This window comes from Mucilaginibacter sp., from assembly GCF_039921305.1.
Lineage (GTDB): Bacteria > Bacteroidota > Bacteroidia > Sphingobacteriales > Sphingobacteriaceae > Mucilaginibacter.
Genome location: NZ_JBDSCA010000006.1, coordinates 1 through 56,703, shown reverse-complemented (window position 1 = coordinate 56,703; position 56,703 = coordinate 1). Strand labels below are relative to the sequence as shown.

60 protein-coding genes, 1 tRNA gene, 1 other RNA gene and 1 pseudogene are annotated in these 56,703 nt (G+C 42.2%); 29 read left to right on the top strand and 34 right to left on the bottom strand.

What is annotated here, in order from left to right:
• Positions 1-43 precede the first annotated feature (43 nt).
• Positions 44-421, top strand: coding sequence for an Hpt domain-containing protein (locus ABIN91_RS01155; protein WP_348047565.1), 378 nt, complete (start codon positions 44-46; stop codon positions 419-421).
• Here the strand turns inward: ABIN91_RS01155 and purS are convergent.
• The 3 genes from purS to rho all read right to left on the bottom strand — a co-directional run bounded on the left by purS (position 418) and on the right by rho (position 3,215).
• Entirely contained in the window at positions 418-669 is a 252-nt protein-coding gene (gene purS / locus ABIN91_RS01150) for a phosphoribosylformylglycinamidine synthase subunit PurS (RefSeq protein ID WP_348047563.1), read from the bottom strand. The genes ABIN91_RS01155 and purS overlap by 4 nt on opposite strands.
• A 74-nt stretch (positions 670-743) precedes the next feature.
• On the bottom strand, positions 744-1,478 hold the full coding sequence (pssA, locus tag ABIN91_RS01145; protein ID WP_348047561.1) for a CDP-diacylglycerol--serine O-phosphatidyltransferase: 735 nt from the start codon (positions 1,476-1,478) through the stop codon (positions 744-746).
• A gap of 69 nt (positions 1,479-1,547) precedes the next feature.
• Complete coding sequence (rho, locus tag ABIN91_RS01140; protein ID WP_348047559.1) at positions 1,548-3,215, bottom strand: transcription termination factor Rho; 1,668 nt, start codon at positions 3,213-3,215, stop codon at positions 1,548-1,550.
• 249 nt (positions 3,216-3,464) lie between these two features.
• On the opposite strand from rho, the gene pyrF reads away from it, so the two are divergent.
• The 4 genes from pyrF to ABIN91_RS01120 all read left to right on the top strand — a co-directional run bounded on the left by pyrF (position 3,465) and on the right by ABIN91_RS01120 (position 6,912).
• A complete protein-coding gene (pyrF, locus tag ABIN91_RS01135) occupies positions 3,465-4,298 on the top strand; it encodes an orotidine-5'-phosphate decarboxylase (protein WP_348047557.1) in 834 nt (277 codons plus the stop codon).
• Between the two features lie 201 nt (positions 4,299-4,499).
• On the top strand, positions 4,500-5,786 hold the full coding sequence (locus ABIN91_RS01130; protein ID WP_348047555.1) for a DUF2851 family protein: 1,287 nt from the start codon (positions 4,500-4,502) through the stop codon (positions 5,784-5,786).
• 2 nt (positions 5,787-5,788) lie between these two features.
• Complete coding sequence (locus tag ABIN91_RS01125; RefSeq protein ID WP_348047553.1) at positions 5,789-6,010, top strand: PspC family transcriptional regulator; 222 nt, start codon at positions 5,789-5,791, stop codon at positions 6,008-6,010.
• 146 nt (positions 6,011-6,156) lie between these two features.
• Positions 6,157-6,912: a haloacid dehalogenase type II gene (locus tag ABIN91_RS01120; RefSeq protein ID WP_348047551.1), complete on the top strand. Its 756-nt coding sequence runs from the start codon at positions 6,157-6,159 to the stop codon at positions 6,910-6,912.
• Here the strand turns inward: ABIN91_RS01120 and ABIN91_RS01115 are convergent.
• Positions 6,909-7,559: an ankyrin repeat domain-containing protein gene (locus ABIN91_RS01115; protein ID WP_348047548.1), complete on the bottom strand. Its 651-nt coding sequence runs from the start codon at positions 7,557-7,559 to the stop codon at positions 6,909-6,911. The genes ABIN91_RS01120 and ABIN91_RS01115 overlap by 4 nt on opposite strands.
• A gap of 95 nt (positions 7,560-7,654) precedes the next feature.
• Here ABIN91_RS01115 and ABIN91_RS01110 point away from each other — a divergent pair, with 95 nt between their 5' ends.
• The 4 genes from ABIN91_RS01110 to ABIN91_RS01095 all read left to right on the top strand — a co-directional run bounded on the left by ABIN91_RS01110 (position 7,655) and on the right by ABIN91_RS01095 (position 12,073).
• Positions 7,655-10,261: a DNA translocase FtsK gene (locus ABIN91_RS01110; RefSeq protein ID WP_348047546.1), complete on the top strand. Its 2,607-nt coding sequence runs from the start codon at positions 7,655-7,657 to the stop codon at positions 10,259-10,261.
• A gap of 21 nt (positions 10,262-10,282) precedes the next feature.
• Positions 10,283-10,954, top strand: a complete 672-nt coding sequence (locus tag ABIN91_RS01105; RefSeq protein WP_348047544.1) for an outer membrane lipoprotein carrier protein LolA — start codon at positions 10,283-10,285, stop codon at positions 10,952-10,954.
• An 82-nt stretch (positions 10,955-11,036) separates the two neighbouring features.
• Entirely contained in the window at positions 11,037-11,315 is a 279-nt protein-coding gene (locus ABIN91_RS01100; RefSeq protein WP_348047542.1) for a hypothetical protein, read from the top strand.
• The gene (locus ABIN91_RS01095) at positions 11,312-12,073 is read left to right on the top strand and encodes an MBL fold metallo-hydrolase (RefSeq protein WP_348047540.1); all 762 of its coding nucleotides are present in this window, start codon (positions 11,312-11,314) and stop codon (positions 12,071-12,073) included. The genes ABIN91_RS01100 and ABIN91_RS01095 overlap by 4 nt, the downstream gene beginning before the upstream one ends.
• Positions 12,074-12,212: 139 nt before the next feature.
• Here ABIN91_RS01095 and ffs read toward each other — a convergent pair.
• The 3 genes from ffs to ABIN91_RS01080 all read right to left on the bottom strand — a co-directional run bounded on the left by ffs (position 12,213) and on the right by ABIN91_RS01080 (position 13,724).
• Positions 12,213-12,311, bottom strand: an RNA gene (gene ffs, locus ABIN91_RS01090) — signal recognition particle sRNA small type.
• A 135-nt stretch (positions 12,312-12,446) separates the two neighbouring features.
• A complete protein-coding gene (locus tag ABIN91_RS01085; RefSeq protein ID WP_348047538.1) occupies positions 12,447-13,001 on the bottom strand; it encodes a hypothetical protein in 555 nt (184 codons plus the stop codon).
• A 153-nt stretch (positions 13,002-13,154) separates the two neighbouring features.
• Entirely contained in the window at positions 13,155-13,724 is a 570-nt protein-coding gene (locus ABIN91_RS01080) for a 2'-5' RNA ligase family protein (protein ID WP_348047536.1), read from the bottom strand.
• 37 nt (positions 13,725-13,761) lie between these two features.
• Here ABIN91_RS01080 and dinB point away from each other — a divergent pair, with 37 nt between their 5' ends.
• Positions 13,762-14,973: a DNA polymerase IV gene (gene dinB / locus ABIN91_RS01075; protein WP_348047534.1), complete on the top strand. Its 1,212-nt coding sequence runs from the start codon at positions 13,762-13,764 to the stop codon at positions 14,971-14,973.
• Between the two features lie 395 nt (positions 14,974-15,368).
• Here the strand turns inward: dinB and ABIN91_RS01070 are convergent, their stop codons facing one another.
• From ABIN91_RS01070 to ABIN91_RS01060, 3 genes are all read right to left on the bottom strand, one after another.
• Complete coding sequence (locus ABIN91_RS01070) at positions 15,369-16,469, bottom strand: endonuclease/exonuclease/phosphatase family protein (RefSeq protein WP_348047532.1); 1,101 nt, start codon at positions 16,467-16,469, stop codon at positions 15,369-15,371.
• A gap of 317 nt (positions 16,470-16,786) precedes the next feature.
• Positions 16,787-17,041, bottom strand: coding sequence for a hypothetical protein (locus tag ABIN91_RS01065; RefSeq protein WP_348047529.1), 255 nt, complete (start codon positions 17,039-17,041; stop codon positions 16,787-16,789).
• A 62-nt stretch (positions 17,042-17,103) separates the two neighbouring features.
• The gene (locus ABIN91_RS01060) at positions 17,104-18,111 is read right to left on the bottom strand and encodes a family 43 glycosylhydrolase (protein WP_348047527.1); all 1,008 of its coding nucleotides are present in this window, start codon (positions 18,109-18,111) and stop codon (positions 17,104-17,106) included.
• Between the two features lie 177 nt (positions 18,112-18,288).
• On the opposite strand from ABIN91_RS01060, the gene ABIN91_RS01055 reads away from it, so the two are divergent.
• Positions 18,289-19,758, top strand: a complete 1,470-nt coding sequence (locus tag ABIN91_RS01055; protein ID WP_348047525.1) for a sialate O-acetylesterase — start codon at positions 18,289-18,291, stop codon at positions 19,756-19,758.
• A 137-nt stretch (positions 19,759-19,895) separates the two neighbouring features.
• Here the strand turns inward: ABIN91_RS01055 and ABIN91_RS01050 are convergent, their stop codons facing one another.
• The 3 genes from ABIN91_RS01050 to ABIN91_RS01040 form a co-directional block, all read right to left on the bottom strand.
• Positions 19,896-20,165, bottom strand: coding sequence for a hypothetical protein (locus tag ABIN91_RS01050; protein WP_348047523.1), 270 nt, complete (start codon positions 20,163-20,165; stop codon positions 19,896-19,898).
• A gap of 158 nt (positions 20,166-20,323) precedes the next feature.
• A tRNA-Arg gene (locus tag ABIN91_RS01045) sits at positions 20,324-20,397 on the bottom strand.
• Between the two features lie 91 nt (positions 20,398-20,488).
• Positions 20,489-21,292, bottom strand: a complete 804-nt coding sequence (locus ABIN91_RS01040) for a hypothetical protein (RefSeq protein ID WP_348047521.1) — start codon at positions 21,290-21,292, stop codon at positions 20,489-20,491.
• Between the two features lie 247 nt (positions 21,293-21,539).
• Between ABIN91_RS01040 and ABIN91_RS01035 the strand changes: the two genes are divergently transcribed.
• Together ABIN91_RS01035 and ruvB are read left to right on the top strand one after the other, a co-directional pair.
• Entirely contained in the window at positions 21,540-22,271 is a 732-nt protein-coding gene (locus tag ABIN91_RS01035; protein ID WP_348047519.1) for a polyprenol monophosphomannose synthase, read from the top strand.
• A gap of 105 nt (positions 22,272-22,376) precedes the next feature.
• Entirely contained in the window at positions 22,377-23,399 is a 1,023-nt protein-coding gene (ruvB, locus tag ABIN91_RS01030; protein ID WP_348047517.1) for a Holliday junction branch migration DNA helicase RuvB, read from the top strand.
• Between the two features lie 68 nt (positions 23,400-23,467).
• Here the strand turns inward: ruvB and gpmA are convergent, their stop codons facing one another.
• Positions 23,468-24,157, bottom strand: a complete 690-nt coding sequence (gene gpmA / locus ABIN91_RS01025; RefSeq protein ID WP_348047514.1) for a 2,3-diphosphoglycerate-dependent phosphoglycerate mutase — start codon at positions 24,155-24,157, stop codon at positions 23,468-23,470.
• Positions 24,158-24,293: 136 nt separating this feature from the next.
• Here gpmA and ABIN91_RS01020 point away from each other — a divergent pair, with 136 nt between their 5' ends.
• Entirely contained in the window at positions 24,294-24,881 is a 588-nt protein-coding gene (locus ABIN91_RS01020) for an acetate uptake transporter (protein WP_348047509.1), read from the top strand.
• Between the two features lie 56 nt (positions 24,882-24,937).
• On the opposite strand, the gene ABIN91_RS01015 is transcribed toward ABIN91_RS01020, so the two are convergent.
• The 4 genes from ABIN91_RS01015 to ABIN91_RS01000 form a co-directional block, all read right to left on the bottom strand.
• Positions 24,938-25,489 (bottom strand): glycosyl hydrolase 108 family protein, encoded by a 552-nt coding sequence (locus tag ABIN91_RS01015; RefSeq protein WP_348047507.1) that lies wholly within the window; start codon positions 25,487-25,489, stop codon positions 24,938-24,940.
• Positions 25,490-25,658: 169 nt separating this feature from the next.
• A complete protein-coding gene (locus ABIN91_RS01010) occupies positions 25,659-27,029 on the bottom strand; it encodes an OmpA family protein (protein WP_348047505.1) in 1,371 nt (456 codons plus the stop codon).
• 420 nt (positions 27,030-27,449) lie between these two features.
• Complete coding sequence (locus ABIN91_RS01005; RefSeq protein ID WP_348047503.1) at positions 27,450-28,628, bottom strand: aminotransferase class I/II-fold pyridoxal phosphate-dependent enzyme; 1,179 nt, start codon at positions 28,626-28,628, stop codon at positions 27,450-27,452.
• Between the two features lie 77 nt (positions 28,629-28,705).
• Positions 28,706-29,137, bottom strand: coding sequence for an OsmC family protein (locus ABIN91_RS01000; protein WP_348047501.1), 432 nt, complete (start codon positions 29,135-29,137; stop codon positions 28,706-28,708).
• Between the two features lie 188 nt (positions 29,138-29,325).
• Between ABIN91_RS01000 and pth the strand changes: the two genes are divergently transcribed.
• From pth to ABIN91_RS00980, 4 genes are all read left to right on the top strand, one after another.
• The gene (gene pth / locus ABIN91_RS00995; protein WP_348047500.1) at positions 29,326-29,886 is read left to right on the top strand and encodes an aminoacyl-tRNA hydrolase; all 561 of its coding nucleotides are present in this window, start codon (positions 29,326-29,328) and stop codon (positions 29,884-29,886) included.
• A gap of 103 nt (positions 29,887-29,989) precedes the next feature.
• Positions 29,990-32,458 carry a TonB-dependent receptor gene (locus tag ABIN91_RS00990; protein ID WP_348047498.1) on the top strand — a complete coding sequence of 823 codons (2,469 nt, stop codon included), beginning with the start codon at positions 29,990-29,992 and terminating at the stop codon, positions 32,456-32,458.
• A 12-nt stretch (positions 32,459-32,470) separates the two neighbouring features.
• Positions 32,471-32,818 carry a Spx/MgsR family RNA polymerase-binding regulatory protein gene (locus ABIN91_RS00985; RefSeq protein ID WP_348047495.1) on the top strand — a complete coding sequence of 116 codons (348 nt, stop codon included), beginning with the start codon at positions 32,471-32,473 and terminating at the stop codon, positions 32,816-32,818.
• An 11-nt stretch (positions 32,819-32,829) separates the two neighbouring features.
• Positions 32,830-33,096 (top strand): hypothetical protein, encoded by a 267-nt coding sequence (locus ABIN91_RS00980; protein ID WP_348047493.1) that lies wholly within the window; start codon positions 32,830-32,832, stop codon positions 33,094-33,096.
• 56 nt (positions 33,097-33,152) lie between these two features.
• Here ABIN91_RS00980 and ABIN91_RS00975 read toward each other — a convergent pair whose 3' ends face one another.
• Together ABIN91_RS00975 and cobA are read right to left on the bottom strand one after the other, a co-directional pair.
• On the bottom strand, positions 33,153-33,689 hold the full coding sequence (locus tag ABIN91_RS00975; protein ID WP_348047491.1) for a YcxB family protein: 537 nt from the start codon (positions 33,687-33,689) through the stop codon (positions 33,153-33,155).
• A 10-nt stretch (positions 33,690-33,699) separates the two neighbouring features.
• Positions 33,700-34,431 carry a uroporphyrinogen-III C-methyltransferase gene (gene cobA / locus ABIN91_RS00970; protein ID WP_348047489.1) on the bottom strand — a complete coding sequence of 244 codons (732 nt, stop codon included), beginning with the start codon at positions 34,429-34,431 and terminating at the stop codon, positions 33,700-33,702.
• 158 nt (positions 34,432-34,589) lie between these two features.
• Here cobA and ABIN91_RS00965 point away from each other — a divergent pair, with 158 nt between their 5' ends.
• Positions 34,590-35,636, top strand: coding sequence for a HesA/MoeB/ThiF family protein (locus ABIN91_RS00965; protein WP_348047487.1), 1,047 nt, complete (start codon positions 34,590-34,592; stop codon positions 35,634-35,636).
• Positions 35,637-35,783: 147 nt separating this feature from the next.
• Here ABIN91_RS00965 and ABIN91_RS00960 read toward each other — a convergent pair whose 3' ends face one another.
• Positions 35,784-36,224 (bottom strand): SRPBCC domain-containing protein, encoded by a 441-nt coding sequence (locus ABIN91_RS00960; protein ID WP_348047485.1) that lies wholly within the window; start codon positions 36,222-36,224, stop codon positions 35,784-35,786.
• Between the two features lie 11 nt (positions 36,225-36,235).
• Positions 36,236-36,559, bottom strand: a complete 324-nt coding sequence (locus ABIN91_RS00955) for a metalloregulator ArsR/SmtB family transcription factor (protein WP_348047483.1) — start codon at positions 36,557-36,559, stop codon at positions 36,236-36,238.
• Between the two features lie 309 nt (positions 36,560-36,868).
• On the opposite strand from ABIN91_RS00955, the gene ABIN91_RS00950 reads away from it, so the two are divergent.
• Both ABIN91_RS00950 and ABIN91_RS00945 read left to right on the top strand, forming a co-directional pair.
• Entirely contained in the window at positions 36,869-37,876 is a 1,008-nt protein-coding gene (locus ABIN91_RS00950) for a carboxypeptidase-like regulatory domain-containing protein (RefSeq protein ID WP_348047481.1), read from the top strand.
• Positions 37,873-38,550, top strand: a complete 678-nt coding sequence (locus tag ABIN91_RS00945) for a DUF2927 domain-containing protein (protein ID WP_348047479.1) — start codon at positions 37,873-37,875, stop codon at positions 38,548-38,550. Before ABIN91_RS00950 ends, ABIN91_RS00945 begins: the two co-directional genes overlap by 4 nt.
• A gap of 8 nt (positions 38,551-38,558) precedes the next feature.
• Here the strand turns inward: ABIN91_RS00945 and ABIN91_RS00940 are convergent, their stop codons facing one another.
• Genes ABIN91_RS00940 through ABIN91_RS00915 form a run of 6 tightly spaced genes read right to left on the bottom strand, consistent with a single transcriptional unit; the run spans position 38,559 to position 41,683 of the window.
• Positions 38,559-38,927 (bottom strand): hypothetical protein, encoded by a 369-nt coding sequence (locus ABIN91_RS00940; protein ID WP_348047477.1) that lies wholly within the window; start codon positions 38,925-38,927, stop codon positions 38,559-38,561.
• Positions 38,928-38,939: 12 nt separating this feature from the next.
• On the bottom strand, positions 38,940-39,302 hold the full coding sequence (locus ABIN91_RS00935) for a hypothetical protein (RefSeq protein ID WP_348047475.1): 363 nt from the start codon (positions 39,300-39,302) through the stop codon (positions 38,940-38,942).
• Positions 39,303-39,357: 55 nt separating this feature from the next.
• Positions 39,358-40,131 carry a porin family protein gene (locus tag ABIN91_RS00930; protein ID WP_348047473.1) on the bottom strand — a complete coding sequence of 258 codons (774 nt, stop codon included), beginning with the start codon at positions 40,129-40,131 and terminating at the stop codon, positions 39,358-39,360.
• 32 nt (positions 40,132-40,163) lie between these two features.
• The gene (locus ABIN91_RS00925; RefSeq protein WP_348047471.1) at positions 40,164-40,997 is read right to left on the bottom strand and encodes a hypothetical protein; all 834 of its coding nucleotides are present in this window, start codon (positions 40,995-40,997) and stop codon (positions 40,164-40,166) included.
• 9 nt (positions 40,998-41,006) lie between these two features.
• A complete protein-coding gene (locus tag ABIN91_RS00920; RefSeq protein ID WP_348047469.1) occupies positions 41,007-41,225 on the bottom strand; it encodes a hypothetical protein in 219 nt (72 codons plus the stop codon).
• 50 nt (positions 41,226-41,275) lie between these two features.
• Positions 41,276-41,683, bottom strand: coding sequence for a hypothetical protein (locus ABIN91_RS00915; protein ID WP_348047467.1), 408 nt, complete (start codon positions 41,681-41,683; stop codon positions 41,276-41,278).
• 302 nt (positions 41,684-41,985) lie between these two features.
• On the opposite strand from ABIN91_RS00915, the pseudogene ABIN91_RS00910 reads away from it, so the two are divergent.
• Positions 41,986-42,381: pseudogene (locus tag ABIN91_RS00910) on the top strand (uracil-DNA glycosylase family protein); the annotation flags it as partial.
• Positions 42,382-42,663: 282 nt separating this feature from the next.
• Here the strand turns inward: ABIN91_RS00910 and ABIN91_RS00905 are convergent.
• Positions 42,664-43,164, bottom strand: a complete 501-nt coding sequence (locus ABIN91_RS00905; protein WP_348047465.1) for a DUF2199 domain-containing protein — start codon at positions 43,162-43,164, stop codon at positions 42,664-42,666.
• Between the two features lies 1 nt (position 43,165).
• Entirely contained in the window at positions 43,166-45,454 is a 2,289-nt protein-coding gene (locus tag ABIN91_RS00900) for a UvrD-helicase domain-containing protein (RefSeq protein ID WP_348047463.1), read from the bottom strand.
• A gap of 448 nt (positions 45,455-45,902) precedes the next feature.
• On the opposite strand from ABIN91_RS00900, the gene ABIN91_RS00895 reads away from it, so the two are divergent.
• From ABIN91_RS00895 to ABIN91_RS00880, 4 genes are all read left to right on the top strand, one after another.
• Positions 45,903-47,420, top strand: coding sequence for a SulP family inorganic anion transporter (locus ABIN91_RS00895; RefSeq protein WP_348047461.1), 1,518 nt, complete (start codon positions 45,903-45,905; stop codon positions 47,418-47,420).
• 73 nt (positions 47,421-47,493) lie between these two features.
• Complete coding sequence (locus ABIN91_RS00890; RefSeq protein ID WP_348047459.1) at positions 47,494-48,096, top strand: CDP-alcohol phosphatidyltransferase family protein; 603 nt, start codon at positions 47,494-47,496, stop codon at positions 48,094-48,096.
• A gap of 54 nt (positions 48,097-48,150) precedes the next feature.
• Positions 48,151-48,552 carry a hypothetical protein gene (locus ABIN91_RS00885; RefSeq protein ID WP_348047457.1) on the top strand — a complete coding sequence of 134 codons (402 nt, stop codon included), beginning with the start codon at positions 48,151-48,153 and terminating at the stop codon, positions 48,550-48,552.
• Positions 48,553-48,652: 100 nt separating this feature from the next.
• On the top strand, positions 48,653-50,827 hold the full coding sequence (locus tag ABIN91_RS00880; protein ID WP_348047455.1) for a TonB-dependent receptor: 2,175 nt from the start codon (positions 48,653-48,655) through the stop codon (positions 50,825-50,827).
• A gap of 19 nt (positions 50,828-50,846) precedes the next feature.
• Here ABIN91_RS00880 and ABIN91_RS00875 read toward each other — a convergent pair whose 3' ends face one another.
• Genes ABIN91_RS00875 through ABIN91_RS00865 form a run of 3 tightly spaced genes read right to left on the bottom strand, consistent with a single transcriptional unit; the run spans position 50,847 to position 53,147 of the window.
• Positions 50,847-51,269, bottom strand: coding sequence for a hypothetical protein (locus tag ABIN91_RS00875; protein ID WP_348047453.1), 423 nt, complete (start codon positions 51,267-51,269; stop codon positions 50,847-50,849).
• A 15-nt stretch (positions 51,270-51,284) separates the two neighbouring features.
• Positions 51,285-51,752: a DUF4265 domain-containing protein gene (locus ABIN91_RS00870; RefSeq protein WP_348047451.1), complete on the bottom strand. Its 468-nt coding sequence runs from the start codon at positions 51,750-51,752 to the stop codon at positions 51,285-51,287.
• A gap of 15 nt (positions 51,753-51,767) precedes the next feature.
• The gene (locus tag ABIN91_RS00865) at positions 51,768-53,147 is read right to left on the bottom strand and encodes an exonuclease domain-containing protein (RefSeq protein ID WP_348047449.1); all 1,380 of its coding nucleotides are present in this window, start codon (positions 53,145-53,147) and stop codon (positions 51,768-51,770) included.
• 174 nt (positions 53,148-53,321) lie between these two features.
• Between ABIN91_RS00865 and ABIN91_RS00860 the strand changes: the two genes are divergently transcribed.
• Positions 53,322-54,176, top strand: a complete 855-nt coding sequence (locus tag ABIN91_RS00860) for an SDR family NAD(P)-dependent oxidoreductase (protein ID WP_348047447.1) — start codon at positions 53,322-53,324, stop codon at positions 54,174-54,176.
• Between the two features lie 50 nt (positions 54,177-54,226).
• Complete coding sequence (locus ABIN91_RS00855; protein ID WP_348047445.1) at positions 54,227-54,853, top strand: chloramphenicol acetyltransferase; 627 nt, start codon at positions 54,227-54,229, stop codon at positions 54,851-54,853.
• Positions 54,854-54,884: 31 nt separating this feature from the next.
• On the opposite strand, the gene ABIN91_RS00850 is transcribed toward ABIN91_RS00855, so the two are convergent.
• The gene (locus tag ABIN91_RS00850) at positions 54,885-55,841 is read right to left on the bottom strand and encodes a hypothetical protein (RefSeq protein WP_348047443.1); all 957 of its coding nucleotides are present in this window, start codon (positions 55,839-55,841) and stop codon (positions 54,885-54,887) included.
• 170 nt (positions 55,842-56,011) lie between these two features.
• Between ABIN91_RS00850 and ABIN91_RS00845 the strand changes: the two genes are divergently transcribed.
• Positions 56,012-56,539, top strand: a complete 528-nt coding sequence (locus ABIN91_RS00845; RefSeq protein ID WP_348047441.1) for a c-type cytochrome — start codon at positions 56,012-56,014, stop codon at positions 56,537-56,539.
• The last annotated feature ends 164 nt before the right edge of the window (positions 56,540-56,703 follow it).

Below are 56,703 nucleotides of genomic sequence, written 5' to 3'. Positions count from 1 at the left end.
TTTAACAAAAAATTTGTAAGTTTGAATAACTTAAAACACCCCTATGTCTGAGTTAGAGTTATCCGATCAAAATTTTGATCTTTCGATGTTAATGGAAATTGCCGACGGCGCCGATGAGTTTCTCGTTGAAACGATAGAGCTGTTTCTGAAACAAACTCCCGAATTAATGTACGCCATTGATGCCGCCATTCGCGAAAAACAATGGGTTACAGCGGCGCAATCTGCCCATAAATTGAAACCTAACCTGGGCTTTTTTGGTATGTTGGAAAGTCAAACTTTAATGCAACAGATCGAGGCCCTATGCAAGGCAGGTGAAGATAGTCCGGAAATCAAAACTTTATTTCTCCAGTTAGTAGGCAAAGTTCGCCCAACCTTAGCCAAGCTCGAGGTGATAATGAAGGCTAAACAGGCTAATCTTTAAGCCTGAACCAACTTAAAGGTATAGCTTTCCATAATCAGGTTAGCCAATAGGTTTTTGCAGGCCTGGTCAACCTTTTCGGTAGCGGCCGCTTCTGTAGCGGCTTCAATTTCAAGCGTGATATGCTTTCCTATACGTATATTCTGTATTTCGGCAAGGCCCAGGTTTTTCATACTTCCCGTTACGGCTTTACCTTGTGGGTCAAGTATTTCTTTTTTAGGCATTACATCAATTTCTGCTTGGAATTTCATCGGTATAATTGTTTTTAAAGGTAATGAAGCTATCATGAGCCGTTTTATAGATTTACGGTTAACTCATCACGGTTTCATTTGGCTATTCTGAATTGTATGATTGACATGGCGATATAAACAAATATGATCGCCGGAATTGCGGCAAATTTAAAAAATACAATGGCAATTACCGATACCGCGAGCAATAAATATCGGTAAATATTTTCTTGCATATCAGTGCTCTTAAATTTAAGCGACATTAACGGTATTTCGGCTACCAAAAGCGAACACATGATCAATGTAAAGCACGCTAAAAAGTAAGGATTCAAAATGTATTCCCTGTAAAAAATATTGTTACTCATTAGCATCAGCGGGAACGAGGCTATCAAAATAGCGTTGGCCGGAGTAGGTAAACCAATAAATATCTCGGCCTGGCGTTCATCACTATTAAACTTAGCCAAACGTAAAGCCGAAAATACAGGTATTAAAAAGGCAATGTAATTTAAATACGGACTAATATGCTCTATTTGTGGCGATTCTAAAAATAACTCATACAGTATAGCCGCTGGCAATAACCCAAAACTAACCATATCAGCCAGCGAGTCCAGATCTTTACCAATGCCCGAGAATGATTTTAACATCCGGGCCGCAAAGCCATCAAAAAAATCAAATAGTGCTGCTAAAAATATCGCGTAAGCCGCGAACAGGAGATTATGCTGAAAGGTAAAAACGATACCTAAACAGCCGCTGAACAAATTTGCACAGGTAATAGCATTTGGAAGATGTTTCTTCACTCTTTGCTGCACTTGCTGTGGATGTAATTGATTCATTTAAGTATAACGAAATTATTGTGCATTAGGTGTAATTACCTCTTGCGCAATAATTTCGTTACAAATCTATTAAGAATTCATGGATATCAGGAATTCTTCGTTAGTTTTTGTTCCACGCATTTGCGCCTGCAAAAACTCCATTGATTCCTGCGAATTCATATCCGCTAAGTGGTTACGTAAAATCCAGATGCGTTGCAGCGTGTCGCGGTCAAGCAATAAGTCGTCGCGGCGGGTGCTCGATGCGGTCAGGTCAATAGCAGGGAAGATACGTTTGTTAGATAATTTTCTATCCAACTGTAACTCCATGTTACCGGTACCTTTAAACTCTTCAAAAATAACCTCATCCATTTTCGATCCGGTTTCGGTTAATGCCGTAGCGATGATGGTTAACGAACCGCCATCCTCAATTTTACGGGCCGCACCGAAGAAACGTTTTGGTTTGTGCAACGCGTTAGCATCAACACCACCCGATAATATTTTACCAGATGCTGGGGCAACAGTATTGTAAGCACGAGCCAAACGGGTGATAGAATCCAAAAGGATAACCACATCGTGCCCACACTCAACCATACGTTTTGCCTTCTCTAAAACAATGTTGGCTATTTTAACGTGGCGCTCGGCAGGCTCATCAAATGTTGACGATACAACCTCGGCGCGTACGCTGCGGGCCATATCGGTAACCTCCTCAGGGCGCTCGTCAATCAGTAATATAATTAAGTAAACCTCAGGGTGGTTTTTAGCGATAGCGTTAGCCACATCCTTCAATAACATGGTTTTACCAGTTTTAGGTTGTGCTACGATCAAACCACGCTGCCCTTTACCTATAGGCGAGAACAGATCCATGATACGGGTTGAGTAATTACCCGATTCGGTAAACAGGTTCAACCTTTCTGACGGGAAAAGCGGCGTTAAGTGGTCAAACGGAACACGGTCGCGTACTTCGGCAGGTATACGGCCATTAATGGCTTCTACACGTACCAAAGGGAAATATTTTTCACCTTCTTTTGGAGGGCGTATGCTTCCGCGAACAGTATCGCCGGTTTTTAAACCAAATAATTTGATCTGCGATTGCGATACATAAATATCATCCGGAGATGTTAGATAGTTATAATCTGATGAGCGCAAAAAGCCATAACCATCGGGCATGATCTCTAAAACACCCTCATTAACAATAACATTGTCAAAATCAAGGTTGATGGCTGGATCCTGGCTTTTTTGAAGCTGACCATTGCCGTTGCCATTGTTATTACCGTTGTTGTTATTATTACGGCGTTCAAATTTTTGCGGGCGTGCACTTTCTGTTGCAGCAGGTTGCCCTTCCTGAACAGGGGCGCTTGCCGGGGTTATCGTTACCGGGATAGGGCCTTCGCCGCTATTGCCTTCAAAAGCTTTAGGCTGAGTGTCCTCTTCGGGTTGTTGGTCAAAAAGGTTTGTATCATTTACCTGTACCTCAACACGTGGCTCGTTTTTAGGCTTTAAGGTGCGCAGCCTTTTACGTGGCTGGCTTGCTTCGGCGCTTTCTTCTGCAGATGGTGTTTCAGCGGCTTCGGTTGGTGTATAGTTATTGGTAACGGTTTCTTGTTGGGCACGGGCAGCTTCTATTAATTGCTGTTGCTCAACTATTTTGGTAATCAGCTCTGCTTTTCTAAAGCTATCTGCTTCGGCTATGCCAAAACTTTTCGCCATACTGCGAAGTTCAGAAACGAGCTTATCGTTTAATTCAGTGTTGTTAGACATGTGATGAATAATATTTCAAAAGGATTTTTTTGGGTAGAAATTACCTTGCGCCAGTTTATTATGTAGTATCCGTGTTAAAAACAAAAAATATTTGGAAAATTAAACTGATTCTTTGGTGCAAGAAACTCAGGAAAACGTTACAATTTTAGACAATTTATTTTAAACTTCAAATTTATTTGAAAATATAATACTTTACGGTGACAGGTTTTGTGTAATTTTCATTCTTTTGTAGCAAATAACACAAAGTTCATGCCATCTCGCCAGCAGCTCATCGCCCAAATCAAACAAAAAAAATCATTTCTGTGTGTAGGTTTAGATACCGATATCGAAAAAATACCACAGCATCTGCTTGATCTGGAAGACCCAATATACGAATTTAACCGCCAAATTATTGATGCCACGCGCGATCTGTGCATATCCTACAAACCAAACTCCGCCTTTTACGAAAGCCGTGGCGTTAAAGGATTGCAAAGTTTGGCCAAAACATGGCAATACCTTCCTAAAGAAACCTTAAATATAATAGATGCCAAGCGTGGCGACTTGGGCAACACATCTGACATGTATGCCAAAGCCTTTTTTGATGAAGCATCATCAGGCGTAAGTTTTGATGCCATAACCGTTGCGCCATACATGGGTACCGATAGCGTAACCCCATATTTAAAGTACGAGGATAAATGGATCATCCTTTTGGGTTTAACCTCAAACTCCGGCAGTAAAGATTTTCAATACCTGGTTAGTAAAGGCGGCTACCTGTACGAAGAGGTAATAAAAAAAGCAACCACCTGGGCCGGTGCCGATAGAATAATGTTTGTAGTAGGAGCCACCAAAAGCACCGAGTTCACCAACATACGCAAATACGCCCCCGATAATTTCCTTTTAGTTCCCGGTGTAGGCGCTCAAGGCGGAAGCCTATCCGATGTTTGTCAATATGGTATGAACAAGGATTGTGGATTGATTGTGAATGCCTCACGCTCTATCATCTATGCCTCCAACGGAAAAGATTTTGCCGAAGCGGCACGAGCCGAAGCTTCAAAACTACAACAGGAAATGCAAGTAGAACTGGAGAAAGCTGGGGTTATTTAACAAGATTAAACACCATTGTCATTTCGACGAGGTACGAGGAGAAATCTTCTGCGCGCGATAAGTCTACAGCATCCCAGTCGCCCACAGAAGATTTCTCAGTCGTTCCTCCTTTCGAAATGATATAAATAATGGAGTTAATATTATATTAGTAACATGATCAACACATCTTCCATCTTACCTTTTACATCTTCCATCAATTAAATGTTATTCACCGAAGATTTTCTGCAATACATCTGGAAGTTCAGGCTGTTCGATATGAACGATCTGAAAACTACCGATGGCGAACCGTTGCAGATCATTTCACCCGGTCTGCAAAATACAAACGCCGGTCCCGATTTTCAGGATGCCAAAATTCAAATAGGAGATACTCTTTGGGCTGGCAATGCCGAAATACATTTATCATCATCCGGATGGAAGGAGCACGGGCATCAAACGGATGGCGCTTATAACAATGTAATACTCCACGTAGTTTATCGTGACGACGAACCCGTTTACCGGATGGATGGCGCAAAAGTGCCAACCTTGATACTATTCAATCGTATCTCGCCAGAGTTATACGCCCGATATCATCACCTCATATTCGATCCTAAGCAGTTCATTCCCTGCGAAGCTCAGATTGGTTTGGTAGATAATTTACTTATTCAAAACTGGCTAACCCGTGTATTGATTGAGCGCCTGCAAAACCGCTCCATAGCATTAACCAATGCGCTCCAAATAAATCGTGGCGATTGGGAAGAAACCTTTTACCAGTTTTTAGCGGCCAACTTCGGTTTCAAAATAAACGCTTTACCTTTTGAGTTACTGGCCAAATCGCTACCGCAAAACATACTGGCCAAGCACAAGAATGATCCGATGCAGATAGAAGCGTTAATCTTCGGTCAGGCCGGGTTTTTGACTGATGACTTGCAAGACGAATATCCGCGAAAGCTACAACAGGAATACAATTTCCTGCAAAAGAAATTCAAGCTCAAACCGATAGAAAAACATTTGTGGAAGTTTTTGCGCCTGCGCCCGTCAAATTTCCCAACCATCAGGCTGGCACAATTTGCCGCGTTGATAGCGCAATCAAACCATCTGCTCTCCAAAGTGCTCGAAACACAGGGGAAGGACGCTCATAAACTGTTTGATGATATTAAAGTGAACCCTTATTGGGATAACCATTACCAGTTTGATAAGCCATCGGCCACTATTTCAAAGCAGATGGGTAAAAGTTCGGTTAATGTTTTGTTATTAAATACTTTAGCCTTATTTTTATTCACTTACGGTAATCACCACCAAAGCGAGCGGTATGTAAACCGCTGTTTAAAACTATTAGAGTATTTACCTGTTGAAAAGAACAGTATTATTGATAATTTTGCGTTACTTGGGGTGAAAGTAAAAACCGCCTACGAATCGCAGGCTTTACTCGAACTCAAAAAAACGTATTGCGACAATAAGAAATGCCTGCAATGCGGCGTTGGTATTAAAATATTAAAACTGGTTCAATAGCTATGATACAGCGGATACTTACTTTTTTTGAACGTTACTCCTTTGGGGTTTGTACCTATTTGGGTAGCCGTTTCAATATATCCATTAACAAAATCAGGTTATTCTTTATCTATTCGTCGTTTTTGGCGGTGGGTATGCCATTGGTATTCTATTTCTTCGCCGGTATCGTGTTAGATATCCGCAACTATGTGAAACGTATTCACACCCGCGTTACCGATCAGTAAAAACAGCATACTGTAAATTTTAAATAAACTCGCTGTAAATAAGTAATTTATAAGTATTTGCCCGGCAATAAGCAACCCAAGGTGTTTTTTGTGCGTGTTGTGCGTACAGATAAATGGGTTTTAATCAAGCTCATAAAGATATCTTTATGGAAAGATTAGATTTTTTAAGAATAACAGGTGCCTTGAGTGGTTCGTTAATGGTTGGTGGTATAACCAATGTTTTTGCAGGCGATACCAGGACTATTAAAGCCATCGCATTTGATGGCTTTGCCATATTTGATCCCCGCCCGGTTTTTAATTTGGCCGAAGAGTTTTTCCCCGGGCGCGGTGTTGAGTTAAGTAATCTGTGGAAAACCAAACAGTTTGAATATACCTGGCTCCATAATATTACGGGTACCTATATCAACTTTTATAAGGTGATTAATAACGCCCTTACCTTTGCCGCCAAAGTATTAAAGATAGACCTTGACGACCTTAAAAGGCAGCAGTTGATGCTCTGCTATCTTAATCTGAAACCATGGCCAGATGTTGCCGGGGCCTTGCAAACATTAAAAGCTTCGGGTGTACGTTTAGTCATACTATCTAACTTTACCGATGAAATGCTTAAAAAAGGTATTGATCATGGCCAATTACAAGGCGTATTTGAACATTGCCTGAGTACAGATAAAGTGAAAAAATTTAAGCCAGATCCCATGGCTTATCAAATGGCTGTTGATGCGTTTGGGCTAAATAAAAGCGAGATCCTATTTGTGGCTTTCGCCGGATGGGATGCTGCCGGGGCAAAACAGTTCGGCTATAAAACATTCTGGAGCAATAGGCTCGGTTTGCCAGCCGAAGAGTTGGGGGCTTATCCGGATGCTACAGGTAAGGACCTGAAAGATCTGTTAACTTACATAGGTTAATAGCCCAGTATATCAGCTATATCATCAAATCCTTTTTCGCGGGCAAGGTCGGCTGGTAATTTACCACCTTCCATCCGTGTAGATACTTCAGCACCATGCTCCAGCAATAATATTAATATCTCTAAATTGCCATTTTGCGCGGCAGAATGTAATGGCGTAACTCCCGATTGCTGTACAACATTTACTTTAGCCCCGCCATCTATCAGCGTCCGTACGATCTCGTTCTGATTAGCGGCTACTGCGGAATGTATCGGGTAAACATTATAACCGTTCTTTGACGATATATTTACATCAGCGCCCTTCAAAATCAAAAAACGTGCGGTTTCTGCCTGCCCGAAATAGCAAGCCAAACCCAAGGGCGTAAAACCATCGTCAGAATATTCGTTTATCAATTCCGGATGAGTGTAAACCAAATGCGCAATCACGTCAAGCTTGCCAATTGCTGCTGCCTCAAACAGGTTTAATTCATCTACATAATTCAGCAATAGCTTAACAACATCCAATTGGTTATAATACCTGGCCAGCATAATGGGCGATACATGATAACTTGTATTGGCCTTTGCCAATGCCGGATCACTTGTAAGCAGGGCGCCAATCGCTTGTAAATTACCTGTTTGAATATGTTGTTCCAGTATATCTATGCTCATTGAACGTAATATTACTAAAAATTAAAAATCATCACAAATCAATAGGATTTATCTATTAACTTTATATTTGCGCATTAAAGCCGTTGAATATAGGAATGCCTGTGAAAGGAAATCAGTTTAGATCTAATAATTTTAAAGACGAGAGTACCCCTAAAGGCTCCTCAAAGGCCGAAAAGCCAATTAAACCAAAGTCGGAAAGCCTTCCTTCGTTTGATTTGAAAGATGGCCGCCTCATTAAGGTAGTAGGCTTGGTTTTCCTCGTAACCTCGGTTTACTTTCTCATCGCCTTTACATCTTACCTGTTTACCTGGCAAGAAGATCAGAGTTATGTGCTTAAAGCCAATGGCGGCTGGCACAACCTATTCAAAACCACGCAAGAGTTATTGGATAACGGCGTTAAAAACCCCATGGTTGATAACTGGCTGGGTAAATTCGGCGCCTTACTATCTAACCAGTTCATGTTCGAGTGGTTTGGTATCGCGTCTTATATTTTTATAGTTGTATTCTTCATTATAGGCTATCGCTTTTTATTCAAGGTGCGTTTGTTTCCTATCGGGAAAACATTGGCTTACGCCTTATTTGGCTTAATATTCTTCTCCATCACCATCGGTTTTGTGCATGGGTTTATCATAGATTACCCTCACTTTTTAGAGGGCGAATTTGGCTATTGGAGCAACCGTTTAATTGATGCGCAGATAGGCCGTGCCGGTGCCGGTGGATTGATCATCTTCGCCGCCCTAACCTTCATGATCATCGTTTACAACATCGATTTTAAGATCCCCCAGTTTAAGCGTAAGGAAGCTACCTTGCCGGGATTTGATGATGTTGACGATAGCTCCGACTTGGAAGAACCTTACATTAGCGGTACAGCACCATTAATGCCCGAAATGCCTTCAACCCCGGTTGAGTGGCCCGGCCGTCGCCCAAAACTAACTCAGGAAGGTGTACTGCCATCAAGCCGCCACGCCGAGAATGAATTAACCGAAGAACTTGAAGCTGCACCAAAGGGCTTGGTACTAAACGTAGAAAAGCCGATTGAAGAGCGCGAACACCAAGCCGTAACCTTAATGCCCGAACCAAGCGAGGATACCGAAATACCTTTAATGGTGAGCGAAGAACGCCCTACCGATGTGTTAAGCATCGAGAAGGAAGATTTAGTAACTGCCGATGATCTGGTATCGCAATTTGGCGCATTCGACCCGCGTTTAGACCTATCATCCTATAAATTCCCTACGCTGGAATTATTAGAAAATTACGGCTCCAACAAAATAGCCGTAAATACCGAAGAACTGGAAGCCAACAAAAACAAAATTGTTGAAACCCTTAACCATTACAATATCGAGATCGATAAGATCAAGGCTACCATCGGGCCAACCGTAACCCTTTACGAAATTATACCTGCCCCTGGTGTACGTATCTCCAAGATCAAAAACCTGGAAGATGATATCGCCCTAAGTTTAGCCGCTTTGGGTATCCGTATCATTGCCCCAATGCCGGGTAAGGGTACTATCGGTATCGAGGTGCCAAACCAGCATCCCGAAATGGTATCTATGCGCTCTGTTCTGGCTTCCGAAAAATTCCAGACCACTACCATGGATCTGCCTATCGCCTTAGGTAAAACCATCAGCAACGAGATCTTTATTGCCGATCTGGCCAAAATGCCTCACTTATTAATGGCCGGAGCAACCGGTCAGGGTAAGTCTGTTGGTATCAATGCCATCTTAGTATCGCTGCTTTATAAGAAACACCCGGCCGAATTGAAGTTCGTCCTCGTCGATCCCAAAAAGGTTGAACTAACCCTTTTCCGTAAGATAGAAAGGCATTTCCTGGCTAAACTTCCGGATGAAGCCGATGCCATTATCACCGATACCAAAAAGGTTATTAATACCCTTAATTCTTTGTGTATCGAGATGGATCAGCGTTATGATTTGCTGAAAGATGCACAGGTTCGTAACCTGAAAGAATATAATGTCAAGTTTGTTAACCGCAAACTGTTACCAACCGAGGGGCACCGTTACCTGCCATTCATCGTGCTGATTGTAGATGAGTTTGCCGATTTAATGATGACAGCCGGTAAAGAGGTTGAGGTACCTATCGCGCGTTTAGCGCAACTGGCCCGTGCCATTGGTATCCACTTAATTATCGCTACACAGCGCCCGTCGGTAAACATTATCACAGGTACTATCAAGGCCAACTTCCCGGCGCGTATCGCGTTCAGGGTTCAGTCTAAGATCGACTCGCGCACCATCCTTGATTCTGGTGGTGCCGATCAGTTAATAGGTCGTGGGGATATGCTTTTATCTACAGGTAACGATTTGATCCGTTTACAGTGTGCCTTTGTTGATACGCCCGAGGTTGACAAAATATCCGATTATATCGGCGCTCAACGCGGATACTCTACTGCCCACTTATTGCCAGAATATGTAGGCCAGGGCGAGGAAGGTGGCCCGAAAGAGTTTGACTCCGAAAACCGCGACCCGATGTTTGAAGATGCTGCAAGGCTAATTGTGCTTCACCAGCAAGGTTCAACCTCATTAATTCAACGCAAGTTGAAATTAGGTTATAACCGTGCAGGCCGTATAATTGACCAACTGGAAGCCGCCGGAGTAGTTGGCCCGTTTGAGGGGAGCAAGGCCCGCGAAGTTTTAATTCCGGATGATTACGCTTTGGAGCAGTTTTTGAGTAACATGGATGGTAAATAAGAAGCCATTATTTGATTAATTATGAAATACGTTATATATACCCTGATTTTTTTAAGTGCCGCTAATACCGCATTCGCCCAAAAAGACGTGCAGGCCAAACAGATTTTGAGCCAGGTTAGCAGCAAATACAAAACCTACGATGTGATCAAAACAAACTTTGTTTACACCTTAGAGAGCCCACAAGCCAACGTAAAAGAAACCCAAAGCGGCACCCTGATAGCCAAAGCTAAAACCAACAAGTTTAAAGTTACGCTGTATACTAACGGCAAAACACCGGCAGTAGCGCAAGAGCTGATCAGCGATGGCAAACAACAATGGACCTATCTTAAAAAAGATAACGAGGTGCAGTTAAACACGGTTTCCAACAGTGATGATGCCTTAAATCCTGCCCATATCTTCACCATTTACGAAAAGGGCTTTAAGTACACCTATTTTGGCGAAGAGAAGAAAGGCGGCATAGCCTGCCAGGTGATTGATATGACACCTACCGATGCCAAAAAGTCTATTTTCAAAGTGCGCTTATATATTGATAAAGCTAAAAAGCAAATCTATAGTGCCTTGATCTTCGATAAGAACGGCAACAAATACACCTATACCATGCAAACCTTTATGCCCAACTTTAAAACCACCGATGCTGTTTTTGCCTTCGATGTAAAATCACACCCGGGAGTTGAGGTGGTAGATTTGAGGTAAATATGAGATGGAAGATGTATGAGGTAAAGTGGAAAATGTAGTATCTTGCATAAACTTTAATAGCTAACATCGTCCATCTTACATGTCACATCTTACCTTCACCACCCATACCCTCGAAAAGCTCGAACTGTTGCTTAAAGCGGCAGGGTACAGGGTTAGGTACGAGAAAGGCAACTTTAAAACAGGTGCCTGCATGTTATTGAGTAGCAAAATTGTGGTGATCAACAAGTTCTCCAACCTCGAAAGTAAGATACAATCTATTGTAGAGTTGCTATCCGAACTGGAGATAGAACACAAGCTGTTAGACGAAAAACAAATAGCCTTTTTACACCAGATAAAACAAACCAAGCTGCAACTGTGACCATAACATTTTTAGGCACCGGAACATCACAGGGCGTACCTGTTATCGCCTGCGATTGCGAGGTTTGTACATCTCCCGATCATCGCGATAAGCGCCTGCGCTCGTCAATTATGATCGAAGCCGAAGGAAAGGTGATCGTGATAGATTCCGGCCCGGATTTTCGCTACCAAATGTTGCGTGCCTGTGTAAAGCACCTGGATGCCATCGTATTCACACACGAGCATAAAGATCATGTTGCCGGTATGGATGATATCCGCGCCTTTAACTACCGCCAGCAAGCCGCTATTGATATTTACGCTACCGAACGTGTGCAAACAGCCCTAAAGCGCGAATTTTCGTACATCTTCCACGATTTTAAATACCCCGGTATCCCGCAGGTAGAACTGCATACCATTGATAAAGAACCTTTCAATATTGGCAACGTAAAGCTGATCCCGATAGAGGTAATGCACTACAAACTCCCGGTATTAGGTTTCCGCGTAGGCGATTTTACCTATATTACCGATGCCAAAACCATTGAGCCTGCCGAAGTAGAAAAGATCAAAGGCTCAAAAATATTAGTGATTAACGCGCTCCAAAAGGATAAACATATCTCGCACTTTACCTTAGACGAAGCCATCGCTTTCGCTGAAACAATAGGAGCGGTGCAAACCTATTTCACTCACATTAGCCACCGCTTAGGCAAACACGAAGATGTATCCGACTTACTGCCTCCCGGTATTATGTTAGCTTACGACGGACTTAAGCTTGAAATTTAAGCTTTAAGGCGTTAATCCCAATAACTTAACTAACTCGAGGGGGGGATAAAGTAAGAATGTTTTCAAGTTTTGATACTAACTACTTGATAGTATCTACAGGGAAGCGGCAACAAACCATTGCCAAAAAAAAGAAAATAAAAAAGGGTAAGCAACTTTTATCGCACCGCTCAACTCTCTACCCTTGCTGTGTTCCCACCCTGGGGGAGTTCAAGAGGAGCTGGTCGTAAAAGACTTACCCCGGCACAAAGGTAACAAATTGTATGCTATGTTAAAACATTGTAAAGCTTTAAATTAAAAAAGGCTGTTACACAATGCTATTAAATAAAAAGAGCCCTTGTAACAGGGCTCTTTTTACTAATTCATGCCAATATAATTAATGATTGCATGATGATGATATGTACAACAAACCGTTAATATCTATGCTTCCCAGGGAATACGGTTCATCAAAAATGTGTATAATGTCCTGGTCGCCTCCGTATTGATCAACATCGTTACTATCCGGGCAATCCCAAAATACATCAGCGTAATAACCTCCCGATGGATCATTTGCGCATTGCACGGTCACATCATAAACGCCGGGATTTACTTCGCCCAGGGTCCATTCATTGGTCCAGCTAAAGTTGGGGGAATTCCAGGTGTAAAATGTATACACCGGGTTGCCGTTTTGGGATAATGTAACGATCCAGTCGCGGAAACCGGATTGGCCCGATGGTACATAAAATCTTACCGACGAATAATTTAAAACCCGCGGGCTGGTACTGCGCTGCTGCTTTAACTCCGCCGAATAACTCACCGAATACGGTACTACTGCATACGCGCTTTTTGCATACGGATTAAGCGCGTTCAAACGTACTTTTGCATTTGCAGTGCCAAACATAAAGGCACAAACAATCATTGCCAATGGCAACATTAATTTTTGTTTTTTCATGGTAAAAAAATTTAATTATAGGTTATTTATTCAAATGTAGGCGGTATTCAAGTTGTATATTTATAATATTTTAGCATCAATATATATCATATTACCATAAATAGAATACCACTTATTTGGTTTATAACTAAAGTATTAGTACTTAATTATTTACTAATAGCCAAAATTATTAAAATACAATTCCTTAAACGGTGTCCAGTATTTTCCATGTCCGCCTATCATCGGCCTTGATAAAACTGTAACGCTTTGCGGCGTAAACTCAAACTGATATTGTTGACCAATAAACTTGGGCCATAACTTTTGGAAATGCTCCATCGGGATGCTTTTAGCCACAGTAATATGCGGTGCCGTATCCTTTCGCTTATCACCAAAAATCCGCTTGATGTGTAAAAACCAATTGGTAACCTCGGGAGTAAGCTCAATTTTAGCATATATGGTTGCAGTAGTATTGCCATGAGTAAAATAACTAAACCCATTAACGTACATAGGCACCGGCCTTAACCTGTTAATGGGCCGCATATAACAATCTAGCTTTTGCTGCATCATATCGGGCATTTGGCGGTGCTGGTTAGTTATGCTGATATGCGCCTTGCTATACATTCCTTCAAAATCACCGATCAACCTCGCCGACGCTTTTTTATATTTCCTGATCATCTCCTCAACCTCCGCCGGGGGTGAGATCACCATCATGTAATCCGAATAGGTTTTTTCATTTACATCCATAAAAACAAAAGTATAAATTACTAATATTTTTAGCAAAATGTTTAAATTATTTTTAGCTTTGTGTATGGATCACCTGCGCCATATTGTACACATCGATCTCGATTCCTTCTTCGTTTCCGTTGAACGGAGATTGAACCCGGCGCTCGTTGGTAAGCCGGTTATCGTTGGTGGGTCGGAGGAGCGGGGTATAGTAGCATCATGCAGTTACGAAGCGCGTAAGTTTGGTATCCATTCCGCCATGCCTACCCGCGAGGCCAAACGCCTTTGCCCCGATGCTATTTTTATTCACGGCACACATGGCCGCTATTCCGAAGCTTCTGCCGAAGTAACCCGCATCATTGAAGAAGCCGTGCCGCTCTTCCAAAAAACATCAGTCGACGAATTTTACATCGACCTTACCGGGATGGACAAATACCACAACGCATACAAAATAGCAACCGAACTAAGGCAAAAGATAATTAAAGATACCAGGCTCCCCATCTCGTTCGGCCTGGCCTGCAATAAAACTGTGGCTAAAATGGCAACCAACCAGGCCAAACCTAACGGACAACTTTGGATCCGGCATGGGCACGAAAAGGAATTTATGGCCCCGCTCAATATTAGCAAGATCCCCATGCTGGGCGAAAAAACCTGTCAAAAATTATACAGCTACGGTATCGAAAAAATAGCCGACCTGCAACGGGTAGAGCTGCGTTTCCTCGAATCTGTTTTCGGCAAAGCCGGACGGTTTATTTACGAAAAAGCAAACGCTTTGGACGATAGCGATATCGTACCCTATTCCGATCGTAAATCGATCTCCACCGAACATACGTTCGATCATAATACCGCCGATCTAAAAACCCTCCAATCTATTTTAGTCTCCATGACAGAGGAACTTGCTTTTAAGTTAAGAAAAGAAGATAAATTGGCATCGTGCCTGGCTATCAAAATCCGTTACGCCAATTTTGAAACCCATACCCAGCAAGAAAAAATAGCTTTAACTTCGGCAGACCATATTTTAATACCCGGCATAAAAAACCTACTCAAACGTTCGTGGAACCAAAGCCGTCCCATCAGGCTTATCGGCGTTAAGCTAAGTAACCTCTGTACCGGCAATTATCAGATCAATTTATTCGAGGATAACGAAGAACGAATTAAATTATATCGCGCTTTAGATAAAATAAACTTCCGTTATGGCAATAAAACCGTGTGCAGGGCAGCAGGAATGGAGATTGGTGCCCGAAACTTTAACCCATTTGAGAAGCAATAAACCAAGGTTTGAAAAATAATCCTGACTTATTAGTCATTATTTGCAAAACCGATTAAACCTTGTTTCATTTTCATCGTTTAACAATTGTATTACACAGCCGCCCAAGTTGTGTTAAGAACGTTCTTTATTTTGGGTTTAATCAATAGTTTAAATTAATTAGGGGAAAGAGGGCACAATTCGTTGTGTCCTCTTTTGTTTTTTATAGGCAACAACAAAAATAAAAAGCGTTGGCTCTTGTGTGATCCCCTTAACGAGAGGCTGTAGGGAGGGGCTTCTGCACCATACTCTAAACCAGGTAAACAAAAAGCTTGGCAATAATACCAGGTCTTTTTTAATCACAATCGCTGTAACGTTGTAATATATCTGTTTAGTGTAACGATTTTTGTTTGAGTATATTAATTCAATTCCACATCGCTCATCACCGGGTAATGGTCGGATAGCCGCTCGCGAAGTATCTTATAATTAGTGACACTAAATTGCCGGCTCACCATAATATAATCTAGCTGAAAGCCGGGGTATTCACCATAATAAGTTACCCCCAAACCAAAGCCTTTTTCTCTGAAAGCATTCTTTAAACCTTTTTGCAAATAGCTTACCGCGAAAGATAGTGGTGTATCATTAAAATCGCCGGTGATCAGGTAAGGGTAGGGGCACGCATCCAGTAATTGTTTTAAAGCTATAACCTGCTGTCCGCGTTTAATAAAAGCCAGTTTAAGTTTACCGCCAATTTGTTTTGATTCGTGCAGATTAGGTTTGCCATTAGCCAGGTAATCATTGTCTGTCTGACTAAATTGGGTTGATTGCAGGTGAACACAATATATCCTGAATATTTTTTCGTCCCGCTTCACATCAACAAAAATGCCCTCGGTTTCAATCCCGTTTGTTGTAGGTATAGTATCCCGGTTAATAATAGGATACTTGCTGAATATCACTAATCCGGTTGTATCATAAGGCGTGGTTTTTATCGGTTTAAACCAATAGTACTTGGCTTGCATGGCAGTTTTAATAGCCTCACCCATAGGGTTCGTATCTCCCCGCTTTACAAAATACTCCTGCATGTTAATAATATCGGGCTGCTTATCTTTAATTATCTGCAACACAGCGTCATGGGTGTTTTTTTTGATAGTTGCCGATTTGTTCAAAAAGCAATAAACATTATAAGTCATCACCCTGATAAGGCTTGGCGAGGCCTTTCCCGTTTCAAAAGCCTGTTTCCTGAAACCAATGTTCCGCACCATTAAACCCGATCCAACCAAGATACATGTAGCCGATATCAAAGCCGGCCACCGTAACCTGATCATCCAAAAAATCAAACAAACAGCGTTGGTGCATAGTATAGGTATATAAGCCATCCCAAAAAACGCGATGGGCCAAAAGCTTGCCGGGTTAATGTATGGCGCCAGGTAACAAACAAGTAAGGTAAAAGCAAACAGGAAATTGATCACCAACACCACTTTTTCAAAACTATTAAGTTTTTTGTTCTTCGCTTTTAGCATCGTTTGTTATTGCTTAGGTTAAAGAAATTATAATTTAAACGTCGGTTAAATTATGCTGATGATCTAAGCAACCGTATGTGAATGGATTACGTAATTACTATAGCAGCCGGTTACAGATGATTGAATATTTGCCTAATCTAAAACATTATGTTTCTAATAACAGCTACTTTATGCCTCGTATTATTCGTGATATTTTCAACATGGGTTATTGAGCGCAAACAGGAAGACGAATGGATCTGAGACATCTTTTTTCCCCTTAATAGTAACGCCCGTAGTTTTTTAGCTACGGGCGTTTTAATCTTATAACAGCTTTAAGCTTAATCCTTAATATTGGTATCTTCTTTCTTTTCAGACTTGGGTGCTATGCCTTTATCCACGTCTAAAGTATACGAAGCTTCTGATGCCTTATCTGCCTGTTGCAACCTGTCGCCATCATCCTCACCATCGTAATCTGTTCCGCTCTCGTTAGTAGTATCAAATCCGTTCGAATGGATATCTTGCTGACTTTGCTGATCCGCTGCATCTGAGTTATCAGCATCATCCAACGGAACGTTATTTTCTGGAGTTATCATGATATGTATATTTATTTAATTGATAACGCTGTAGCGGATGGGTTGTTTGAGTTGATGCGCAATTAATGTGGCGTAACTACTGGCCAATCATTATCCCAGTTTAGCTTTTCAATCCGGAGTTTTGATTTACCATTATCCGATGCATCGTAACCATGAAATACCAGGTAGTCGGTACCGTCAAAAGTGCAAACGGCATTGTGTCCTACACCATACCAGTCCTTATCGCCGGCCAAAACAATAGAGCCTCCGCCTCTCGCCATATCGGTTTGGTTTTTATCCAGATATGGTCCTTTAATGTTTTTTGACCGGCCCACTATCATTTTATAAGTGCTTTTGGGGCCTTTACAGCAATAATCAATTGATGCGAACAGATAAAAATACTTACCCTTTTTAAACACGAAAGGTGCTTCAATAGCATTCCCTCCGGCATCAACCGGATTATCATCAACCGATGGCGGGTTTACTGTTGATGACCGTATTTTTCTGCTGGCAATGGTTGGTATCCGGTTAATATCTTCGGCAACAGTTAGGCGATCTTTGTTCAGCTTCACCATTTTGATCCCATCCCAAAACGATCCAAAAACCAAATAGGGCGTACCATCATTATCAATAATTAAGTTAGGGTCAATTGCGTTCCAATTAGTTTGGTTGGGGATTGACCGGATAACCTGTCCATGATCTATCCATTGATAAGTGGCATCACCGGTATGCAAAGTTTTGTTAGTAGCCAGGCCAATTGCCGATGTGTTTTTACCAAATGCCGATACCGAATAGTATAGATAGTACAAGCCATTATAGTAAGAAACATCCGGCGCCCAAAAACTCCGTTTAAAATTAGGCAAGGCATCAGTAATCCATTGTGGCGTGGTTTCAAAAACGGGTTTTTCACGCTGCCAGTTCACCATGTCTTTTGAACTCCACATAGCTATGCCATTACCCGTACAAAAAATATAATAGGTGCTATCCTGGCGGATCATTACCGGGTCGTGAACCGAAATACTGGTTTGCAATTGCTGGGCATAGCTTACGCCGAACCACAAACAAATAAGTAGGAGTAATATCTTTTTCACTTAGCCTCTATTTAGTCTTCAAAATTTGCACCATCTTTCTTAGGGTCATTATGTGAATATGCTTCAGTAAATATAGGTTAATATTACTACTTGCCAGCTGTCATCCCCAATTACTCATATTCATTTTTTATCAATTGAAAAATGAATATCTTTAATAAAAATTACCTAATACCTTAAATGAAATTAAAGTGGCTTCTCTTTTTGGGCTGTTGTTTATTAATAATTAATAGCTGTAAAAAGAACCCGGACATCAATATTGTTCCCCAACCCGAAAACGGCCCACCGGTAGAAACACCAACTCCCCCTTTTACTACCGAAAAATTTAGCGTAAGTAATGTGTTTCAAAACAACATGGTGGTACAGCGTGATAAACCCTTACTTATTTGGGGAAGGGCTACCACCAATTCAAAAATAAATGTAACCGTTACCTGGAATACAGGCCCATTTGTTGCCACTGCCGACCAAAGCGGCGATTGGAGCGTATCCATCCCTGCTTCACCGGTAAATATTGATCCTCAAACCATCACCTGCAAAATTGATGATGCCGATTCTACCACTCTAACCAATATATTAATTGGCGATGTATGGCTGTGTTCCGGGCAATCAAACATGGTAATGCAGGTTGATGCGCTTGCGCCATTTAAAGGGGTAACAAATTATCAGCAAGAGATACAGGCCGCGCAATATCCGCTTATACGTTTTCAAACTGTTCAAAGTGATTATCAGGGAAATGCGCTATCCGCTTTTACTTACACCAACCTTTGGCAAGTATGTTCACCTGCGACGGTTGGTAATTTAAGCGGGGTAAGCTATTTTTTCGCCCGTAAATTACATACCTCGCTTAATGTACCTATAGGAGTAATCGTTTCGGCAATAAATGGCTCATATTGCAGAGATTGGTCAAACGGCGGAATATATTATAATGGTATGATTAACCCTTTGCTCAAATTATCATTAAAGGGCTTTATATGGTACCAGGGCGAAAACGATCAGCATATCAGCCCGGCAAGCGGTTATACCGATCTTAATAATCAATTGATAACATACTGGCGATCGGCTTTTAAGCAGAGCAGTCTTCCTTTTTATTATGTTCAAATGACTCCCTTTGCCGAAGATTATTTTAACACTACCCCGCCTGGTGGCGATATGATAACCGATTATTATGCAAAGTTCCGCGAAGCGCAATCAATGATACGGCTAACACCGGGTACAGGCATGGCTGTAACTATGGATGTTGGCGAGGTAGAGAACCATCATCCAAGTAATAAAAAACCTGTGGGAGAGCGGCTGGCCTTACTCGCCTTAAAAAACACCTATAATTTAAATGTAGAGTGCGTAGGGCCACAGTTTCTATCGTATTCGCAAAGTGGCAATCAGGTTACGGTCAATTATATACCGGGTACGGCTAATGGCCTCAATGCCATTAACAACGGCGCGCTTAATCAGTACTTTTTTGTAGCCGGGGCCGATCATGTTTTCCATCGGGCTACCGCCTCAATAAGCGGTAACACGGTTGTATTAAGCCTGTCCGCAGATACGCCAATAGCTATACAAGCCGTACGATACGCGTTTACCAGCGCACCATTAACCAATTTACAAAACTCAGCCGGTTTACCGGCAGAGCCTTTCCGGACAGATACTTGGTAATGCAATTTTGCATTTAAATAGCAAAAAGGGGTCAAATCGGGTGTAGAACTCTGTTCAATTACCACGATACTTAAAGAGTGATTTTTCCTATTGTTAAGCCACAGTTATTGATGGTAATATATAGATTTTTACATGTTCTACTTCCAGAAGTATGCAGCAGCATCAGCCATTTTTATCTTCGATGCTTCTGTTAAAAAGGGATATTTAAGAGCTAATTTAGTTTTAGTTTCTTCATGACAAAACTCATCGTCATCACCACTCCATAATGGATCGTTGGTAGCATAGGTAGCAATCTCACCTATAAGTGTTAGAACTGTTTTGTTATACTTGTCTGGTAACGAATTAATGTTGTATAGTGTTGATAGATGATATGTGATAGCTTCGTTAGCCAATTCTTCTGTTGTCATTAATCCAAATATATCAGAATTTTAATGTTATACACGCAATGATATTTCTGAATTAATCTTTACGTTATATAAACACATAATGAAATAATCTATATACAAAAATGTTATACCCAAAACAATAAAAGCCCTTCAGATTATCTCTAAAGGGCTTATCCCGGTGATCGCATCAGGGGTCGAACCTGAAACCGTCGCTTTAGAAAAGCGATGCTCTATCCAGTTGAGCTATGCGACCATCACAAATTGCTTTGCGCTGCAAATATGCGAAAAACCTATAATTTAAAAAAATAGAGTTTCAATTAATTTAAAGCCTGGTTATTACCACATTACTTTTTAGCCGGTATCTGGCTAATCAGCCATTTGGCTAAATCATCAGCAGCTTTATCATTATCGTATCCCGCAGGCAGGTGTCCGTTAGTGTATTCGTTGTACAACCAGGGGTCGCCAACAGCAAAAACAGTTCCTTTACCATATTTAACGGTAGCAAAAAGCACCGCGCCATCCTTAGTATAAGCAGCCTTAGCATTGCCACTTAGTTTGATAGACGACATATCCTTCAAATAAACTTTTTTAGCAGTCTTAAATATCGGGTCGCCATCAGGTATCATTAAGGTGCCGGCAGCAATGTTGTTACCTATCACATGGTTTTGAATATCATCATTAAAATGCAAGCCAAAAGCACCGGCCAGTTTGTTAGTGCCCGGTAGGTTAACATTAGTGCTATCATTAGCCATAATCACCAATACACCTCCTGCTTTTACCCAGTCGGCAATTACTTTAACCTGCGGCAGGTCAATATAATTTGGAGACGCAGTTTCCTTTTGCGAATCCATATCTACAATAATATAAATATCGGTACCTTTTAGGTTTTGATAAGTTGGCGCCGCATCATGGCTGCGCAGTTTGCCGCCGTATTTAATAAAAGCATCACCCCAGTTAGAGTATCCGTTAAGGTCTTTCTCCTCCCATATGTAATGAAAACGCTCCATTTTCCCATCGGCACCCTTATGGAACTCGTGGTTATAATAGGTGTCAACGTCAACAATCCAATTAGGGCCCTGGGCCTTAGCGCCCGATACAATTGCGGTTGCAAACAATACAGTGATGATAACGGATTTGATCTTCTTCATGGTTTTAACAGATTTTTATTTTGGTGAGATAATATTACAGATTTATTTTTCAGCCAACAAAGATAATTACACACCATTGGTAATTGATTAAGTTATTTTGCCAACTTGTAGCGTAAAATTAACGTTACCGTTATACCGGCAATGTAATATTTCATAGCTAAAGGTAGTTATGCTAATATCGGCTTAAAAAACTTTTTATATTTGCAGCCTTTAACATAAAAGCCATTATCTACCTAAACTTGTAAGCGTGCCCGATAGTATAGTTATTGTACCTACTTATAACGAGAAAGAAAATATTGAACGCCTGTTGAATAAAGTACTTTCACTCGAGCATGATTTTCATGTGCTCATCATAGACGATGGCTCGCCAGATGGTACTGCGCAAATTGTAAAAACCATACAAAGAGATTATCCCGACCGCCTTTTTATCGAAGAGCGTGCAGGTAAACAAGGTTTAGGTACAGCCTATATTCACGGTTTTAAATGGGCCGTAAGAAACCAGTACGATTACATTTTTGAGATGGATGCCGATTTTTCGCATAACCCGGATGATCTTATCCGCTTGCGCCAGGCCTGTGTTGAAGGCGCCGACGTTGCCGTAGGCTCGCGCTATGTTACCGGCGTAAACGTAGTTAACTGGCCCATGAGCCGTGTACTGATGAGCTATTTCGCATCGGTTTACGTAAGGTTTATAACCGGAGTTGAGATACAGGATTTTACAGCAGGTTTCAAATGCTTTAAACGCCGCGTGCTCGAAGCCATTGATCTGGATAAGATCAAATTTGTAGGGTATGCCTTCCAGATAGAAATGAAATACACCGCCGTTAAACACGGCTTCAAGGTAACCGAGGTACCAATAATTTTTACCGACCGCACAGTAGGTTCATCCAAAATGTCGGGCGGAATATTCAAGGAAGCCTTCTTCGGCGTTATCCGGATGCGTATCAACTCCATATTCAAGAAATATCCGGAAGGGTGATAGGTTAATCTGGATTTAGGAATTTCGATTTCGGATTATATCTTATTTTAAAGCTTTCTGCTTTCATCTTTTAGCTTTGCGCTTAATTTACTAATTTCGTTGGCAATGAACGAGAATCTCGATCCCAACCTTGAAAATCTTTCGCCAATAGAACGCGACATCGAAAAAGTTTTGCGTCCGCAGGCATTTGAAGATTTTACCGGTCAGCATAAAATATTAGCCAACCTAAAAGTATTTGTTCAGGCAGCCAGGCAACGTGGCGAATCACTGGATCATGTGCTGTTACACGGCCCTCCCGGATTGGGTAAAACAACCCTCTCGCACATCATAGCTAACGAAATGGGAGCGGGCATTAAAATAACATCAGGCCCTGTTCTGGATAAACCCGGCGATTTGGCCGGCTTGCTCACCAATCTCGAGTCTGGCGATATTTTGTTTATTGATGAGATTCATCGCCTAAGCCCCTTGGTAGAGGAGTACCTGTACAGCGCGATGGAGGATTTTAAAATAGATATTATGCTGGAAAGCGGCCCGAACGCCCGCTCAGTGCAGATCTCACTAAACCCCTTTACCCTTGTAGGCGCTACAACACGCTCAGGTTTACTAACCGCGCCACTACGCGCCCGTTTTGGTATTAACTCCAGGTTGGAATATTACGATGCCAAGCTGTTAACTACCATCGTACTACGTTCCGCTTCCATATTAAAAACCGAGATCCGCGAGGATGCCGCTTACGAAATTGCCCGCCGCAGCCGTGGCACGCCACGTATTGCCAATTCCCTGTTACGCCGCACGCGCGATTTTGCCCAGGTAAAAGGCACCGGCCTAATTGATACCGAAATTGCCCGTTATGCTTTGAACGCGCTTAACGTTGATGAGCATGGCCTGGATGAAATGGACAACAAAATACTCCTCACCATTATCGATAAGTTTAAAGGTGGCCCTGTCGGACTAAAAACCATTGCCACCGCCGTTGGCGAAGACGAAGGCACCATCGAAGAAGTTTATGAACCTTTTCTAATACAGGAAGGTTTCCTGATGCGCACATCCCGCGGAAGGGAAGCTACAGAAAATGCCTACAAACATTTGGGCCGGTTAAAACTTGGGGGTAACCCGTCGTTGTTTTAATATGGATTAAGGAGAAAAGCAGTAAAGAGTAAGAACAATAATCCTTATTCCTTGCTCTTTGATCTCTTCTACTCCAAATAATAATGCTTTATCCTGTTAAACTGATCATCCAATTCATACACTAAAGGTACACCCGTAGGTATCTCAAGCTTGGTTGTATCCTCGTCGGATAACTGATCAATATACTTAACAAGCGCCCGCAAACTATTCCCATGGGCAGAGATGATAACCTTTTGATTCAAGCGCATAGCAGGCATAATATGCTCCTGCCAAAAAGGTAAAACTCTGTTCATAGTTTCGCTCAGGTTTTCCGTAAGCGGGATCTCGCGCTCGGTGAGGTGCTGATAACGGAGGTCTTTTCCGGGGTAACGGTCATCATCTTTGGTTATAGCAGGCGGATATTCGTTAGGGTCGCGCCTCCATTTCTGCACCTGCTCTAATCCGTATTGGGCAATAGTTTCGTCTTTATTCAATCCCTGTAAAGCACCATAAAAACGTTCGTTCAACCGCCACGATTTTTCTACAGGTATCCATAAATGGTCAAGCTCCTCTAATACATAATGCAGCGTTTTAATGGCCCGTTTTAAAACAGAAGTAAAGCCAATATCAAAATTATAGCCATGTTTATTCAGTATTTGCCCGGCTTGATGGGCCTGGGTGTAGCCATCTGCGGATAAATCAACGTCCGTCCAGCCGGTAAAGCGGTTCTCTTTGTTCCAAACACTCTCGCCGTGGCGTATCAAAACTAATTTCTGCATTATGTTAAAACTACGTTTGTTTAGGGAATAATTTTAGTTTGATATTGTTTTAAAAACATTTACTTTTAGTTGTATTAATTACAGTTAACCAATTTTGTAATTATAAACTAATTTTAAAATAAAACAACCTTACATTATGAGCGACACCCGAATTGTCTCCCTGAAAGAGAACACCGCTAACCCTGCACCTTTAGGATTGCTGGCCTTTGGCATGACCACCGTTTTACTCAATTTTAAAAACGCCGGCTTTATCGAAATGAGCCCCATGATATTAGCCATGGGTATTTTTTACGGAGGAACGGCACAAGTAATTGCCGGCATAATCGAAGCTAAAAAAAACAATACTTTTGGCTTAACCGCATTTACATCATACGGTTTTTTCTGGTTAACATTAGTTGGTTTGATCATTATGCCAAAATTGGGCTGGTTTCCGGCTCCAAGCAATAACTCTATGATAGCGTTTTTAGCTATGTGGGGAGTATTTACCCTACTACTATTCTTCGGCACGTTTAAACTAAGCCGCGCGCTGCAATTTGTATTTGGCTCGTTAACTATCTTATTCTTTTTGCTGGTTGCATTTCACGTAACTGGTAAAGAAGAGATTGAAAAGTTCGCTGGATACGAAGGTATCATCTGTGGTGCATCAGCAATATACACCGGCGTTGCCCAGGTATTGAACGAACTTTATGGCAGAACCGTTTGGCCTATCGGCCCGATGGCTTAATAAGTAAAAGTTAATATTAAAAGAGGCTCTTAGTTTAACTAAGGGCCTCTTTCTTTTTAAGCCTGGTTTGGATTATACGGCCATAACCTGCTAAACCAGCTATTTCGAAATTGAGCCTGGCTTGGGTTATTGGCTATGATATTGATGTAATACTGTTTCCTTAACGCGATGAACTGGTTATACAAAGTTTCGGCGTTAGCGGCATTTACGGCGGCTAATGTTGCCGGGCCAACTATCCTGTCGGCGGTAACTCCGGCGGCTTGTTGCAAAAACTGGGCGCCACGGCCCGTACCCATATTTACCGAAGTGTCAAAAACCTGGTTAGCAATCTGCTGATCATTGATGCTCCCGGTTTGATTGGCGTTCCAATAATTTACCTGGTAAAACGATTGTATGGCGGTAAGCAAAGCGGTATTGGCATTAAGCGCGGCATTTAAATTTGGTGGATTGGTAGCCTTAATAGCATCAATAGTTACCCAGCCGCTCCAGTTGGGGTTATTATTGCGCGATACACCTTTAAATGTTTCGCCTCCCGTATCGGCCGGATTATTCGCGTAGCCACCTTCGGCAGCCATAGTTAAATTGTATGCGTTAATAAAATTTGCCATAATTGTGTGGTTTGGTTTTTAAATAGGTTATTATTTGTAAGTAAATATAATAGTATAAATAATAAATATTGAAACCTGTTAAACATTTATGAGGAAATTAAATCACAGCATAAAAAAAGAGGCATCCTTTTGGGATGCCTCTTTCAATGTATTTATTTAACCTTACGGCCTAATAAAGCGTAAACTCAACCCTACGGTTTTGTTGACGACCTGCGGCGGTTTTATTAGTCGCTATAGGTTGGTTCATTCCGTAACCTGTAGCTTCAATACGTGATGCGTTTGCACCCTTGCTAACCAGGTATGATTTGATCGACTCGGCACGGTCTTTTGATAAACGCATGTTCAGCGCTGCCGAACCTGTATTATCAGTATGGCCAGCCAGTTTCAAGCTAAAATTTTTGTTTACCAATAACTCGGCAACTTTATTTAAGCTTGGGAAAGAGTGTTCACGTATGGTTGCTTTACCTAAGTCAAACTCAAGGTTGGCAATCGCGTCTTTAACAATCTTTTTATCTTCTTCGGTTACATATACCTTAACGTTTTCGGCTTTAGGTAACGGACATCCGGCACCGTCAACTTTAACGCCTTGCGGAGTGTTAGGGCATTTATCAAACAAATCCGGCACACCGTCGCCATCAGAATCCTGGGTTAATTTAGCATTAGTTGCAGCTAAATTAGCGTTTGTAGTATTCAGGTCGTTACGTAACTGGGCATTAGCCGCCTTTTCTGCATCTACTTGGTTTTGCAGATTTTGAGCTTTAACCATGTACTCATAACGCATTGATGATACCGGGTTATGTGTAGCTAATTGTGGTTTTGATTTACTACCTAAAGCAAACTCTAAACCTGCATGAGCGTAGGCAAATTTATCGTTAGTAGGTCCATAAGCGAATCCATCAACAAAATCAGAGTTAACAAAATTCATTTGGTAACCCAAGTCAAGGTTTACACCCTTAGCCAGATCAATTTTAAAACCTAATCCTACCGGGATGAAAAACTCGCGGAAATCGGTAGAATTTGACGCTAATGCTAAACGGGCACCGGTACCGCTATAAACCTTAGGCGTAAAATCCATAAAGCCACCACCCAATGTTAAATAAGGTTGTATAGCGCTTTGGTTATGCCTCCAGTTAATATTAGCCAAGGTAATGTTTGCTGATAACGCTGCCGACCAATTGATTTGTGTACTGTACGATGCATACGGGCCAACAGGTGCTGTTGTTGGTGTACCATTCCCAGCAATTTGTCCGCCTAAAAAATCGGCCTCTAAGCCAAACGAATGCAGTATTTGTTTTTTGATAAAACCACTGTATCCCAATTGGGTACCGCGGCCTTTATAATCTTGTTTGCCACCTATAAAGGTATAAGGAGTTATAACACCAACACCTAAACCGAACGACCAGGTACGGTAAGCGCTCCCGCCAGAAAACGGCTGAACATAATTTTTAGTTAATGTGGTATCTGTTTGGGCAAATAATGTGCTTCCAGCCATTAAGGCAACTGCAAGCAGTGATGTTTTTTTTAAGTTAAGTAGTTTCATATTAATTGTTTTATAAATCTCTGGATATAATTGCAGAGCTACTCCGTTAAGCCAATATTGATGCCATTATCCTCAGTGTTAACGGTCGTGAAAATTAACAGCCTTCAAAATTCAATTCAAGCAAATGTTTCTACTATTAATAAAAACATAAACAACTGAGTTATACCTGCTCACTAAATATAAACATTGTTTATGCTTGTCGGGAATATTTTAAACATTTTAACTATAGAGTAAAATAGTTAAATATCCGAATAGTACTGTATTTGCTACACTTTAGATTGTATCGCAGTCTATTTGGTTTGTGTGGATTTAAGAAATATTTGGATGTGACCTATCTGCTCAGTTTGGTTTTGAGCAAATAAAGTAATGGGTAAAAGAAGCAACAGGGCTGTTATCAATCTTTTACCCATTATATTTTATTTAAATGCTTTTATCAAGCGCCTGCTTAATATCAGCTATAATATCTTCAGCTTTCTCTAAACCTGTCGAAACGCGTATCAAACCGGGGGTAATACCCACGGCCAGGCGTTCTTCTTCGCTTAATTTAGAGTGTGTAGTACTTGCCGGGTGCGAACAAATACTGCGCGTATCACCCAAATTGGCTGTTACCGATAACATCTGCAAAGCATTCAAAAACTTACGGCCAGCTTCAACCCCGCCTTTTATTTCAAAACAAAATACGCCGCCACCGGCTGTCATTTGCTTTACAGCGATATCATATTGCGGGTGGCTCTTTAAAAACGGATATTTAACCAAACTCACCTGCGGATGGTTCTCCAAAGCTTCGGCAACCTTGAGCGCGTTTTTGCAGTGACGTTCCATGCGTACATCCAAAGTTTCAAGGCTCTTGCTCAATACCCAGGCATTAAAGGGGGATAGCGACGGACCAGTAACCCTGCAAAACAAATAGATCTCGCGGATCAGATCGGCACGGCCAACAACCACGCCACCTAACACACGGCCTTGCCCATCAATCCATTTAGTAGCGGAGTGAATAACCAGGTCGGCACCAAAATCAATTGGCTTTTGTAGCAGTGGAGTAGCAAAGCAATTATCAACGTTTAAAATAAGGTTATGCCTTTTGGTGAATTTGCCTATCCATTCCAAATCCAAAACCTCTAATTGAGGGTTGGTGGGCGTTTCAAGGTACACCATTTTTGTGTTAGGCTTTACGGCAGCTTCCCATGCGGCTTCGTCACCGGCAGGTACCATGGTAACCGTAATGCCAAAACCCGGCATGTATTTTTTAATAAAGGTATTGGTATTACCAAATATCGAGCTGCTGCAAATCAAATGGTCGCCGTTTTTCAACAACGCCATAATAGAACCCACCACGGCGGCCATACCGCTGGCTGTACTAAAACCAGCTTCGGCACCTTCCAGAGCTACCATTTTGCGGGTAAACTCATCAACGTTAGGGTTGCTAAAGCGGCTGTATATGTTATCATCACTTTCTTCGGCAAAGGCCGCGCGCATGGCGTCGGCATCGTCAAAGCAAAAGCTGCTGGTTAAGTATAAGGGGGTAGAATGTTCGCCCTGCTGCGTACGCGGTGTTTGTATGCGTATAGCCTGGCTTATCGGGTCTAAATTATCAAGCATTGTTATTATTTTGAGATACAAGAGTCAAGAACCAGCAATCAAGACAACAAAAAGCATCTTGATTCTAATTCATATTCTTATTTGTTAGCTGGGTGTACAAATACTTCGTATTTAACATCGGCACCTGCAAATTTAAGGGTGGCCGCAACCGAGCAATATTTGTTTACCGATAGTTCAACAGCGCGTTCAGCTTTGTCTTTATCAACATCACCGTAAATATGGAACTCCAGTTCAACTTCTTTCCATAACGATGGCTCTTTGCCTGCCTCGCGTTCGCCTTTAACTATCATTTTATAGTCTACTACTTCCTGGCGTTGCTTTTTCAGGATGCTGATTACATCAATACCGCTGCAACCACCCAAACCCATTAACAGGATCTGCATGGGGCGTATACCAAAGTTCTGGCCACCACTCTCCGGACTGCTGTCCATCAATACGGTGTGTCCGTTCTCGTCCTTTGCCTCAAAACCAAAATCGCCGTTCAGGCGCGATATTTCAATAGTAGCCATAATCTATGTATTAAGGCGGCTAAGTTATGTATTTATTAGCCGATGTAAAAGCTGAAACGTTAGCGTATTGTAAGATTTAGCTGTAAATGCGACACGGCAAACCCCATACTTCTTATTATTGGTTTGCAATATTTTAAAAGCTTAGCAATTTTCACACTTTCGCGCTAAAACTTATCTTTGCCGCTGATATGAAATACCTCATCGTTGGTTTAGGCAACATTGGCCCCGAGTATGCCGATACAAGGCATAACATTGGCTTTATGATATTAGATAAGCTGGCAAAAGAAGAAGGTGCCCAGTTTTTTAATATGCGCCTGGCTTATTACACCGAGGTTAAACACAAAGGCCGTTCATTACATCTCATCAAGCCAACTACCTACATGAACCTGAGCGGAAACGCCCTGCGTTACTGGATGAACGAACTTAAAATACCAGTTGAAAACGTGTTGGTTTTGGTTGATGATCTGGCATTACCATTAGGTATCCTGCGTTTAAAACCTAAAGGTAGCGCTGCGGGCCATAATGGTTTAAAACATATCGAAATTATTTTAGGCAATAACAATTATGCGCGCCTGCGCTTTGGTATTGGCGATAACTTCCCGAAAGGTAAGCAGGTTAACTATGTGCTTGATGCTTTTGATAAAGATGAATTACCAGAATTACCGGCCCTGATTGATCGTTCCATCGAAATGATCAAAAGCTTTGCCACCGCTGGTACCGAACTTACCATGACCCGCTATAACAAATAGCTTTTCCATATTTATTACGACTAAGAATGTGCGAATGTAACCTTTCTTAAAAAAAGGTGTGTATAACTGCAACAAATCACCAACATTTGCATCTTATAGCTGTATGAAAATATTTTTACTGACCTTATTCACTGCTTTTGTATTGTTAAACAGTGTTTTAGCCCAAACTCAACCATCTAAAAGCACTATAAAAGGATCCATTATTGATTCGGTTAAGAACCAGCCGATGGCCTTTGTTACCGTATTACTTAAAGATAGTAAAACCAACCAGTCGGTTAAATCTGTGCTCACTAAAGATAATGGCACATTTGAGGTATCGGTACCCACCGGTAAAACTTACCAGGCAATTTTTGCCTTTATCGGTTACAGATCTAAAACCGTCAATGTTCCCGAAGCTAAGGAAGCTGGCCAGATAGTTAGCCTGGGTAAACTATTGTTATCCGAAACTAACAACAGTTTGAAAGAAGTATCCATAGTAGCTGCTAAACCCCTTATTAAACAAGAGGTTGACAGGATAGCCTACGATGTACAGGCCGACCCGGAAAGTAAAGCGCTTAGCGCGCTGGATATGGTACGCAAAGTACCCTTGCTATCGGTTGATGCCAATGATAATATCAAGTTAAAAGGGCAGGGTAATTATAAAATACTAATCAACGGTAAAGAATCGGCTTTGATGGCTAAAAATCCGTCGGATGTTTTAAAATCAATGCCTGCCACCAATATCGAAAAGATAGAAGTTATCACTACGCCGCCCGCTAAATACGATGCCGAAGGTTTGGCCGGTATCATCAACATCATTACCAAAAAGAATGCCGATCAGGGTTATAATGGTAGTATTAACGGCCGTATGAATACCGTTTGGGGCCCCGGCATAAACCTTAACGGAACAGTTAAGCAAGGCAAATTTGGTTTAGCCGGATATTTAGGCTACGGCAGTAACGGCCGCAACCGTGATAATTATAATGGTAGTAACCAGGTCTTTATCAACCAAAATATTTTATTACAAAATGCATACAGCAAAAGCGGCGGCGATAATACTTACGGCAATGCCGAGTTAAGCTATGAAATTGATACCCTTAACCTGATCACGGCTTCGTACGAGTTTTATGGTGGCAAGTTTGATCAGAATGGCGATCAGTTAACCAGCCAGCAAAATGGTTTGGGCAGTGTTTTCCAAAAATACACTTTAACCAATACCAACACCAGTACATTTAAGGGTGCCGATGCCAGCCTTAATTATCAATTAGGCTTTAAGCGCGATAAGGAGCAATTGCTAACCATATCGTACAAATACAGCTATTCGCCTAACGAGCAAAACAATTTGAACGAGATAAGCAACACATTGGGTACGCATCCCAACAGCTATCAGCAATACAATAAATCGGGTAACAGGGAGCACACATTTCAGTTAGATTATGTGCAGCCTTTTAACAAAAAAATTAATATTGAAGCGGGTGGTAAAGCCATACTACGCAATAACTTCAGCGATTTTCAAACCGATACCCTGAATACCACCACAGGCAAATACACGCTCGCGCCATTGCAATCAAACAACTTTACATACCACCAGGATGTGTACAGCCTGTACAACTCGTACCAGCTAAAGTTTGAAAAATGGGTAGTAAAGGCGGGTTTACGTATTGAGCATACAGCCTTAGATGCCGATTTTACTTCGGCTGGTACCGCTATAGCGCCTAATTATAACAACGTTATTCCATCGGTATCGGGCCAGTATAAATTAAAGAGCAGCAGCCTTACACTGGGCTACACACAGCGCATACAAAGGCCGGGCATTTACCAGCTTAATCCGTTTATTGATAAAACAAACCCCAAGTTTCAAAACACCGGTAACCCGGATCTGCGCCCCGAGTTGAGCAATACTTTTGAGTTGAATTACAGTAATTTCAGCAAAGGTTCGGTTACTATCGGGATGAGTTATGCTTTCTCAAACAACTCCATCCAAAACGTAACCAACACCGTGGAGCAAATTAACAATGGTAAAAAGGATACGGTAACCATTACAACCTTTCAAAACCTGGGCAGCAACAAAACGCTGGGCTTAAATATGAACACTAATCTTACCTTTTTCAAAAAGATGTCGGTAAGTATTAATGCCCAGGTTAGCCACGTTTGGTTACAGGGTAATTATAGCGGTACAACCTATGCTAACAGCGGCTTTGGCGGTAACGTATTTGCCAATGTTGGTTATAAGTTTGATAAGGGTTATCGCTTAGGTTTTAACAGTGGTTATTTTGTTGGCGATGTTAACCTGCAGGGCCGCAATGGTAATTACCTGTACACATCATACGTGGCAGGTGTTGATGTTTTGAAAAAGAAGGCTACCATATCGTTAGTGGCTAATAACCCTTATAGCAAATACTTTACTTCAAACTCCACTACAAATACAACCAATTTTTACCAAACAGCTTATTATCAAAATCCTTATGCAAGTTTCGCGGTGCGTTTTAATTACAGGTTTGGTAAGTTGAACAGCAATATTAAACAAAACCAGCGCGGTATTAAAAATGACGATACCAAGGGCGGCGGTGGTGCGAAAACATCGGGAAATTAATAAATTTGTTGCATGAAGGTATACGGAATAACCAATTGCAACACGGTAAAAAAAGCTTTAGACTGGCTTAAAGAAAATAAGGTAAGCTACGAATTTCAGGATTTTAAAAAGTTAGGCGTTAGCGCCGATAAGCTGGAAGAATGGAACCAAAAAGCCGGCTACGAAAAATTTTTGAACAAACAGGGCCAAACCTGGAAACAATTAGACCCATCTGTTAAAGAAACCATCACCACCAAAACAGCCGCGCTTGCTTTGCTGCAACAAAAAACCAGCATGATCAAACGCCCGGTTATTGAAGACGGCGGCTTTCTGTTCTTCGGTTTTGACGAGGGTGTTTATGCCCAGCACTTTCTCAAATGATATTATCACAAATGAAGGAGCTGATTGATGCCCAGCAACAGGTAATAGCATCATGGGAACAGGTGTTTGGCTCGGTAGAAAATACCATCATCACCCTGGTCAAAAAAAACCTTGAACTTAAACTGCGCCTCATTCAACAGGTAAACCCCGATGTTACCTTACCCGATGATATCTACAAACAAATGGATATGGTTCGCGCTAAGTATCTCAAGGGTAGCATATCTCCTTTAGAGTACTTTGTTTATTTGGATACGATGCTGAGTGAGTTGGAAGTTTGAGTATAACTAACATGCCATTGTTGTGAATGAAGCGATAGCACAGAAGCGGAGCAGACTTATAGAGTGATGTTTGCTTTTATCAAGACTATGGCACTTTGAAAATCTTGTTCGCTATCAAACATGTCTTTTCGCAAAACAATAACCGTAATAGGGTTTAAATAGAGATACAGGTATTGATTAATTTCTCGCATTTTGATAATGGATTGCCACGGATAATGTTTTTCGTCGTCGTTGCTTATTTCCGTTAGGCCATTTTCGTTGATATCTAATTCCTTAGGATCTAATAGGGTTGCATTATTATCCTTTTTTAGAAATTTGTTTATCTTATTATCAGTAACGCTTTTTAAATAAAAGGGTGTAAGTACTATGCTTGCTACAAAAATAAATCCAAAAGTGATACCTAACCATAAAATCTGCTTTTTATCGTTTATCAGATTTTCATCCCAAACATCAAATAACATTAAGGCGAGTAATACTAACATTGGCATTGCTGTAGCAAGTATCCGGTGCCATCTTTTCTCTGGCGATTTCCAACTCACATAATAAGTTGCATTATATAAATCATTAGCGGTAAGCTTGTAATTTATCCTCATGTTTAGAAAATCAATAATTTAACACGCCTACAACCCCTCCAATAATAATAATAGCCGGGTGGGTTAAAGCATTCTCTTCAGCAAGTTCGGGCAAATCTTTGATCATCCCTTTAACAGATCGTTGCTGCGGTAACGATGCATGCTGTATAATGGCCGCGGGCATATTGCCATTACCGGCATCAATATAGGTTTGGGCAATTTCGGGTAGCTTTTTCATGCCCATATATATCACTACGGTGGCATTACTTTCCATCGCCAGTTTCAAATCTGCCGAAAGGCGGCCATCTTTTTTAGTGCCGGTAACCATCCAAACGCTTTCGCTAACCGAGCGGTGAGTGAGGGGTATATCCAAAAAACCACTGGCCTGCATACTGGTAATACCGGGGATAAATTCGGTTTTAATACCATGCTCGCGGGCAAATAAAACCTCTTCGAACCCACGGCCGAAGATGAAGGGGTCGCCACCTTTAAGGCGTACAACCAAACCTTTTTCAAAGGCTTTTTCTTTAATCAGTTCCAGTATGCGTTCCTGGCTGGTATAATCGCCGTAAGGGCGCTTGCCTACATATATTTTTTCGCAATCTTCACGGGTGTATGCTAATAACTCTTTGCTGGCTAAGTTATCGTAAAGTACTACATTGGCTTGTTGTAATATTTTGTATCCCTTCATGGTAATCAATTCCGGATCGCCGGGACCGGCGCCTATCACATATAACTGGGGGATGATTGGAGTATCTGGCATTAGTAATTAATATGGTGATAGTTAAAAAACTATCTTAAAAATTATTTCGTTCGTGATGATAGAAAACGTTTATTTACTTCCGCTAACTTAAAAACTTACTCAAAACAAACCTAATAAACCTTTCGTTAAAGTTTTATAAGGTATTTTTATCCCCCTAAATGACAGAAGCTGCTAAACAATATTATCAAAGCCACAGCAAACTCGGGTTTATTGGTGCTAATGGTCAGCATAAACTGAATGACGCCAGGGTGTTGGTTATAGGCGCGGGTGGTTTAGGTTGCCCGTGCCTGCTTTACCTTGCGGGATGCGGTGTTGGCACCATAGGCATTGCCGATTTTGATATCGTATCCATCACCAACCTGCACCGGCAAATTATTTATAACTACGAAGATGTTGGCCAGGTAAAAGTAGTGGTAGCTAAAGATCATTTATTAAAACATAACCCCTTTATCCGCATCAACGTACACCGGCAACTGGTTGATATTACCAACGTGCTTGAACTGGTTGAGCAATATGATATTATTGTTGATGGTACCGATAACTTTGCCGTGCGTTATTTAATTAACGATGCCTGCGTGTATTTGGATAAGCCCCTGGTTTATGGCGCTATTTACCAAACCGAGGGCCATGTAACCGTATTTAACTACCAAAACTCGGCCACGCTAAGGTGTTTATTCCCTGAGCCGGATGCCGAAACGCATGTACCCAGTTGTGCCGAAATTGGCGCTTACAGCATCATTACCAATATGATAGGCGTAATGATGGCTAACGAAGCCGTAAAACTTATTTTGCATAACCCGGATGTGCTGGTAAACAAACTGGTAACTTATGATGCTGTATCGGTAGAGTTACGGACAATTGCTTACAAAGCCGGTGCGCAGAGCCGCATTATAAGTAATGCTCGCTTTAAGCAAAAAAATAATCGTATAGATATTAGCCACGAAGAATTTTTGACACTGCAACCCGGTAGCTACCATCTAGTTGATGTGCGCGAAGAGTGGGAACGCGAAAAGCACCATATTGGCGGCGAGCATATTCCGCTGAATACCTTAAGCGGGCACGATTTTTCGGATGTGCAAAAACACCATCAGCTTATATTTTATTGCCAGGTAGGCGCGCGCAGCGCGGCCGCTGTACGGTTAATGCGCGAAAAAGGTTTTGAAAATGCGGTGAGTTTAAGGGGCGGGTTGAACGGAATGGGGTAGAGAGACTCAGGAAACAAAATAAAAAAGCGTCATGTCGAGGTAAGAAGCAATCTCTTTGGACAAGTAGACGTGTAAAACGGCTATGTACAGTTGGGGATTGCTCCGTACCTCACAATGACGCGGTGAGAAATGTGTAGTTGGAGAATACTACTCCTTATCCAAATAATTTTGCAAGCCCACACTGGTAATATGTGTCCAGCCTTTGGAGAAGCTTTCGCGGGCAAAGTTGGGGTCGTTGGCGGTAAAGGTATGCAGGCCGGTATGGGTTAATTTAAGGCGGGTTTTATCGCCCTCGTCAAATAACTCCCATGTTACTTCCGAGTTGCCCGGTAAACCATCATACCGCCAGGTGTAGGCTATTAACTTGCCTGGGGTAACCCGGGTAACCTTGCACAGGTGTAAATAAGTTTTTTCGGGAGTGCCGCCTTCAAAGCTAAACTCAAAGCCAACTTCGGGTTTAAACTCATCGAGCTGGAAATACCATTGTTTCATTTTCTCGTTATCGGTAATGGCGCTCCATACTTTGGCTATGGGGGTATTGTAGGTGCGCTCAATTACAAATGGCTGGGTGTTTTGCTGTTGTTCCATCGCATTAATTATTAAAGGTTATTTAGTTCATTATCGTTATCTAAAAAGTCGCCCAGGGCATCCAGTTTGCTGGTCCAAAACTTGCGGTATTGCTCGGCCCAGTCGGTTACCTCGCGCAGTTTATCTAATTGGGCTTCGCAATAGCGTTCGCGGCCCTGTTGCTTTATCGTGATCAAACCGCACTCGGTGAGTATCTTAATATGTTTTGATATGGCGGGTCGGCTTACGTTAAACTGATCGGCAACGCCGTTCAGCGTCAGTTTTTTACCGGCCAGTAAATTAATAATGGCCCGGCGGTTAGGGTCGGCTATAGCCTGAAAAACATCTCTGCGCATATTTTAATATGTAACTGTTCGGTTACAAATATAATAAGAAACCGTTTGGTTACCAATTTATTTAAAAAATATTTTTATGGAGTTTGGGTAGGGGGGCAATTCTTTGTTTAAAGAATAAGCAGCGTGCTTTAAGGTAGTGTAAGATGATTGGGTGTTGCCTTTGGCCCGGGCTTTACGCTTATACTGCACAGGCCTTAGCCACGGGCCGGTATCCGCTGCAATCCCTAACACAAAACACTTTGATACAATAGCATCCTGGGTCAAAGTAAAATCAAGCAAAATTTATAAATTAGTCACCAATTTGTTTCCATGAAGAAGTACACCATCGCCATCCTGCTCATCGCGCTACCGGCATTGCTTAAAGCGCAAATCATCACCGGCAAGGTAATACGTATGGGCGATAAAAGTATAATAGCCAATGCCAGCGTTTATTTTAGCGGCTCGGTAAAAGGTACCCGTACCGATAGTTTGGGCATGTTTAAGCTATTTACCACACAAACCAATGTACCCATTATTGTAAGCTGCGTTGGTTATTATTCGGAAACGATTACCGGTTATACTCCAGGCAAGCTTTACGAGGTTTACCTTAAACCTAAAGAGAATATAATGCGCATGGTGCAGATAGGTGATGATGGTATGTCGAGAGCGGGGAAGGTGGCGATATTTAAGCGCGAGTTTTTGGGTACCTCAACCTACGGACTTAACTGCATTATCACCAATATGGATGATATCGATCTGGATTATAGTAAGAAGAAGGATGAGCTTACAGCATCGTGCAATAATCCCATCATTATAAAAAATAAACTGTTGGGCTATACCATCACTTATTACCTGGATAACTTTTCGCGTACAAGCGCTGGTGTGTTATATGCCGGTAATTATTTATTTAAAGAGGATATGCCCCTTGGTGCCCGGGATGTTAAGAAAATACAAAAGGAGCGCGAAAGAGCCTACTCCGATTCGCGGATGCACCTCATCAGGGCAATTTGGAGCCGGACTGTAGATGCATCAGACTTTACAATATATGATAGCCTGTACGAAAAAATAAAGGTGGAGGATATACTGGTAGCGAACGAAAAGGGCGACAAGTTTATCAATCTGAAAGGCGCTATCCACATCACTTACAAAGGGAATAGCCGGTATATTACCAACATAAAACAAAAGGAAGCTTACTCGTATGTGAACGAGCGTGGCTTTTATGGTACGGGCCTGGCCTGGAGTGGCGCCATGAGTACGCAACGCATAGGTGATATGCTGCCTTTTGAATATGTATCACCACAGGATATTATCCCCCAAAAAAGCCGCATAAAACAATGAAGAATTTAAGCTTGATATTTTTAGTGTTGCTGATATTGCAAAACGCAACCGCGCAAAAGCTTACGCCAAGTGAGGTAAAAGCGTTTAAGGCGGTGGCCCTAACCTTTGATAACCCGCTTTCGCGTACGCTCATCATCCGTAAGTGGAGCACACCTATTTATTATAAAATTTACGGTACCGAAAACGCGGAGTACGATAAAGCCGTTCAGCAAGAGGCGGCTTCGGCCTTTAAGCAAATAAGGCAGCTTACCGGCTTACAGATCAAACAGGTAATGGCCGATGATTCGGTCAATTTTAAGATCATGATAGGCGAGCCCGCAAAGCTGGCTGGCTTGCTTAGTCCGGAGCTTTTGTCGTATTTTAAAAAGGGCGGCATGTTTTATTACACCACCAATCAAAGTGGTATAAGCAGTATAACCAGCATTGTAAACCCTAAGCAATATACACAGCGGCCACATGTACGTACCATAGTGCAAATACAAATAGGTAATGGTATTGGCCTTTTTGGTAAGATAACGTATACCGATAACAGCATATTTTCGGCAACGCCAACGGTATTGCCCATCAATTTTAAACCCGAAGATGCGCTTCGGATAAAAACCCTTTACAACCCTAAAATACTACACGGCATGACCGGGAAAGAGGTTGATGAAGTTTTAAAGGGAATAGAATAAGGAGCATGTTACCGCCGATACCGTATAAGCGTATCGACTGGCAGAGGATTATGGTTTTTTACCAGGTGTTTGCCCCGTTTTAAATAGGTTTCAACAACGCCGAACTGGCCATCGTCGCCATACTTTTTTAACGCTTCGGCACCTTTCAATACATTGATGGATTTGATGTTGTGTGGGTTAAGCTGACTGTTAAATGCTTCCGGATTTTTGGTAGACAGAACCTGCTTCTTACCATCAAAAACCAGGTATAGCGGTGGGTTTATTATTTGCCCGCGGCTGGGTGTGCAGCGGCTAACAATTTTAGGTTTACTAACCGATGTGTCGGTTTGCGCATATACTGTATGGTAAACAAGCAATAAGGCAATGATTGGAAACACGCGGCGCATGTATTAACCCTTTTTTACTTCGGGCTTAATATAGCCTGCCGGGAATTTACCATCTTTAAGATGGATCTCAACCACGCCGTTAATGCCTTCCCAGCCGTATTTAGTTTCGGCTGTTTTATCTTTTAAAACCGATATCGATTCAATATCGGCAGGGTTAACAAGGTGCAAAGCGGATGTATCGGCCATGCTTCCCCGGCTTATTTCCTGGCTGGCAGCAAATATGATAAACATGGGCTTGTCTTTAACCAAATTGCTGGTCCTGATCTTGATACTCGAATTGGTTCCATTACCGGTTGCGGTACCTGTTTGCGCCATTACAGCGGTACAAGCCAATAAGGATATAACGATGGTTAAGGCGGTTTTCATAACGGTGATGAATTGGTTACGCTAATATATCAAATATTTATGATGTAAATTATCATTATCTGACTCCCGGAAATAATCCACGCCAGCCAAAGCCAAAACTCCCGGTCCACATTTGGGTGTTATAATATGGGCTGCTGTTGTTAAATACCGGCAGTAATGAGTATTCAAACCGCAGATCAATAAAAAAGTCATTCTTATCCCGGTTGGGGCCAAATTGCATACCTAAAATAGGATGTAAATTAAACACGTTGGCATTGTTTAGGCCGTATTGTTTTACCTTGGTTTCGTCAACAGTAGTAACGGTAACATCTTCCGGATAGTAAACATAGCGTGCCGCGCTGCCCACCCTAACAGCTGGGGCAATGCCACCATAAAGTATAAATGCTTTGTCTGATGATGGATTACGCAGGTTGTATTGCAGCAGCAAGGGCAGTTCCATATAATCTATTTTTAAATTATAATTGTTATTGGCACTTACATCGTTGTTATCGTTATCGCGTATGGTTATGCCCTTAACCTCAGTTTTGTAACCACCACCCCGGCCGCTGTAAGCCAGTCCGGCTGCGACACCAAATTTGGGGCTTACAGGGTAATCAAGCGATACGTTCACCAATGCCGAGCCACGGAAGTAGTGGTCAAACTGCGAATAAGAACTGCCCGCGTAACCGGGATAACTTTTGTTAAAAACGCCCACATCATTAGTAAACCACGATATATTGAAGCCGGCATTAATGTTGTAATGCAGTTTTTGAACATCAAACTTTTGGGCAAGCACATGTGTGGCAAAGGCGAAACCTGCCAGTAGCGTAAATGATAGTTTCTGTAACATAGGTTTTGTGATAATTATTCTAAGATAATTAATTACTCTATTACTTCGCTCTCATAAAATTCTTCTTTACTGTAAACCGTTTTGTCCATTGGGTAAAACCAAATACATACGCCAATTATAACGCAATAGGGTAAAACCTGTAGCAGCCAGCGGATGCCTGAGTGCAATATCAATGCTACGATAAACATATTGAGCAGTAAGCAGGTCTGGACAATTAATAAAATGGTTAAACGCCTTTTGTGTTTGGATACGGGTGTTTCTGTAAGATAATGTACGCCGTAAATCAGGATAGTTAAGGTGATGATACTAATGCCGTGCCCTAATACAACGGTGTTAATATATACTGGGAACGACCAATGATTAGGTTTATGATCCATCAACAACAAAACCAGCGGTGCTGCCAGCATAGTAGTTATCCATACTTTTAAGCTGTATTTTAAGTTATGGATATCGCTAAAGCTGCTCTCGTCTAAAAGCGCATAAACGAAACAGGCGATGATACCCACGAATGATATGAAAAATAAGATATAGGCCAAAAGACCTGAGTTTTGGTGATAGTTATCAGGGTTAGAGAAGATAGCATCATAAACTGAAAGCGTTATGCCTGCTAAGGCCAGCGCAATAGCGCCTATTAATATATAGTGCGCGGCCGATCTTTTACGGTTCAATACTTCTTCGCTGCGCCCGTAATCATACTTCCGGTTTTTGCTGAATACACTGTCGGCAATAATATTGGGCCACAATCTCCAGATCATGATCGTTACCAACACCAAAAATATCAGTAAAGCTACGGTTATGTTATCGTGGGGTTCCTGGTTAGGATCAGCAGGGTTTTGTACCAGGGCTATGCTGCTCAACAGGCACATGGCTCGAGTTTAGTCGTCATCCTCATCCTTTTGCCTTTTTAAGAAATAAACCTGGATCAAACAGGCTGTAAATACTAAAAACACCATGCCGATCATCGATTTATAATCGCGCAAAGCAGCCGAGCCGGGGTAATCATTATCGGCAACAATCAACATCACTAAAACAGCGTACCAAAGTGTACCAATGCCACCCAATAACACCCACGAAGATTTACTGAAACGTACCATTTATGGTGTTAAAAATAGGAATTTGTTTTGAGATATGGGAAATAAAGAGGCTATTTCTTCTTCTTCCTGGCATCCAGTTGCTGTTGCCTTATGGCGATCAGATCGATAGGCGCGCAATCATCTATCAAACTGGCAACTACATTAAGCGGCATATCGGTTTCGCCTTTAAAGTTGATACAACCTTTCTGAACCTTAGCTTTTGGCAGTAGTGCCTGGTATTTACCATGCAGCTCCGGATTCATATATATGGGCAAACAATGCAGCGATAACAGATCTTTACCAACACCCAAAGCGTACTTAAAACTGCCCCTGTCGTTATAAATAATCATTTCTTTACCCATCAGGTTACCAACTGTGGCCTCTACCGATTGATCGTGCTTTAAAATGAGCGAGTGGATGGTTTCTATCAAAGGCTGGAGCTCGGCGTCGTGTGTGTTGATGTGTTCGGTAATAGTCATGCCCAATAGGTTTTTGAATAGCTAAATATAACTAATTATAAGTAAATTAGATAGCCAAACTATTACTATTCCCATTAGGAAAAAAAGGCTTTAATGATTCCCGGTTTTTAATCTATAGCTTTGTGATCATCATGGACCAACTGCTATCACAAATAAGATCATGTACACATTGCGCGGCTTTTTTGCCTAATAAACCCAGGCCCATTGTGCGGGCAAGCAGCCTGTCTAAAATAGTAATAATAGGGCAGGCCCCCGGTCAAAAAGTGCAGAGCAGCGGCATCCCCTGAGACGATCAAAGCGGCAACGAGTTAAGGCGCTGGCTGGGTGTAAGTAATGAGCAATTTTATGATGATAAACTATTTGCCCTTATACCCATGGGTTTTTGCTATCCCGGCAAAGGCGCATCCGGCGATTTACCTCCCCGGCCCGAATGTGCCCCGCTATGGCATAAAAAGCTATTTGATATGCTACCCGATATCAAATTAATCATACTGATAGGCCAGTACGCCCAAAACTGTTACCTGAATAACAACAAGCTATCCTTAACAGAAACAGTTAAGGATTTTGAAAGCTACCTGCCGCAATATTTGCCCTTGGTACACCCATCGCCACGAAACAGGATATGGCAAAAAAAGAACCCCTGGTTTGAAGTGGAAGTTGTTCCGCTTTTGCAGGGGATTGTGAAGGGGGCGATGTGATGTGCTTTTTGTTGATTTAGAAAGCACTATCAATAATATGGTAGTCATAGACTACAGGCATATTGGTTCGTAGACAGAGTCTACGAACAGCGGGGGGTTTGAAATGGATGTGGTGCCGCTTTTGCAGGGGATTGTGCAGGGGGCGATGTTTTAATAATCTTGTGATTCCAAGGAGGCATGAGAGCGAAACCTTTTGCGAGCGATAAGTCTGCATCACACCAATCACGCGCAAATGAATGATGCAGAAGATTTCTCCTATCGTCGAAATGACACAAGAGGAATTTATTCTCCCATCATTGCCTTTATGCGTCTTTCAGCTTCTTCCTTACTGATTCCATTATAATAGTCTCTCACAAATGGATGGTCAAAATTTTGATGTGGCTCAATAATAGGTCTTTGATGGCCAGATTGAGGGTAAACATCCATGTGGATATTTAAAGTATCCGGATAACCCGGAACTTGGTTTGATAAGAAACCAAAATAACCCGGTTCAGGTGTTTTATTTTTATGGGTTTCAACATAATTGTTAAAACTTTTCTCGCTCAGTGATACCCATAAGTCGTATGCCAAATCCTCACAATGATCGGTAATTGTTTGAACAAGAGTGACTCTGATAAACCGATCAGTATGGTCTTCATTTTCTATCGTACAAAAATCAGACTCAATAATTGCTATGGTTTCCTTTTCATCGCTACTCAAAATATCATAATACAAGGGCGCGTTAAAAGTTAACGCAGGCCAGCTTTCATGCTCGTTACCGCAGTTTTCGCAAATGTATTTCATGCTACACTATCCTCAACTTCGCAAACTTCAACAACAACTGCTTTTGCCCAACCTCTTTAAAAAATATGGTTGCCTTAACATCAGGCTTGTTACCATCCAAAGTAAGCACCTTTCCAAAGCCAAAGCGCTCGTGTTCAACTTCCATGCCTACTTGTAGGTTTGAGGTATCGCTTGGCGTGTAACCCGGTGTGGGTACGTGTGCCTTAGCCAGTATGGATGTTGTTTTGATGGGTGCCGATGTTGCCGCCTTAGGTTTGCTGAAGGTGTCACCTCCGCTACCGCTTTTGCTGGCCCAACTGCTGCGTTCTTCATCAAAGAATGGATTGCCGCTTGGTGTTTTTTTAGCGGTATAATCCAGTTCTAAATATTGCGCGTCTATCTCATCTAAAAAACGGCTTGGTTCGCAGTTGATAAGCGTTCCGAATTTGAAGCGCGATGTGGCGTAACTGATGGTTAGCTTACTTTCGGCACGGGTTACGGCTACATAAAACAGGCGGCGCTCTTCTTCCAGATCGCTCCTCGAGTTGAGCGACATTTGCGACGGGAACAGGTTTTCTTCCAATCCTACCACATATACCTGCGGAAACTCCAGTCCTTTTGAGGAGTGTATCGTCATGAGGGAAACCGTGTCGGCATCCTTCTTTTTATCGTTATCGTCGTTGGTGAGCAGGGCAATATCCTGCATAAACACATCGAGGCCTTTTTCTTCCAGGTCTTCCCGTTCAGAGAACTCCTTGATACCGTTCAGTAACTCCTGAATGTTCTCGTAACGGTTCAACCCTTCTACCGATTTATCTTCGTACAGATCCTTCAACAGCCCGCAATGTTGGGCAATGTAAAGTGCAGAATCATAAGCCGACATGGTTTTGGTGATCACCTGGAAACTCTGGATCATGGTAACAAAAGGGTAGATCACCGAGTTAATGCGCCCGTCCAGATATTGCACCCCATCGGCCATAACTTCCCAGGCTGTTTTATTTTGTTCGCCGGCAACAACAATTATCCTATCAACGGTGGTATCACCAATGCCGCGTTTAGGGTAATTGATCACCCGCTTCATCGCTTCTTCATCAGCCGGGTTAAACGTCAGGCGGAAGTAGGCTATCAGGTCCTTAATTTCCTTACGTTGATAAAAGGAAAGTCCACCATATATTTTGTAGGGGATGTTAAGCTTGCGCAAACCTTCCTCCATCGAGCGCGATTGCGCGTTGGTGCGGTACAAAATGGCAAAGTCTTTCCATTTTAAACCCTTGTTGGCATGGTCCTGAAATATCGATTCGGCAGTGTTTTTACCTTCTTCGTTATCGCTAAAGGCGCGCATAATTTTGATCTTATCGCCATGTTCCTTTTCACTGAAAACGTTCTTTTTTAACTGCTCCTTATTATTGCTGATGATGCTGTTGGCAACATTCACAATGTTTTGGGTGGAGCGGTAGTTTTGCTCCAGTTTAAACACTTTCAAGTCGGGATAATCCTTCTCAAAATTCAAAATGTTCTGGATATTGGCTCCGCGGAAAGCGTAAATACTCTGCGCGTCGTCACCCACCACACAAATATTTTGGTTTATGGATGCCAGTTTTTTTACGATCAGGTACTGCGAAAAGTTGGTATCCTGGTACTCATCCACCATCAGGTATTTAAACTTGTTCTGGTATTTGTACAGTACATCGTTATGGGTTTTTAAAAGCTCGTTGGTTTTGTACAATAAATCGTCAAAATCCATCGCCCCGGCTCTAAAGCAACGGTTGCTGTAATTCTCATATATCTTACCGATGTGGCCACGGCCGCTGCTAAAATCCTCGGCTTGTATGCCCGGGTTGTTTTGATACTCCTGCCACGATACCAAATTGTTTTTTGATGCCGAAATACGGTTCATTACAAAGTTGATATTGTACAACTTATCATCCAAATTCATTTCTTTCACAATGGCGCGCAATACGCTCTTGCTATCGTCGGTATCGTAAATGGTAAAGTTGCTGGGGTAGCCAATTTTATCGGCCTCTACGCGCAAAATCTTAGCAAAAACCGAGTGGAAGGTACCCATCCAAATGTTCTTGGCTTCGGTGCCTGCCACGCTGGTAATACGCTCGCGCATTTCGCGGGCGGCCTTGTTGGTAAACGTAAGTACCAGTATGTTAAACGAATCCACACCCTTTTGTATCAGGTGCGCAACCCGGTATGTAATAACCCTTGTTTTGCCCGATCCGGCACCGGCGATGATCATCACCGGCCCTTCGGTTTGCTTAACCGCCTCTTGCTGCGATGGGTTTAGTCCCTTTAAATAATCCAAAATCTTCTCCTCGTTTCGTGTAGCGCGAAATTAAGGTTTTGGGAGGATATTCGGGGTAGGTTGTGGATATTTTGTAGTTGTAATTTGAGAGTTTTTAAACAAAAATCTAAAACTGTGTCATTGTGAGCCTGCCTGTCGGCAGACAGGGTACGAAGCAATCGCACGGAGGCAGAGCAGCTATACAAGTTAGATTGTTATGTGTGTTAATAAGGGAATTGATTGTAAAAGGCGTAAATCATTTGGGCGTTGCCTGCGGCCCGGGCCATACGCTCATACTGCACAGGCATTAACCACAGGCCGGTATCCGCTTCTGTCCCTAACGCGAAATTCGTAAACTTCTCATCACCGCGCCATTGACGCTTTAAAGAGCATACTCACTCCTTAAAAACAACCAAATTTCATTACTTTTGTACGTCTCACCTTAAAATAAGCAATACTCCATATCTGCATGCCCCTTTTCAACTTCGCACAAAAAGTAAACTATAAAAACGAAATACTGGCCGGCCTAACCGTAGCCATGACGATGATGCCCGAATCCCTATCCTTCGCCATATTGGCTGGGTTTCCGCCCTTGGTGGGTTTGTACGCCGCATTTATTATGGGTTTGGTTACAGCTATATTTGGTGGCAGGCCGGGTTTAATATCGGGCGGGGCCGGGGCAACGGTTGTGGTACTCATCGCCCTCATGAAATCAAACGGATTAGAATACGTTTTTGCCGCGGTGGCCTTAGCGGGGGTTATCCAAATTTTAGTGGGACTGTTTAAACTGGGCAAGTTTATACGCCTGGTGCCGCAGCCTGTAATGTACGGCTTTGTTAACGGCCTTGCGGTTATCATTTTTATGGCCCAGTTGGAGCAGTTTAAAACTGTAGTTAACGGGCAACAAGTTTGGTTAAGCGGAACGCCGTTGTTGGTAATGGGGGCATTGGTAGCCTTAACCATTGGTATCGTGTTTGTTTTTCCGCGCATTAGCAAAGCGGTTCCGCCATCGTTGGTGGCTATTGTTATTGTGTTTTTAATTGTACTTGGTTTCGGTATCCATACCAAAACCGTGCGCGATATCGCGGCTGTAAGCGGCGGTTTCCCGCCCTTCCATATCCCGGCCATACCGGTAAATTTAGATACGCTGAAACTCATTTTTCCATACTCATTAATAATGGCCGGCGTTGGCCTCACCGAGGGCCTGCTCACGCTAAACTTAGTTGACGAAATGACCGCTACCCGGGGCAATCCTAATCGCGAAGCCATTGCGCAGGGAAGCGCCAATATCTTAAATGGTTTCTTTTTCGGGATGGGTGGCTGCCCCATGATAGCCCAAACGCTGGTTAACCTATCGGCAGGTGCAAGGGCAAGGCTTTCGGGAATCATCGCTTCGCTCACCATACTCATCATTATATTATTTGGTGCGCCGCTTATTGAGCGGGTGCCTATGGCGGCCCTTACCGGCGTAATGATTATGGTAGCCATTGGCACTTTTGAGTGGATGAGTTTCCGGATTATTAATAAAATGCCTAAGCAGGATATTTTTGTGGGAATTATCGTAGCGCTTATCACCATCTGGCTGCATAACCTGGCTCTGGCAGTTTTAATAGGCGTAATTATATCGGCGTTGGTTTTCGCCTGGGAAAGCGCCAAACGCATCCGTGCCAAAAAGTATGTTGACGCGGCGGGCGTAAAGCATTACGAAATTTACGGACCATTATTCTTCGGCTCGGTAACGGCCTTTAACGAGAAGTTTGATGTGCTGAACGACCCGCCCGAAGTGATCATTGATTTTAAAGACAGTAGGGTTGCTGATATGTCGGGAATAGATGCTTTGAATAAACTCACCGGGCGTTACCATGAGGTAGGTAAAAAGTTACACTTAAAACACTTGAGCGAAGATTGCCGCCAGCTATTGCAAAACGCGGGCAATGTTATTGATGTGAATATTCTGGAAGATCCGGGGTATCATGTGGCGGTGTAGGTACAGTTTACTATCGCAATACTTATTAAGTAACTTAGTATGTTTTATTAACAACATTAATAGATAAGCCCTTTTGAAAAAGATCCCGATAGCGTTAATTTACTCACGCATTTTTATAGGCATTGTGATATTATTGCTTGCATTTTATAAGCCAACTTACTATACACCTATTATTGTGAGCCTGGTAATTATCGGCTTGCTTACCGATGTTTTTGATGGTATTATTGCCCGTCAACTAAAAATATCAACCACCAAAATGCGTCGGTTGGATTCTAATGTGGATATGGTGTTTTGGATCTGCGTTATCGCAGCCAGTTACGTATTATCACCAGCATTTTACCGAAACAATTTTGTAGAGCTTACCATTTTGATAAGCCTTGAGCTGGCTTGTTATGTTTTAAGTTACATCAAATTTAAAAAGGAAGTAGCCACGCATGCCTTATCGGCCAAAGTATGGGCATTGCTTATTTTTGCCACATTGATACAAGTTATAGCCACCAAAACATCTGGCGCTTTATTCATTGCTTGTTTTTACTGGGGCATTATTTCGCGATTGGAAATTATTGCCATGCTCATTGTTATTAAAAAATGGACCAATGATATTCCAACCATCTATCATGCCTTCAAGATCAGAAAAGGGAAAAAGATCAAACGATTAAAGTTGTTTAACGGGTAGAATTATCAGGGACAATAACTCATTGAATATCCAAATAAAACTACCTTTGCAGTGATGGCAAAAAGTATAACGGCTATAATTTTAACACTCTACTTTTTAGCGGGTAGCGTGTTATTGCCTTTGAGTGATTTTTCGCTGATCAAAGATTTACCCGGAATGTATCGTTCATACAGTAAAATTAAAGCCGGTTCGCCGGATGTGATTGATTTTGTGGGCGATTACCTGTTGGGTGGCAAATCTATTTTAGGCCATAATGCTAACGACGATACCAGTAAAGCCGGTGGAGCATTACAGTTTCAGCATCAGGCTAATATGCTGCTTTATTTTGTGCCTCAGGTGTGTCAGTTGCAAGCGTCGCTCTTACAGCCCATTGCAGAACACCCCATCCATTCGCATACTTTTCATACTTTCAATTACCAAAACAAGCTGTTTAGGCCTCCAATAATGCTGGCTTAATTACACTGCTTTATAGTATTATTTATTTATAACCATTGCATGTTGCGGCTTTGCGCTTTGTAGCTTGCTGACACCATGTTATTGGTATGACTTTTTTTACATGAAACCTTTTTTATTAATTATATACATGCTGTTATCAACAGCAGCGATATCACAAAATACATTCAGAGCGGTTATCCGGGATGATAAAACAAACCTCACCTTAGCGGGTGCAACGGCCACCATTCCCGATCTTAAAATTGGTGCTTCGGCAGATAGCGGCGGATTACTCACAATCAAAAACATCCCGAATGGTAAGTACCGGATCCAGCTCAGTTTTATCGGTTATATCAGCACCGAAAAAACCTTTACCTTCCCACTTAAAGAAAGTGCCCCGCTCAATTTATCGCTTGAACCGAATGGAGGCGAATTGGCCGAAGTTGTAGTTCAAAGTACACGAACCAATCAAAACCTGCGCGATATACCAACCCGCATTGAAGTTTTACCTTTAGAAGAGCTTGATGAAAAAGGTACCATGAAACCCGGCGATATTAAAATGCTACTGGGCGAAAGTACAGGAATAGCGGTGCAGGCTACATCGGCGGTAAGTGGGTCGGCAAGCTTTCGCATACAAGGGCTTGATAGCCGTTATACTCAATTATTGAAGGATGGTATGCCCTTATATCAAGGTTTTTCGGGCGGATTAAGCATTTTGCAGATCAGTCCGCTCGATTTAAAACAGGTGGAGTTTATCAAAGGTTCGGCATCTACGCTTTACGGCGGCGGTGCTATAGCGGGCCTGGTTAACCTGATCAGCAAAACACCCGAAAATGAACCCGAGCTTACTTTTTTATTGAATGGCACTACCGCCAAAGGTACCGATGCAAGCGGCTATTACGCTCAAAAATGGAAACATATAGGCACCACAATATTTGGGGCCTACAATTATAATGGCGCTTACGATCCATCAGGACAAGGTTTTTCGGCCATTCCACAAACCACGCGCTATACCTTTAATCCTAAGATTTTTTTATACATGGATGAGCATAATTCGGGCTGGTTTGGAGTAAATTCCACTTACGAGAACCGTTATGGCGGAGATATGCAAGTGCTGGAAGGCAACAGTGATCCTATACATCAATACTTCGAGCGCAATCGTTCATACAGGGTTTCAACACAGTTATCATTTACGCATAAATTTGTATCAAACAGCAGTCTAAATGTTAAAAGCACGGTTGGTTATTTCGACCGTAATTTATCCATGCCGGGCTTTGTTTTTGCCGGGCATGAGCTTTCGTCGTTCAGCGAAGTAAACTATGTGAACCACGCTGAACGATCAGACTGGGTGGCGGGGGCTAACCTTATTACCGATAATTTTACAACTACCAATCCTGCAAACAAGTACAATTACAGCTTAACAACGGTTGGGGCATTTGCTCAAAATACATTCAAGGCCTATAAATGGTTTTCGTTAGAGAGTGGTTTAAGGGCCGATTATAATACCCCGGCACCCAATGGTAAGCCAGATGGTGTTTTTTTATTACCCAGGGTAAACGGATTGTTTAAAATTAGTGAACATTTTACCAGCCGCGTAGGTGGTGGTTTGGGTTATAAAATGCCCACCCTGTTTAACGACGAAAGCGAGCAGGATGGCTATCAAAATATCGCCCCATTAAACATAGGCGCTGTTAAAGCAGAGCGATCTGCAGGGGCCAATGCCGATATAACCTTCAGGGGTGCCTTAGGCGATGCCTTCATAAGCCTTAACCAATTGTTTTTTTATACTCACGTGAGCGATCCGCTGGTACTACAAAACACTTCGTTTATCAATGCGCCAGGTTACTTAACCAGTAAGGGTGCCGAAACCAATATAAAACTGAGTATGGATGAATTGAGCTTTTATGTGGGCTACACCTATATTGATGCCAAACAGCATTTTAACCAACAAATATTTACCCAACCTTTAACAGCCAAAAACCGCATTAGCTTTGATGCTACCTACGAGATTGAAGGCCAGTTACGGGCCGGTATTGAAAGCTTTTATACCGGACAACAATTGCTAAGCGACGGTACAATCGGGCAGGGATACATTACTTTTGGCGCGCTGATCCAAAAAATGTGGAAGCACCTGGATGTTTTTATTAATTGCGAAAACATAACCGACAGGCGACAAAGCCGCTGGCAAAATATTAATAGCGGCAGTATCAGCAACCCCGTATTCCGTGAGATATATGCTCCGCTGGATGGTGTGGTGGTAAATGCAGGCCTGCGGATCAAGGTGCTTAAAAAACCATAGGTTGCTATACCCCCGGGCTCTAACGGTGCGGGGGTATAGTTTTTGGTTTGCGGTTCTCCATCATCCAACAATGATAAACTATCCAGCCAAAGGGCCACATCCAAATGATGTCATTAAACACATTCACCCACAAAAAATTAAGTTTTAAAGTGCCAGAAATGATATAGTAAGCCGCGCCCAACGGGCCAAGAACTTTCCCTATCAATCCCACCAAAACCAAAGGCCAGTAACGCTGCGGGTCGGTTCCCGAAAAGTAATAAGCTATCCCATAAACACCCACCAGCATGCCAATGCAACGGATAAGGATGAGCATGTAAACGGTAGGTAGGTTTCCAAACAGGATGATCTGCGGATAAAGTGATATCACCGCGCCCCAAAACAAGTTGTATGCCGCGGCAGTGTATAGGATGCGTTTGGCCCATTTGAGTTGTGAGGGGTTCATTGTGGAATTGTTCAGTTATTCGATTTCTTCCCTGTGTTTATCTGATAGACAAGATTCGTTATAGCTCAACTCTTCTTTTTGCTCCATATCTGCAAGTATGTCTTTAATCTTTTTATATCTCACATTTTCAGGTATTTCCATCGCAAAATATTTTCTGTTAAGCTTCTCCGATGGGCATCCTAACTCATTGAACAACTTTCGCACGGTTTCTATTTGTATTGAATCGTTCATAATAACTACTCTTACGGTTGAATTGTCCGAATATTCAATAGTTTCCCGATAGGTTAATCTCTCTTCGTCACTATCATACTCCGCAAAAACAATATCTTCAGTAGCAATCGAGGGGACATAAAAAGGGATGTTTTTTATTTGATATAAGCCTTTTTCAATATCAACCGGCAAGGCCCACATGGTTTCAACAGTTTCTTCATCTAAAATATCGCTGTGAAATCTGAATAATATTTTGATGTTGTTATCCTCCATATGCAATCATCAATATCAAGCCGCATTCACCCCAAACTCCACCTTCCTATCCGGGTTGCTCACCGCATAGTTGGCTACCAAACTTTTAATGTAATTATTGCCGGAGTAAGGCGTTAGCTGGCTTTTAAGCGATGATAGTCCGTCAATATCTGCCGTGCTGTTGCTGATGTATCCCATACCATAAAACTCGCCGTTCTCTATCAAAATATAGCTATACTCGTCATCGGTGCGGCCCTTATCGCGAATAGCGAAGGTTGATAGTGCAGCCTTTAAATGCGCGGTAGCTTTATTTACCCGGCCATTGTAACGCTTGGGTGTTTCGGTAACCTGGCAGGCACAGGGCTTGGTTAGGTTGCGCGGGCAGGGCTGGTCATTACGCTGTACAAAGCACAACTTAGGGCATAGATCAAAGGTTTCAATGAGTTTGTTTAATAAACTATACCCTTCTAAAAGCGAATTACAGGTGTATAACGGTGCAGAATACTTACTCCATTTATCAATAGCTAAACGCAGGTAACCGCGCTGATCTTCGTACTGATACAAGCCGTAAGTGTATTCGTGGTGCTTTTGGGCACGGTTATATTTGGGCCACAGGCGTTTAATTTCTACTGTTTCCAGGATGAAGGCCAGCAGTTCGGTACCGCAGGTTTGGTGAGTTACCTGATGGATGTTCTTTAAAAACTCTTGCTTTTGCAGGTCGGCGCGGTTATTATTGAAATGGCTCTTTACCCGTTTCATCAGGCTTTTGGCCTTGCCAACATAAATTACTTTGCCTTTAACATCATGAAAATAATATACTCCGGGTGCATCGGGCAAACCGGCTATGTGCTGCTGCGGCAGGTTAGGGGGCAACGAGCTCTCTTTGGCCCGTAGTTTAAGGGTTTGTTTAATGTGGCCTTCGGTATCCTTAGCCAGCATCATGCTGAATAGTTGTGCCGTGGCAAAGGCATCACCCATAGCCCGGTGGCGGGCATCGTTTTCAACACCCATCTGCCGGCAAAACTTACCCAGACTGTATGATGGTAAACCGGGGAATATTTTGCGCCCCAATCTCACAGTACAAAGTTTAGGCGCTTGCAAATCAAAGCCCGCCTGCATTAAATGGTGCTTTACAAACGAGTAATCAAAGTTTACGTTATGCGCTACAAAGGTGCAGGGCTTTAAAATATCATGCACATGCTGGGCTATCTGCTCAAACGCTGGTGCATTTTTCACCATGCTATCGCTTATCCCAGTAAGGGCCTGTATATATACCGGTATAGGTTGGCCCGGGTTCAGCAGCGTTTCAAAGCGATCAACTATCTTTTCACCATCGTGTATCACAATGGCAATTTCGGTAATACCGTGTGCGCTGGCATGGCCCCCCGTTGTTTCAATATCTACTATAGCATACATGGTAAGCAAATATACAACTTTTGCTAAGTTATTTAGTTTGTTTAGTTGCTTTTTACAAATACCGCATTTGCAATAATTGTAATAAACTCATTTTTTAAAAAAACAAAAAAAATGTACCTTTACCATTTTATAACTGGGTCCGCTTACTTATTACTTAGATGTAATACTTTTTTGATGCCGAAAAAAACAATAATTATTACAGGTGCAACATCAGGTATTGGTGAGCAAACGGCTTTGGCTTTGGCCCGCAATGGCGATGATCTGTTTCTGCTGGTACGTAATATAGCCAAGGGCGAGCGGGTTAAACGCTATATTTTGGTTCATACCCGAAATCCCAATATTTATTTAATTGAATGCGATATGAGCAGTTTAGCCAGTGTTAAAAAGGCGACTGAACAAATTAGGGCCAGTATTGACTGCATAAACATACTGGTAAATAACGCCGGAAGCATATTCCCCAAAAGGGAACTTAGTAAAGACGGTTTTGAAATGACTTTTGCCTTAAACCATTTGAGCCATTTTTTATTGACATTAAATTTAATGCCATTACTACAAAAAGGCAAAGCACGTATTGTAAACGTAAGTTCGGCCGCGCATAAGGCAGCCAAACCTAACCTGGATGATATACAAATAGAAAAGGGTTATAAAAGTGTTAAAGCTTATGCCGATGCCAAGTTGTTCAATATTTATTTTACGCAATCGTTGGCTCAAAAGTACGCTGCCGCAGGTATCACCGCTTATAGTTTGCACCCAGGCTTAGTAAATACGCAATTCGGCGCCGCTTATAAAGGTATATTTAAACTGCTTTTGCAAGGTATGCGTCGCTTTATGATCACTGCCGAGCAAGGCGCCGAAACATCGGTTTACGTAGCTACCGAACCCGGATTAGAAAAAATGAATGGAAGCTATTTTAAAAAGAAAAAGGTAGCTAAAACCGCCCATATAGCCAATAATGTAAATATCCGGGAGCAACTTTGGGATAAAAGTAACGAACTGGTTAAACCATTTTTGGTACGAACTGCCCTTTAACCCGCCACAAAATTTATTGTTATTACTAACTGCGTTGCTAATTTTGAGCGATGAAACAAAAGCTGGATGTAGAAAACTGGAGCCGCAGGGAGCACTTTAATTTTTTTAAAACCTTTGATATACCTTATTACGGTGTTACCATTAAGTTAGATTGCACAAGGGCCTATCAACAGGCTAAAACGTTGGGAGTATCTTTTTACACCTATTATCTGCATAAAACACTGATTGCCATAAACCAGTTAGATAATTTTAAATACCGTATTGAGAGTGGCGATGTTTACCTGTATGATAGGGTAGATGCCTCGGCAACCATATTGCGGGACGATCATACCTTTGGCTTTTCATATATCAAATACGTAGCCGATCTGCACGAGTTTCACCAGATCGTATTGGCCGAAATTGATCGGGTTAAAAATACTACAGGTTTATTTACCACTACCGGGCCAATGGATAGCATCATCCATTTTTCGGCATTACCCTGGATTGATTTTTCGTCTATGTCGCAAGCCTTTAACTTCAAATCGGGCGATAGCTGCCCACAGATCTCTATCGGAAAATTAATAAACGTTAATGGCCGCAAGCAAATGGCTTACGGTATCCAGGTACATCATGCTTTGGTTGATGGATATCACGTTGGTTTGTTTTTAGATCAACTGCAAAACCTGCTGAACGAATAATTATTACCCGTCTAAAAAGTCCCTAACCCGCTCAATCTAATAAATAACGCCATACATCGGCGTATAACGGCCTGATGGTTGAGCTATGATGTGCCGATGGTGCCGATAATTTTACAGTTGCGGCTGCCTTGGCGGGATCGTCAAACAAATCGGCAGCGCTTATTGGCGCATCTGAAATAAATATCCGGGTTTTGCTTTTAAATGTTGGTTTTAATGTAAAACGGGTTATCACTGTACTATCGGTGTGCATTAAAGTAAGATCGTTACGGGTTTGCCTGTCGGTATTATAAGGATCGTTGGTATGCAGTAACGAGTAATAATTTTTTGCCGCTGTTGCCGATTGACCCGATAACCAAGGTGCAGGCGTATCATAAACGGCCAAAAAATCTTGCGGGCCCGAAAACATGATCACCCGGTGCACCTTAAATTGGGTTCCTATATAAGCCGCGTGCCCCGCACCCTGCGAGTGGCCGGCTACTACAACCTTATCCCAAATTAGGCTGCCATCTTTTAAAAACTGTTCCCAACCTTCGGATGGGCGGGTTTTGGCCAAATATATCATCAACATAGTAATACGGTTAATAATGCTGTTAGCGGTATCTATGTTGATCGAATCGCTTACGGGAGTGCCAAAAGCAAGCTCTTGCCTAAATTTATTAAATACCAATTTATCAGCACTACCGCCAAGCGTTGCTGTGTTGCGCTTATTAGGGTAATCTATACTAATGGCATGGTACCCCATGCCTGCGGCAACATCGCTCAGGTGCTTAAAGGCATAAGCCGTACCGCCTGTGCCGGGTATAGCTATTAATAGTTTGTAGTTTGATTTTTTTGAAACATCCACCGTAGCCAAATGCCCGTTATAAATTTTTTTAATTCCGTTACCGGTGCTATCCGGATCAATGTTATAACGGTGCAGGTTTGATTGCGCGCAAACAGCGATAGATGATGTTAAAAATGCCAGCAGTATGATCAGGTTTCTCTTCATTTAAGGTATGCGATGGTACACAAATATCAAAAATTATAGGGCAATAGTTTAACCCGCCAGCATATTATTTGCAATTATTTTTAGCTGTTGTAACGTATATACTACATAAGGCGTTATGAAGTGTCACCAAGTATCCTTACTTTAGCATGACAATACTAAACACCTGCATAATGATACATCACAAAAAATTAATAGTTACTTTTTGCCTAACCGCTACCGTTGTTTTTGCCGCTACAGCATCAATGCAACAGCAGGAAGAAAAGCACGAGTGGAAAAACCTAAAAGTACTACCCAAAAACATAAGCGAAAAGGAATTGGACCATGTGATGGACGAGTGGCGCGATGCCCTGGGCGTTAAGTGCGGATTTTGCCATGCGCGTGATGCCGCTACCGGGAAAAATGACTTTGCCAGCGATGCCAAACCTGAAAAAGAAATGGCCCGCAAAATGTACACCATGACGGCCAAGATCAACAAAAAATGGTTTAAGGAAGATAAGAGCGATAAAAACAGTAAGGATATGCTGGCAGCTATAACCTGCTTTGCCTGTCACCACGGCGCGGCCCATCCAGAAACTACTGCTCCGCCGCGTGCGCCACGTGGTCAGGGAGGCCCAGGTCAAGGTCAGCGCCCTGCACAACAGCAAACACCTCCGGCTGGTACTACACCACCGGCTTCAACTACGCCGCCATCAAAGTAATTTGATTTCATATTGAAAAAGCCGTACTCAATTTAATTGGGTACGGCTTTTTTGTTTGAATGCTTGGTATTTGCAGAGCACCCGCGTTAGCGATTGCAGTGGAAAGCCCGGAAGCCCTTTTATCGGGGAATGGCGGATATGGCCTCTGCGCGCGTTCTTCGAGT

Excerpts from the sequence above, each read along its gene's own strand:
- ABIN91_RS01155 (WP_348047565.1), top strand. The coding sequence starts at position 44 with ATGTCTGAGTTAGAGTTATCCGATCAAAATTTTGATCTTTCGATGTTA.
- purS (WP_348047563.1), bottom strand. The coding sequence starts at position 669 with ATGAAATTCCAAGCAGAAATTGATGTAATGCCTAAAAAAGAAATACTT.
- pssA (WP_348047561.1), bottom strand. The coding sequence starts at position 1,478 with ATGAATCAATTACATCCACAGCAAGTGCAGCAAAGAGTGAAGAAACAT.
- rho (WP_348047559.1), bottom strand. The coding sequence starts at position 3,215 with ATGTCTAACAACACTGAATTAAACGATAAGCTCGTTTCTGAACTTCGC.
- pyrF (WP_348047557.1), top strand. The coding sequence starts at position 3,465 with ATGCCATCTCGCCAGCAGCTCATCGCCCAAATCAAACAAAAAAAATCA.
- ABIN91_RS01130 (WP_348047555.1), top strand. The coding sequence starts at position 4,500 with ATGTTATTCACCGAAGATTTTCTGCAATACATCTGGAAGTTCAGGCTG.
- ABIN91_RS01125 (WP_348047553.1), top strand. The coding sequence starts at position 5,789 with ATGATACAGCGGATACTTACTTTTTTTGAACGTTACTCCTTTGGGGTT.
- ABIN91_RS01120 (WP_348047551.1), top strand. The coding sequence starts at position 6,157 with ATGGAAAGATTAGATTTTTTAAGAATAACAGGTGCCTTGAGTGGTTCG.
- ABIN91_RS01115 (WP_348047548.1), bottom strand. The coding sequence starts at position 7,559 with ATGAGCATAGATATACTGGAACAACATATTCAAACAGGTAATTTACAA.
- ABIN91_RS01110 (WP_348047546.1), top strand. The coding sequence starts at position 7,655 with ATGCCTGTGAAAGGAAATCAGTTTAGATCTAATAATTTTAAAGACGAG.
- ABIN91_RS01105 (WP_348047544.1), top strand. The coding sequence starts at position 10,283 with ATGAAATACGTTATATATACCCTGATTTTTTTAAGTGCCGCTAATACC.
- ABIN91_RS01100 (WP_348047542.1), top strand. The coding sequence starts at position 11,037 with ATGTCACATCTTACCTTCACCACCCATACCCTCGAAAAGCTCGAACTG.
- ABIN91_RS01085 (WP_348047538.1), bottom strand. The coding sequence starts at position 13,001 with ATGAAAAAACAAAAATTAATGTTGCCATTGGCAATGATTGTTTGTGCC.
- ABIN91_RS01080 (WP_348047536.1), bottom strand. The coding sequence starts at position 13,724 with ATGGATGTAAATGAAAAAACCTATTCGGATTACATGATGGTGATCTCA.
- dinB (WP_348047534.1), top strand. The coding sequence starts at position 13,762 with ATGTTTAAATTATTTTTAGCTTTGTGTATGGATCACCTGCGCCATATT.
- ABIN91_RS01070 (WP_348047532.1), bottom strand. The coding sequence starts at position 16,469 with ATGCTAAAAGCGAAGAACAAAAAACTTAATAGTTTTGAAAAAGTGGTG.
- ABIN91_RS01065 (WP_348047529.1), bottom strand. The coding sequence starts at position 17,041 with ATGATAACTCCAGAAAATAACGTTCCGTTGGATGATGCTGATAACTCA.
- ABIN91_RS01055 (WP_348047525.1), top strand. The coding sequence starts at position 18,289 with ATGAAATTAAAGTGGCTTCTCTTTTTGGGCTGTTGTTTATTAATAATT.
- ABIN91_RS01050 (WP_348047523.1), bottom strand. The coding sequence starts at position 20,165 with ATGACAACAGAAGAATTGGCTAACGAAGCTATCACATATCATCTATCA.
- ABIN91_RS01040 (WP_348047521.1), bottom strand. The coding sequence starts at position 21,292 with ATGAAGAAGATCAAATCCGTTATCATCACTGTATTGTTTGCAACCGCA.
- ruvB (WP_348047517.1), top strand. The coding sequence starts at position 22,377 with ATGAACGAGAATCTCGATCCCAACCTTGAAAATCTTTCGCCAATAGAA.
- gpmA (WP_348047514.1), bottom strand. The coding sequence starts at position 24,157 with ATGCAGAAATTAGTTTTGATACGCCACGGCGAGAGTGTTTGGAACAAA.
- ABIN91_RS01020 (WP_348047509.1), top strand. The coding sequence starts at position 24,294 with ATGAGCGACACCCGAATTGTCTCCCTGAAAGAGAACACCGCTAACCCT.
- ABIN91_RS01015 (WP_348047507.1), bottom strand. The coding sequence starts at position 25,489 with ATGGCAAATTTTATTAACGCATACAATTTAACTATGGCTGCCGAAGGT.
- ABIN91_RS01010 (WP_348047505.1), bottom strand. The coding sequence starts at position 27,029 with ATGAAACTACTTAACTTAAAAAAAACATCACTGCTTGCAGTTGCCTTA.
- ABIN91_RS01005 (WP_348047503.1), bottom strand. The coding sequence starts at position 28,628 with ATGCTTGATAATTTAGACCCGATAAGCCAGGCTATACGCATACAAACA.
- ABIN91_RS01000 (WP_348047501.1), bottom strand. The coding sequence starts at position 29,137 with ATGGCTACTATTGAAATATCGCGCCTGAACGGCGATTTTGGTTTTGAG.
- pth (WP_348047500.1), top strand. The coding sequence starts at position 29,326 with ATGAAATACCTCATCGTTGGTTTAGGCAACATTGGCCCCGAGTATGCC.
- ABIN91_RS00990 (WP_348047498.1), top strand. The coding sequence starts at position 29,990 with ATGAAAATATTTTTACTGACCTTATTCACTGCTTTTGTATTGTTAAAC.
- ABIN91_RS00985 (WP_348047495.1), top strand. The coding sequence starts at position 32,471 with ATGAAGGTATACGGAATAACCAATTGCAACACGGTAAAAAAAGCTTTA.
- ABIN91_RS00980 (WP_348047493.1), top strand. The coding sequence starts at position 32,830 with ATGAAGGAGCTGATTGATGCCCAGCAACAGGTAATAGCATCATGGGAA.
- ABIN91_RS00975 (WP_348047491.1), bottom strand. The coding sequence starts at position 33,689 with ATGAGGATAAATTACAAGCTTACCGCTAATGATTTATATAATGCAACT.
- cobA (WP_348047489.1), bottom strand. The coding sequence starts at position 34,431 with ATGCCAGATACTCCAATCATCCCCCAGTTATATGTGATAGGCGCCGGT.
- ABIN91_RS00965 (WP_348047487.1), top strand. The coding sequence starts at position 34,590 with ATGACAGAAGCTGCTAAACAATATTATCAAAGCCACAGCAAACTCGGG.
- ABIN91_RS00960 (WP_348047485.1), bottom strand. The coding sequence starts at position 36,224 with ATGGAACAACAGCAAAACACCCAGCCATTTGTAATTGAGCGCACCTAC.
- ABIN91_RS00955 (WP_348047483.1), bottom strand. The coding sequence starts at position 36,559 with ATGCGCAGAGATGTTTTTCAGGCTATAGCCGACCCTAACCGCCGGGCC.
- ABIN91_RS00950 (WP_348047481.1), top strand. The coding sequence starts at position 36,869 with ATGAAGAAGTACACCATCGCCATCCTGCTCATCGCGCTACCGGCATTG.
- ABIN91_RS00945 (WP_348047479.1), top strand. The coding sequence starts at position 37,873 with ATGAAGAATTTAAGCTTGATATTTTTAGTGTTGCTGATATTGCAAAAC.
- ABIN91_RS00935 (WP_348047475.1), bottom strand. The coding sequence starts at position 39,302 with ATGAAAACCGCCTTAACCATCGTTATATCCTTATTGGCTTGTACCGCT.
- ABIN91_RS00930 (WP_348047473.1), bottom strand. The coding sequence starts at position 40,131 with ATGTTACAGAAACTATCATTTACGCTACTGGCAGGTTTCGCCTTTGCC.
- ABIN91_RS00925 (WP_348047471.1), bottom strand. The coding sequence starts at position 40,997 with ATGTGCCTGTTGAGCAGCATAGCCCTGGTACAAAACCCTGCTGATCCT.
- ABIN91_RS00920 (WP_348047469.1), bottom strand. The coding sequence starts at position 41,225 with ATGGTACGTTTCAGTAAATCTTCGTGGGTGTTATTGGGTGGCATTGGT.
- ABIN91_RS00915 (WP_348047467.1), bottom strand. The coding sequence starts at position 41,683 with ATGACTATTACCGAACACATCAACACACACGACGCCGAGCTCCAGCCT.
- ABIN91_RS00905 (WP_348047465.1), bottom strand. The coding sequence starts at position 43,164 with ATGAAATACATTTGCGAAAACTGCGGTAACGAGCATGAAAGCTGGCCT.
- ABIN91_RS00895 (WP_348047461.1), top strand. The coding sequence starts at position 45,903 with ATGCCCCTTTTCAACTTCGCACAAAAAGTAAACTATAAAAACGAAATA.
- ABIN91_RS00885 (WP_348047457.1), top strand. The coding sequence starts at position 48,151 with ATGGCAAAAAGTATAACGGCTATAATTTTAACACTCTACTTTTTAGCG.
- ABIN91_RS00880 (WP_348047455.1), top strand. The coding sequence starts at position 48,653 with ATGAAACCTTTTTTATTAATTATATACATGCTGTTATCAACAGCAGCG.
- ABIN91_RS00875 (WP_348047453.1), bottom strand. The coding sequence starts at position 51,269 with ATGAACCCCTCACAACTCAAATGGGCCAAACGCATCCTATACACTGCC.
- ABIN91_RS00870 (WP_348047451.1), bottom strand. The coding sequence starts at position 51,752 with ATGGAGGATAACAACATCAAAATATTATTCAGATTTCACAGCGATATT.
- ABIN91_RS00865 (WP_348047449.1), bottom strand. The coding sequence starts at position 53,147 with ATGTATGCTATAGTAGATATTGAAACAACGGGGGGCCATGCCAGCGCA.
- ABIN91_RS00860 (WP_348047447.1), top strand. The coding sequence starts at position 53,322 with ATGCCGAAAAAAACAATAATTATTACAGGTGCAACATCAGGTATTGGT.
- ABIN91_RS00855 (WP_348047445.1), top strand. The coding sequence starts at position 54,227 with ATGAAACAAAAGCTGGATGTAGAAAACTGGAGCCGCAGGGAGCACTTT.
- ABIN91_RS00850 (WP_348047443.1), bottom strand. The coding sequence starts at position 55,841 with ATGAAGAGAAACCTGATCATACTGCTGGCATTTTTAACATCATCTATC.
- ABIN91_RS00845 (WP_348047441.1), top strand. The coding sequence starts at position 56,012 with ATGATACATCACAAAAAATTAATAGTTACTTTTTGCCTAACCGCTACC.